This is a genomic window from Alteromonas sp. G4i35 (assembly GCF_054960375.1).
In genome coordinates, this window is sequence record NZ_JBHNZD010000007.1 from 57,672 (window position 1) to 115,342 (window position 57,671).

Annotated in this window: 49 protein-coding genes and 1 pseudogene (1 of these 50 only partly in view); 18 read left to right on the top strand and 32 right to left on the bottom strand. The window is 45.2% G+C overall.

The window, feature by feature from the left end; genetic code table 11:
- The first annotated feature begins 178 nt into the window (after window positions 1-178).
- Both fucP and ACFI6L_RS05650 read left to right on the top strand, forming a co-directional pair.
- Complete coding sequence (fucP, locus tag ACFI6L_RS05645) at window positions 179-1,516, top strand: L-fucose:H+ symporter permease (RefSeq protein WP_462573576.1); 1,338 nt, start codon at window positions 179-181, stop codon at window positions 1,514-1,516.
- 247 nt (window positions 1,517-1,763) lie between these two features.
- Window positions 1,764-3,017, top strand: a complete 1,254-nt coding sequence (locus ACFI6L_RS05650) for an ArsB/NhaD family transporter (RefSeq protein ID WP_039235284.1) — start codon at window positions 1,764-1,766, stop codon at window positions 3,015-3,017.
- A gap of 62 nt (window positions 3,018-3,079) precedes the next feature.
- Here ACFI6L_RS05650 and ACFI6L_RS05655 read toward each other — a convergent pair whose 3' ends face one another.
- Entirely contained in the window at window positions 3,080-4,282 is a 1,203-nt protein-coding gene (locus tag ACFI6L_RS05655) for an anhydro-N-acetylmuramic acid kinase (RefSeq protein WP_039226165.1), read from the bottom strand.
- Between the two features lie 10 nt (window positions 4,283-4,292).
- On the bottom strand, window positions 4,293-5,618 hold the full coding sequence (locus ACFI6L_RS05660; protein ID WP_462573577.1) for an OapA family protein: 1,326 nt from the start codon (window positions 5,616-5,618) through the stop codon (window positions 4,293-4,295).
- Between the two features lie 315 nt (window positions 5,619-5,933).
- On the opposite strand from ACFI6L_RS05660, the gene tyrS reads away from it, so the two are divergent.
- The 4 genes from tyrS to ACFI6L_RS05680 all read left to right on the top strand — a co-directional run bounded on the left by tyrS (window position 5,934) and on the right by ACFI6L_RS05680 (window position 9,457).
- Window positions 5,934-7,133, top strand: coding sequence for a tyrosine--tRNA ligase (tyrS, locus tag ACFI6L_RS05665; protein WP_101565695.1), 1,200 nt, complete (start codon window positions 5,934-5,936; stop codon window positions 7,131-7,133).
- Window positions 7,134-7,507: 374 nt separating this feature from the next.
- A complete protein-coding gene (locus ACFI6L_RS05670; protein WP_462557669.1) occupies window positions 7,508-8,215 on the top strand; it encodes a hypothetical protein in 708 nt (235 codons plus the stop codon).
- A gap of 70 nt (window positions 8,216-8,285) precedes the next feature.
- On the top strand, window positions 8,286-8,813 hold the full coding sequence (locus tag ACFI6L_RS05675) for an RNA polymerase sigma factor (RefSeq protein WP_039235599.1): 528 nt from the start codon (window positions 8,286-8,288) through the stop codon (window positions 8,811-8,813).
- Complete coding sequence (locus ACFI6L_RS05680) at window positions 8,810-9,457, top strand: hypothetical protein (protein ID WP_462557667.1); 648 nt, start codon at window positions 8,810-8,812, stop codon at window positions 9,455-9,457. The genes ACFI6L_RS05675 and ACFI6L_RS05680 overlap by 4 nt, the downstream gene beginning before the upstream one ends.
- Window positions 9,458-9,472: 15 nt before the next feature.
- Here ACFI6L_RS05680 and ACFI6L_RS05685 read toward each other — a convergent pair whose 3' ends face one another.
- The 13 genes from ACFI6L_RS05685 to gltB all read right to left on the bottom strand — a co-directional run bounded on the left by ACFI6L_RS05685 (window position 9,473) and on the right by gltB (window position 24,673).
- Window positions 9,473-9,826, bottom strand: a complete 354-nt coding sequence (locus tag ACFI6L_RS05685; protein WP_014950555.1) for a DUF1428 domain-containing protein — start codon at window positions 9,824-9,826, stop codon at window positions 9,473-9,475.
- A 97-nt stretch (window positions 9,827-9,923) separates the two neighbouring features.
- Window positions 9,924-11,282: an NAD(P)/FAD-dependent oxidoreductase gene (locus ACFI6L_RS05690; protein WP_462573578.1), complete on the bottom strand. Its 1,359-nt coding sequence runs from the start codon at window positions 11,280-11,282 to the stop codon at window positions 9,924-9,926.
- A 30-nt stretch (window positions 11,283-11,312) separates the two neighbouring features.
- Window positions 11,313-11,918, bottom strand: coding sequence for a GNAT family N-acetyltransferase (locus tag ACFI6L_RS05695; protein ID WP_014950553.1), 606 nt, complete (start codon window positions 11,916-11,918; stop codon window positions 11,313-11,315).
- Window positions 11,915-12,316 carry a DUF2721 domain-containing protein gene (locus ACFI6L_RS05700; RefSeq protein WP_014950552.1) on the bottom strand — a complete coding sequence of 134 codons (402 nt, stop codon included), beginning with the start codon at window positions 12,314-12,316 and terminating at the stop codon, window positions 11,915-11,917. The genes ACFI6L_RS05695 and ACFI6L_RS05700 overlap by 4 nt, the downstream gene beginning before the upstream one ends.
- Window positions 12,317-12,452: 136 nt before the next feature.
- The gene (locus ACFI6L_RS05705; RefSeq protein ID WP_014950551.1) at window positions 12,453-12,857 is read right to left on the bottom strand and encodes a rhodanese-like domain-containing protein; all 405 of its coding nucleotides are present in this window, start codon (window positions 12,855-12,857) and stop codon (window positions 12,453-12,455) included.
- A gap of 133 nt (window positions 12,858-12,990) precedes the next feature.
- The gene (locus ACFI6L_RS05710) at window positions 12,991-13,914 is read right to left on the bottom strand and encodes a cobalamin-binding protein (RefSeq protein WP_170826515.1); all 924 of its coding nucleotides are present in this window, start codon (window positions 13,912-13,914) and stop codon (window positions 12,991-12,993) included.
- A complete protein-coding gene (locus tag ACFI6L_RS05715) occupies window positions 13,914-14,858 on the bottom strand; it encodes a cobalamin biosynthesis protein CobD/CbiB (protein WP_342340819.1) in 945 nt (314 codons plus the stop codon). The genes ACFI6L_RS05710 and ACFI6L_RS05715 overlap by 1 nt, the downstream gene beginning before the upstream one ends.
- 1 nt (window position 14,859) lies before the next feature.
- A complete protein-coding gene (locus ACFI6L_RS05720) occupies window positions 14,860-15,561 on the bottom strand; it encodes a 5'-methylthioadenosine/adenosylhomocysteine nucleosidase (protein WP_462557661.1) in 702 nt (233 codons plus the stop codon).
- Window positions 15,562-15,725: 164 nt separating this feature from the next.
- Window positions 15,726-16,313 (bottom strand): DUF2726 domain-containing protein, encoded by a 588-nt coding sequence (locus ACFI6L_RS05725; protein ID WP_014950547.1) that lies wholly within the window; start codon window positions 16,311-16,313, stop codon window positions 15,726-15,728.
- A gap of 209 nt (window positions 16,314-16,522) precedes the next feature.
- A complete protein-coding gene (locus tag ACFI6L_RS05730; RefSeq protein WP_014980147.1) occupies window positions 16,523-16,972 on the bottom strand; it encodes a hypothetical protein in 450 nt (149 codons plus the stop codon).
- 159 nt (window positions 16,973-17,131) lie between these two features.
- Window positions 17,132-18,649: a M20/M25/M40 family metallo-hydrolase gene (locus ACFI6L_RS05735; protein ID WP_462557348.1), complete on the bottom strand. Its 1,518-nt coding sequence runs from the start codon at window positions 18,647-18,649 to the stop codon at window positions 17,132-17,134.
- Between the two features lie 128 nt (window positions 18,650-18,777).
- Window positions 18,778-20,193, bottom strand: a complete 1,416-nt coding sequence (locus tag ACFI6L_RS05740; protein ID WP_014950544.1) for an FAD-dependent oxidoreductase — start codon at window positions 20,191-20,193, stop codon at window positions 18,778-18,780.
- 13 nt (window positions 20,194-20,206) lie between these two features.
- On the bottom strand, window positions 20,207-24,673 hold the full coding sequence (gene gltB, locus ACFI6L_RS05745; protein WP_239258485.1) for a glutamate synthase large subunit: 4,467 nt from the start codon (window positions 24,671-24,673) through the stop codon (window positions 20,207-20,209).
- 662 nt (window positions 24,674-25,335) lie between these two features.
- On the opposite strand from gltB, the pseudogene ACFI6L_RS05750 reads away from it, so the two are divergent.
- The 6 genes and pseudogenes from ACFI6L_RS05750 to ACFI6L_RS05775 form a co-directional block, all read left to right on the top strand.
- Window positions 25,336-25,914 (top strand): annotated as a pseudogene (locus tag ACFI6L_RS05750) (N-acetylmuramoyl-L-alanine amidase); the annotation flags it as partial.
- A gap of 180 nt (window positions 25,915-26,094) precedes the next feature.
- Entirely contained in the window at window positions 26,095-26,271 is a 177-nt protein-coding gene (locus ACFI6L_RS05755; protein ID WP_230962285.1) for an SH3 domain-containing protein, read from the top strand.
- A gap of 99 nt (window positions 26,272-26,370) precedes the next feature.
- Window positions 26,371-28,725 carry an aerobic respiration two-component sensor histidine kinase ArcB gene (arcB, locus tag ACFI6L_RS05760; RefSeq protein ID WP_462557345.1) on the top strand — a complete coding sequence of 785 codons (2,355 nt, stop codon included), beginning with the start codon at window positions 26,371-26,373 and terminating at the stop codon, window positions 28,723-28,725.
- 175 nt (window positions 28,726-28,900) lie between these two features.
- A complete protein-coding gene (locus ACFI6L_RS05765) occupies window positions 28,901-29,455 on the top strand; it encodes a PH domain-containing protein (protein ID WP_049588103.1) in 555 nt (184 codons plus the stop codon).
- Window positions 29,455-31,161: a PH domain-containing protein gene (locus ACFI6L_RS05770; protein ID WP_462573579.1), complete on the top strand. Its 1,707-nt coding sequence runs from the start codon at window positions 29,455-29,457 to the stop codon at window positions 31,159-31,161. The genes ACFI6L_RS05765 and ACFI6L_RS05770 overlap by 1 nt, the downstream gene beginning before the upstream one ends.
- Before the next feature lie 101 nt (window positions 31,162-31,262).
- Complete coding sequence (locus ACFI6L_RS05775) at window positions 31,263-32,840, top strand: SLC5/6 family protein (protein WP_462573580.1); 1,578 nt, start codon at window positions 31,263-31,265, stop codon at window positions 32,838-32,840.
- A 10-nt stretch (window positions 32,841-32,850) separates the two neighbouring features.
- On the opposite strand, the gene ACFI6L_RS05780 is transcribed toward ACFI6L_RS05775, so the two are convergent.
- The 6 genes from ACFI6L_RS05780 to ACFI6L_RS05805 form a co-directional block, all read right to left on the bottom strand.
- Window positions 32,851-34,107 carry a response regulator gene (locus ACFI6L_RS05780; RefSeq protein ID WP_371342334.1) on the bottom strand — a complete coding sequence of 419 codons (1,257 nt, stop codon included), beginning with the start codon at window positions 34,105-34,107 and terminating at the stop codon, window positions 32,851-32,853.
- Between the two features lie 121 nt (window positions 34,108-34,228).
- Window positions 34,229-35,410, bottom strand: coding sequence for a 2-methylaconitate cis-trans isomerase PrpF (gene prpF / locus ACFI6L_RS05785; protein WP_462573581.1), 1,182 nt, complete (start codon window positions 35,408-35,410; stop codon window positions 34,229-34,231).
- A gap of 11 nt (window positions 35,411-35,421) precedes the next feature.
- Window positions 35,422-38,013 carry a Fe/S-dependent 2-methylisocitrate dehydratase AcnD gene (gene acnD / locus ACFI6L_RS05790; RefSeq protein WP_462573582.1) on the bottom strand — a complete coding sequence of 864 codons (2,592 nt, stop codon included), beginning with the start codon at window positions 38,011-38,013 and terminating at the stop codon, window positions 35,422-35,424.
- A gap of 18 nt (window positions 38,014-38,031) precedes the next feature.
- Window positions 38,032-39,156 (bottom strand): bifunctional 2-methylcitrate synthase/citrate synthase, encoded by a 1,125-nt coding sequence (gene prpC / locus ACFI6L_RS05795; protein WP_202942013.1) that lies wholly within the window; start codon window positions 39,154-39,156, stop codon window positions 38,032-38,034.
- Window positions 39,157-39,286: 130 nt separating this feature from the next.
- Window positions 39,287-40,162 (bottom strand): methylisocitrate lyase, encoded by an 876-nt coding sequence (prpB, locus tag ACFI6L_RS05800; RefSeq protein ID WP_014950533.1) that lies wholly within the window; start codon window positions 40,160-40,162, stop codon window positions 39,287-39,289.
- 65 nt (window positions 40,163-40,227) lie between these two features.
- Window positions 40,228-40,890 carry a GntR family transcriptional regulator gene (locus tag ACFI6L_RS05805; protein WP_014977261.1) on the bottom strand — a complete coding sequence of 221 codons (663 nt, stop codon included), beginning with the start codon at window positions 40,888-40,890 and terminating at the stop codon, window positions 40,228-40,230.
- Between the two features lie 797 nt (window positions 40,891-41,687).
- Between ACFI6L_RS05805 and ACFI6L_RS05810 the strand changes: the two genes are divergently transcribed.
- The 3 genes from ACFI6L_RS05810 to ACFI6L_RS05820 all read left to right on the top strand — a co-directional run bounded on the left by ACFI6L_RS05810 (window position 41,688) and on the right by ACFI6L_RS05820 (window position 44,735).
- Window positions 41,688-43,952: a TonB-dependent receptor gene (locus tag ACFI6L_RS05810; protein WP_462573583.1), complete on the top strand. Its 2,265-nt coding sequence runs from the start codon at window positions 41,688-41,690 to the stop codon at window positions 43,950-43,952.
- A gap of 126 nt (window positions 43,953-44,078) precedes the next feature.
- The gene (locus ACFI6L_RS05815) at window positions 44,079-44,351 is read left to right on the top strand and encodes a hypothetical protein (protein WP_462573584.1); all 273 of its coding nucleotides are present in this window, start codon (window positions 44,079-44,081) and stop codon (window positions 44,349-44,351) included.
- Window positions 44,352-44,402: 51 nt separating this feature from the next.
- On the top strand, window positions 44,403-44,735 hold the full coding sequence (locus ACFI6L_RS05820; RefSeq protein WP_462573585.1) for a hypothetical protein: 333 nt from the start codon (window positions 44,403-44,405) through the stop codon (window positions 44,733-44,735).
- Between the two features lie 7 nt (window positions 44,736-44,742).
- Here the strand turns inward: ACFI6L_RS05820 and ACFI6L_RS05825 are convergent, their stop codons facing one another.
- The 10 genes from ACFI6L_RS05825 to ACFI6L_RS05870 all read right to left on the bottom strand — a co-directional run bounded on the left by ACFI6L_RS05825 (window position 44,743) and on the right by ACFI6L_RS05870 (window position 54,305).
- Window positions 44,743-45,363 (bottom strand): response regulator transcription factor, encoded by a 621-nt coding sequence (locus ACFI6L_RS05825; protein WP_462573586.1) that lies wholly within the window; start codon window positions 45,361-45,363, stop codon window positions 44,743-44,745.
- On the bottom strand, window positions 45,360-46,550 hold the full coding sequence (locus tag ACFI6L_RS05830) for a sensor histidine kinase (protein ID WP_462573587.1): 1,191 nt from the start codon (window positions 46,548-46,550) through the stop codon (window positions 45,360-45,362). The genes ACFI6L_RS05825 and ACFI6L_RS05830 overlap by 4 nt, the downstream gene beginning before the upstream one ends.
- A 16-nt stretch (window positions 46,551-46,566) precedes the next feature.
- On the bottom strand, window positions 46,567-46,896 hold the full coding sequence (locus ACFI6L_RS05835; RefSeq protein ID WP_014950526.1) for a DMT family transporter: 330 nt from the start codon (window positions 46,894-46,896) through the stop codon (window positions 46,567-46,569).
- 28 nt (window positions 46,897-46,924) lie between these two features.
- Complete coding sequence (locus ACFI6L_RS05840; RefSeq protein ID WP_075176855.1) at window positions 46,925-47,521, bottom strand: DUF7010 family protein; 597 nt, start codon at window positions 47,519-47,521, stop codon at window positions 46,925-46,927.
- A 125-nt stretch (window positions 47,522-47,646) separates the two neighbouring features.
- The gene (locus ACFI6L_RS05845) at window positions 47,647-49,029 is read right to left on the bottom strand and encodes an MFS transporter (protein ID WP_331284381.1); all 1,383 of its coding nucleotides are present in this window, start codon (window positions 49,027-49,029) and stop codon (window positions 47,647-47,649) included.
- Between the two features lie 19 nt (window positions 49,030-49,048).
- Window positions 49,049-49,624: a BON domain-containing protein gene (locus ACFI6L_RS05850; protein WP_014950523.1), complete on the bottom strand. Its 576-nt coding sequence runs from the start codon at window positions 49,622-49,624 to the stop codon at window positions 49,049-49,051.
- Between the two features lie 289 nt (window positions 49,625-49,913).
- Window positions 49,914-50,510 (bottom strand): phosphoheptose isomerase, encoded by a 597-nt coding sequence (locus tag ACFI6L_RS05855; protein ID WP_014950522.1) that lies wholly within the window; start codon window positions 50,508-50,510, stop codon window positions 49,914-49,916.
- Between the two features lie 178 nt (window positions 50,511-50,688).
- Window positions 50,689-51,777, bottom strand: coding sequence for a glycosyltransferase family 4 protein (locus ACFI6L_RS05860; protein WP_014977256.1), 1,089 nt, complete (start codon window positions 51,775-51,777; stop codon window positions 50,689-50,691).
- A 181-nt stretch (window positions 51,778-51,958) separates the two neighbouring features.
- On the bottom strand, window positions 51,959-52,300 hold the full coding sequence (locus tag ACFI6L_RS05865; RefSeq protein WP_069944823.1) for a YraN family protein: 342 nt from the start codon (window positions 52,298-52,300) through the stop codon (window positions 51,959-51,961).
- 4 nt (window positions 52,301-52,304) lie between these two features.
- Window positions 52,305-54,305: a penicillin-binding protein activator gene (locus tag ACFI6L_RS05870; RefSeq protein ID WP_462573588.1), complete on the bottom strand. Its 2,001-nt coding sequence runs from the start codon at window positions 54,303-54,305 to the stop codon at window positions 52,305-52,307.
- 141 nt (window positions 54,306-54,446) lie between these two features.
- Here ACFI6L_RS05870 and rsmI point away from each other — a divergent pair, with 141 nt between their 5' ends.
- The 3 genes from rsmI (at window position 54,447) to ACFI6L_RS05885 (ending at window position 56,484) form a co-directional block, all read left to right on the top strand.
- Window positions 54,447-55,283: a 16S rRNA (cytidine(1402)-2'-O)-methyltransferase gene (rsmI, locus tag ACFI6L_RS05875; RefSeq protein ID WP_342290205.1), complete on the top strand. Its 837-nt coding sequence runs from the start codon at window positions 54,447-54,449 to the stop codon at window positions 55,281-55,283.
- Between the two features lie 98 nt (window positions 55,284-55,381).
- On the top strand, window positions 55,382-55,645 hold the full coding sequence (locus ACFI6L_RS05880) for a hypothetical protein (protein WP_342290206.1): 264 nt from the start codon (window positions 55,382-55,384) through the stop codon (window positions 55,643-55,645).
- Between the two features lie 83 nt (window positions 55,646-55,728).
- Window positions 55,729-56,484: a glycosyltransferase family 2 protein gene (locus ACFI6L_RS05885; RefSeq protein ID WP_458733774.1), complete on the top strand. Its 756-nt coding sequence runs from the start codon at window positions 55,729-55,731 to the stop codon at window positions 56,482-56,484.
- Between the two features lie 103 nt (window positions 56,485-56,587).
- On the opposite strand, the gene nspC is transcribed toward ACFI6L_RS05885, so the two are convergent.
- Window positions 56,588-57,671, bottom strand: partial view of a carboxynorspermidine decarboxylase gene (gene nspC, locus ACFI6L_RS05890; protein ID WP_462573589.1) — the 3' portion only. The gene runs 47 nt beyond the window's last position; only the last 1,084 of its 1,131 coding nucleotides appear in the window; the start codon falls outside the window, past its right edge — the gene reads right to left on this strand; its stop codon occupies window positions 56,588-56,590.

A 57,671-nucleotide genomic window follows, 5' to 3' on the forward strand; every position in this document is an offset into this window, starting at 1 on the left:
TCAAAGGCGCTTTTATCCGTTTAATAACAGTCACGCATTGTCTGTTAACGGCCGTCTACATATAAAGTCTAATTTTTAACGCAATTTGAAATAAGTAAATCAAATTGATTTATTGACAGAGGTAAAGAGCAATGCTTAAATTGGTTAACTAATTTTTTACAAGCGAAAGGCCGTTCTCATGAAAAACAACGCCCCTTTGGTTTCCAAAGACACATTGATTCCCTTTGTATTGTTAACGATTTGCTTTGCTGCATGGGGTGTGGCTGCGAACATGACAGACCCTTTGGTAAAGGTATTTAGTAAAATATTTACCATGTCGTCTTTGCAATCGGCATTGGTTCAATTTGCCTATTATGGCGCGTATTTTTGCTTAGCCATTCCTGCTGCTTTTATCAACAAGCGCTTTTCTTATAAAACAGGTGTATTGACCGGACTGGGCTGCGCGGCCGCGGGGGCATTTCTGTTTTATCCAGCCAGTCAAACCATGACTTACGGTTTTTTCCTTGCTGCACTTTTTGTATTGGCTGGTGGATTATCCATTCTGGAAACGTCGGCGAACCCTTACGTCATGGCGATGGGAAATCAAAAAAGTGCGACACGCCGTTTAAATCTAGCTCAAGCATTTAATCCCGTTGGTACTAATTTAGGTGTGTTTTTGGCTGCAACACTTATATTGCCAAACCTGAATCAGGCATCCGCACAAGAGCGTGCCGCCATGTCGGTAAGCGAGCTTAAAAACGTGATAGGGGCTGAGCTTGATGCGGTAATGCTTCCTTATGTAGGTATGGCATGTGTACTCGTTTTGGTTTGGGTTGCAATCTTCCTGATCAAAGCGCCAATTCAAGAATCGGTTGAGTCTAGTGTGGAAGACGTTAAGTTGGGCGCTTCGCTTAAGCGGTTAGTAGCCAACAAGCATTATCGGTTTGGCGTATTGGCTCAGTTTTTTAATGTCGGAGCACAAACGTGCGTGTGGACCTTCACCATCCAATATGCAATGAAAGCGACAGGTGGCAACGAAGTGAGTGGTGGTGAAATTTTACAATACAGCATGATTGTATTTCTAATTTCTCGCTTCGTGATGACGTGGGTTATGCAGTACCTCTATCCAGCTAGACTGCTAATGATCATGTCACTGATTGCCATGGCGCTATGTATCTTCATGACACAGTCTCCTAATTTAGCAGGCGTAATCGCATTGGTATCTATCTCTGCCTGTTTGTCACTCATGTTTCCAACGATTTACGGCATTGCGCTTGAAGGTCTGGGGGAAGACACCAAGCTAGGCGCAGCAGGTCTTGTGATGGCGATTCTCGGCGGTGCCATTATGCCGCTCTTCCAAGCCGCCATTATTGATAGCGCAGGTGTTGTTGTATCATATATTGTTCCAGCTATTTGCTTCTTGCTTGTAGGTGGCTATGGCTACTTCGACATGCGCGCCAAAAAGAGCAGCGCTAAGCCTCAGTCTAATATAGACGCAGATGTCCTTAAAAAGATGGAAATGGGAATAGCTAAGTAGTATTTCTTCAGAAACGTGTACGGGGCCAGTGATTCTATCACTGGCCTTTTTTGTATATTGAATACGTTATGTATTCCACTTTTTTGAGGAATGCACTCAATTAGTTAACAGCATTTTTTCACCGTATTTTCATCAGTTTAGTGCATGTTGAATATAACTGATTTTTCCCCTTGTATAGCGCAGAACACCTGCTAAAGCATGAACAGCAATCGTATAATTCACCCCTGACAATTTGGGAGTAAAACGTATGCTGGACTATGTGCTCATTGGCATAGCGGTAATGGCATTATTGGGTGTGGTATTTGAAGAAGTGCTACACGTGAATAAAGCCAAAACCACATTATTTTTCGGAACATTCGCATGGATCCTTCTTTTCATAGATGCGAATAGGGGCCCTCACCTAGCAGAGCTCAATGAACATCTCATAGAAAACATAAGTGAAATATCCACCCTCTGGTTATTCCTTGTAGCGGCAATGACTTTCGTTGCTTACCTTAACCGCAAAGGCATGATTGAAAACATGTTAAACATTATCATGCCGCAAAAAATAACCCTCAAAAAACTCATATTCTTTACCGCTATTTTTAGTTTTTGCTTCTCCTCGCTAGCTGACAACATCACAGCGACCTTGGTGTCTATTGCCATGGTTTTATCCTTGGGTTTGCCCTTTAACCAAACCATGCGATTTGCCGTGCTAGTGGTATTTGCGGTGAACTCTGGGGGCGTGTCGCTAATAACCGGGGATGTCACCACGCTGATGATTTTCTTGGATGATAAGGTCACTATAACTCAGTTGCTCTTACTTATTATTCCTTCACTCACAGCAGTACTATTTCTAGCGTTACTGTTGAGTATAGGTATGAAGGGGGAGGTTAAAATAAAAAAAACACGCCATGAACTTAGGCCGGTTGATTACGTAATTGCGGGAATATTCCTGTCCACTATTGTACTGACGTTAATTGCCAATGTGCTTTTTGCTATTCCACCTATGCTTTCGTTTTTAGCGGGTATGGCGGTTATGTTTTTAGTGGCAACCTTTATGGGAGAAGAAAAATATGATGATCCTATCTTGGACTATATTCGCCTAATAGAATTCGACACGCTTCTGTTTTTCCTTGGGGTGTTGCTGCTTGTCGGAATGCTCGATCACATTGACGCATTGGGCGCACTTTTACATGTATATAGCGTAATGCCTTCAACAGGAGCCAACTTTGTGATGGGGGTGTTGTCTTCCATGATAGATAATGTGCCATTAACTGCTGCGTTGTTAAAAGCGGACATTGCCATGTCGACAGCTGAGTGGATGGCGTTCACGTATGCAGTAGGCGTTGGGGGCTCGTTACTTATTATTGGCTCATCAGCAGGTATTGTTACCATGAGTAAGGTTAAGGGCCTGACGTTCGCCAAATACGGCAAGTTCGTGTTGCTTCTTCTTGCAGCGTATAGCGTGGGTTACGCGCTGGTATTGGTAATGGCGAATTTGTTTGTTACGGCAAGTTAATTGGTGACGTTGCTTTTATAAACAGAACCAATAAAGCGTTTGAGGGCGATAGCCTGTCGCCCTTACGCTTTTTTATATAACGCTCCGAGTACCGTTGCTTTCGAAGCCCCTGTGACTGCAGGCACATTGCCTGGAATATCATTCATATACGCATGTGCAAACCACGCAAATGCTGCGCCTTCAACGTGCTGTGGATGGATGCCCAGAGCATGGCTGTCTGTTACTACATAATCGCTTAAAGCATTGCTCAAGTTATGCATTAATGCTTTATTGAAAGCGCCACCGCCACACACTATAACTTCGCTTTTTGCGCCTTCTCTATTTGTTTTAGGAAAATGCTTCACAATTTCCTGAGCGATAGTGCTACCTGTTAGCGAAAGTAGGGTAGCTTGCACGTCTTTAGGGGCTAAATTATTGTTCTTTTCTTCGCTTTGCAGCTCTGCACTAGAAGGGAAGTAATCGGCGAGCGCATTGCTTAACCAATTAATATTGAAATACTCTCTGCCAGTACTTTTAGGCGCAGGCAAAGCGAAGTAATCATCCAGTAAGAGCCTGTCTAACAGACCTGAGTGACAATGCCCTGACGCAGCCCATGCTCCATCTTCATCAAAGCTCTTATTTAAATGAAGGCTTATCCACTGATCCATCAAGGTGTTACCGGGTCCGGTATCAAACCCTTTAGGTGGCGAAGCATCTTGTTTTGGCGCAAGCAGTGAAACGTTTGCTATACCGCCAATGTTAACGAGTGCCCGGTGTTTATCATCACTGGCAAATACTGCATTGTGAAAAGCGGGCACTAAGGGAGCACCCTGACCTCCAAGGGCTATATCTTTGCGCCTAAAGTCGGCAATAACATCAATGCCGGTAAGAACAGCGATGGTATTAGGATCGCCTATCTGACAGGTGAAGCCGCGTATGGATGATTCTGCAAAGTGTGCTGACAATACATCGGAATTCGGATGATGACGTATGGTTTGGCCGTGCGAGCCAATAGCCGTAATATCCGAAGGATGTAGGTTGTTTTTCTCAAGCAGCGCTAAGGTGACCTTTGCAAAGGTTTCAGCAACCAGTCTATCAGCGATGGCCAAACTATTAAGTTCATCAGGACCTTCACTACAAAGTGCATTGAGTGCAGTAAGTAATTCGGCAGAATAAGGAATTGAATGGGCGGCGAGGGTGGTGCAAGACGTTTGCGAGATGTCGCACAGGACGGCGTCGACGCCGTCCATGCTAGTACCTGACATCAGGCCAATATATTTTGCCATTTAGTCGTCGCTATTTCATTGCAAGCATAATGCGCTTGTTATTATCTAGCTGCTCTTGGCGTATTGCGGCAATTTCCATAAACCTTTCTTTCTCTTCCTTAGCAATAGGAAGCGCCTTCGGTAGCTCAACCGTACGAGGGTTTCGGTGAACACCATCCACTAAGAACTCATAGTGAAGATGGGCGCCAGTAACCATTCCTGAACTACCTAAATAGCCCACGGTTTGGCCTTGCTTAACCGTATCTCCTACCTTAACTGCACGCTTTTTAAAGTGAAGATATTTGGTCGTGTATTTCTCGCCATGCTGAATGAATACATGGTGACCGTTATATTTATCGTATCCGGCTTTAATTACCTTACCGTCACCCGCAGCCATAATTGGCGTACCAACCGCAGCAACATAATCTGTACCGCGGTGCGCTTTCCAACGCTTTTGCACGGGGTGGAAGCGAGCTTTTGTGAAGTTAGAGCTTACATATCTAAAATTCACCGGCGCACGTAAGAAGCTCTTACGCATACTGCGCCCTTCAGGCGTGTAGTATGTGCCATCTTCGTGAAGAATAGCGCTAAAATGCTCGCCTTGGTTGGTAAACTCCGCTGCAATGATGTCGCCGTAACCGACAAATTCACCGTCGATGTATTGCTCTTCGAATACTACGTTGAACGTATCGCCAGAACGGATCTCAATGGCGAAGTCGATATCCCAGCCGAAAATACCCGCCAAATTCATAATTTGGTTGCTGGTTAAGCCTGCATCACTGGCGGCGTTCCAAAAGCTTGAGTGAATTTCACCTTGGGCGAAGTTGTAGCGAATGTCTACATCTCGCTTTTCAAGCTCAGCGGTTAAGGCGCTGTTCTCATCCGACGATTCTGGACGTACAAACAGGGTTTCAGTCGAAGACAATTTGTACTTTAGCTCGCCGAAGCTGCCGTCTTTATTCGCTTTAAACGATAGTTCATCGCCGGGCAATAAAGTAACCAGCGTTTTTGTTAGCTCTCCTGCCTGCGTCACGTTATATACATCACGCGAAGTGAAGCCAGCACGCTTAAATAGCTTTGCTAATGTATCGCCACTGCGCACCTTGTACGTCTGCCATGAAGATTCTTCTTCACCAGAAAATACGTTGGTTGACGGCGCAATATGAAGCTCCACCGGATAGCGGACACCCGCATCCAGAATGTGTGCTTCTTGATGGCGACTGGCTTCTACTGGTTCACTTGGAAAAAGAATAAGCCCACCCAGAAATAAGCTAGCTACTGCTAACCCAGTTCTGTGCTGTTTCGGTAATTTTTTAAATAAATTGAGCGCTTTAGAAGCGTCTAATTTCTTTCTCATACTACTGCCCACCTGAGAAATGTTATGTGCACAACACTATTCACATACGTTGCTTAAAAATGCAACTTTTCTCATTATATTGTTAGCGCAAATTGTTACACCCAATAGCTCTTATCATGAAGACTATTTCTTGAGTTTACTGAATACAGTCCCCGTTAATTTAGCACTCTAATTCTACGTTAAAAACTGTTGGGTTTAACAACATGACTGTTTGTAATCCGTTTTTTGACGCGCAAACCTTTTAATGGTTCCGTTGTACGCGTAAAATGCCCGCCAATATTGAATATACAGTTTTTTTAAGAGTGTGACGTACAAATGAAAGATTGGCAAACAGCGCTAGCTGAGATTAAACGGGGCGTTGATGAAATACTCCCCGAAGAGGATTTAATTGAAAAACTAAAATCCGGCAAAACCCTTACTATCAAAGCGGGTTTTGATCCAACTGCGCCTGATCTGCATCTTGGTCACACTGTGTTGATCAACAAGTTGCGTACATTTCAGCAACTAGGCCACAAAGTTGTTTTTCTTATTGGCGATTTTACTGGCCTAATTGGCGATCCTACAGGTAAAAATGTAACACGCAAGCCTTTAAGTAAAGAACAGGTATTAGAGAACGCAAAAACGTATCAGGAACAGGTGTTCAAGATCCTTGACGAAGATAAAACGGAAATACGTTTTAACTCAGAGTGGATGGATGGCCTTGGTGCGGCGGGCATGATCAAACTTGCTGCAAGTCAGACCGTTGCTCGTATGCTAGAGCGCGATGACTTTAAAAAGCGTTATAACAACGGTCAGCCAATTGCTATTCACGAGTTTCTGTATCCGTTAGTGCAAGGTTGGGATTCTGTTGCGCTAGAGTCAGACGTTGAATTAGGTGGTACTGATCAGCGCTTTAACTTGCTAATGGGTCGTGAGCTTCAAAAAGAGCAAGGCCAAAAGCAGCAATCTATTGTAATGGTTCCGCTTCTAGAAGGTCTAGACGGCGTTCAGAAGATGTCTAAGTCTTTGAACAACTACATTGGTATTACAGATGCGCCAAACGATATGTTTGGTAAAGTGATGTCTATTTCTGATGATTTGATGTGGCGTTACTATGACCTTCTAAGCTTCCGACCGCTAGAAGAGATTGCTGAGCTTAAAACTCGCGTTGCTAACGGTGAAAACCCACGTGATATTAAAATCATGCTGGCGAAAGAAATTATTGCACGCTTCCATGACGACGCAGCGGCAGAAGGCGCGCATCAGGACTTTATTCAACGTTTCCAGAAAAACGCTATTCCTGACGACATGCCCGAGCTTGAAATTGTATTGAGCGATGAAGGTATTGCCATTGGTAATTTGTTGAAAGAAGCTAACCTTGTAGGTTCGACTTCAGATGCTATGCGCATGATTAAGCAAGGCGCAGTTAAAATTAACGGCGATAAAGTGGAAGACACCCGCTTAGTAATCACCGAAAAAGGTGAAAATGTGTATCAGGTGGGTAAACGCAAGTTTGCGCGTATTACGCTAGCCTAATGTTTTTCTGATAGTTTTTGAAAGCCCGCTTAGTTAAGCGGGCTTTTTTTTGCCTGAAATATAAGTACTAGTGGATAGTAGGGCGATTATTTTTTTAGAAGGCCCTAACTACTCATACAAAGTTAAGCATCAAGCCAAATTTGAAAGTGGGGGATATTGGCTTTAACGTTTATAAGTAATTGTCGTTAAACGTTTTTTTATTTTTCTTACTTTTTTTTGAAAAAGTTTGTCAGGATTTTGCAATCGCTATCGTCTATAGGGGAAAAATCAATCAATGAACCCAACCGTACGATAAGCAGTTAACGCGTAGCAGGCTGGGATGAAACAACAGTGAAACTCAATACTAACGCTTACGCAATGCAAAGGATAAAAACATGACAACGGTAACTTCAACTCGTGCAACATACCATCAGGCCAACAAGAGCCTTCCTGCGAAGGAAGCGTTCATATGGCTGAAAGAGGGGGGGCAGCTCTTTATAAAAGCACCTTTCAAATTATTGGGGCTTTCTTTTGTTACTTTATTTGCCGCGGGGCTCATTCAAGCGCTAGCAGGGCCAATTGGCTTAGGCATATCGAAATGGGTAGGTCCGCTTCTGGCTACCGTAATGTGGTTGGCCATTGCCAACTTAGCAGAGAACAACAAGCTGAGATTGTCGGGCGGTACCCTGCGCTCATGGACAAATGTCGCTTTGTGGAGTTTGACCGGGCCAGTGATCGCATGGATCCAATTTCAAATTGGCGCTATGTTAATGGGCGCAGATGCAGTGGCGGCGTTAGCAAATGGTGTTGTAGTAGATGTACCCGCTTGGAAGGTCGGGCTAATGATGGGCTCGGCAACACCACTAAATTTACTGCTTTTATTTGTACCTATGTTGCTTATTTTAAAACATCGCTCAATCCCAGCATCTTTTAAAAATAGTATTGCTGTAGTAGTGGGCGCTTATAAGCCGATGTTGATAATAGGTGCCATGATTTTCTTAACAGTTGCACTTGCGCCCTATACTTTCGCATTGTCGGGATTAGTGTTTGGCCCTATTGTTTCATGTATGTGCTTTATTGCTTACCAGCGCTTATTTCGCTAATCAGCTAGGAAGCGTAATTCAACTGCTCACTTAAAGCGTGGAATTAAAAAATAATAAAAATGGAAATGCAGTGAAAGAAACCATTCAAATAGAAAAACTGCTTAGTGAATACGCGCCGCTCATGGCGCGTATTGCGGCAACATTTGAGGCTAATAAATCACTTCAAGATGAGCTGATACAAGAAATGTCACTGGCGGTTTGGCGCGCTTTTGAAGGAGCTTCAAAAGACAGTGGTAGTGGCTTTCGCGGTGAGGCAAGTGTGAAAACGTTTGTTGCTAAAGTCGCACATAACAAGGCGGTTGATCACGTGATTAAAGAGCAGCGGCGTCAAGAGTTTACCCGTGACGGCGAGTTTGATTCTTCTCATACAACCAGCGCCAGCTCATCTCGGGATGTCACGTTACAAGAGAATGCGATTGATCTCATGACAGGCTTACGTCAGCTAGAAATAAAGTACAGACAGGTACTGGCATTGCTTTTAGAAGGTTTCAGTCAGCTGGAAATAGCTAATATGTTAGGTATCAAAGAGACTGCCGTCGCTAAGCGAGTAAGCCGCGCCCGCCAACAGCTAACGCAGATAATGGAGCAACAGCCTTGAGCGATAACAAAAAATCCTTGAGCGATAACAAAAAAGCCTTGAGCGAAGAAAAATTAAGTATGGCCGAGAACAGCACGCAAATGAACGAAATAGATAAGCAACTCGCTCAGTGGCAAAGTGCCTACAAGGATGCAACCCCTTCAGTAGATACAGATGCACTGATAAAAGAAACCAAGAGCGCAAGATTTAAACTTAAACTAAAAGGTGCCGTTGATTTGGTGCTCGGGCTAGCGGTTTCTGTGTGGTGTTTAACTTTGGTGTTGTTCGAGCCACTTAGCACATATCAATTTTTGCTTTTCATGGTACTTACACCTATTCCCGCCGCTTTCGGGGCATGGGGATATTGGGTAAGGCAAAAACAGTGGAAGATCCAGACGTTAGACGTTCAGTCAATGTTGGCGTTTAAACAAAACCAATTAAAACAACAATTACATTACTGGAAAATTAGCCTCTATGGATGCTTGGCTTTATGGTGTGGATTGCTGGCACTCGCCGTTTTTAATGTACTGATGTTTAACGCCTTCACGCTGTGGGGAACACAGCTTTTGATAAACAGTGTGGTCGTTTTTATCGTATACCGCCGGTACAAAAAGTTAGCCGCCGACTTGCCGTCGGCGCTAAAGAAAATAGAAGATATGAAATAGCTGAAACTAATAGTCTTATAATTCCAGCATTGGTACGAAGCCCCCATAAATAAGGCGCTTACCGTCGAAAGGCATGGGGTTTTCGTTTTCCTGCATTCTTGGATCTTCCATCACCTTTTTCCAAGCAGTATCACGTACTTCTTTTGAAGGCCAAAATGCAATGGAAAACACCACGGTTTCATTTTCTTTGGCTTTAACAGCCATCGGGAAAGACGTGACTTCCCCTTCAGGGACATCGTCACCCCAAGCTTCAAGTATTTTAGTCGCACCATACTCTTTAAAAATATCGCCAGCGAGTTTGGCGTGCTCAATGTATAACGCTTTATTTTCAGTGGGAACGGCTACAGCAAAGGCATCGATATATGACATGAGGTGACTCCGTCAAAGAATAGATACCTAAAATAGCCTAATTTATAGACAGCATGCAATGCTTAACTTTAAGGTGAATCGTAATTTATAACCATTACTAGCGTTCAGCTATTTTCGCCCATTGGTACAAGCCATGCAGTGCTAGCCTTCTTGCTTTTGCAAAGGGGTAGGTTTTCAAAGGAGAACGATAAAGGGGAAGCGATAAATCGACGTCATTGCTACCCATCATACGTTGAGCAAGTCGTTGCCCTGCAAACGCGGCAAAAGAAACGCCCGAACCGCAATACCCCATGGCGTAACCGATATTACCGCTAGAGCGGTTAGAATTGTTGCCGCTAACCTCATTGTCGATAAATATCCGCGGCATGCTGTCTAACGATACACTTACCCAACCACTCCAAAAATAATCCATGGCTATACCGCTAAGTGAAGGGAAACTTTTTACCATAGCGCGGTATAGTCGCTGTTTCTCTGACGCGTTATCTGCATCTTTACCTTTTACGGCACCACGACCGCCGAATAATAATCTGCCATCTGGCAAAACACGGTAGTAGTATTTCATCATCCGTGTATCCATAAAGCTCATTGGCGTGGTTAGGCCAGACTTTGCGCGCTGTTCGCTACTCAATGGCGCAGTGACAAAAATGCTCGATTGAACAGGAAATTGCTTATTGTCTACGCTGTCATGAAAGCGCTTTGGGGTATAAGCATTAGTAGCAATGAGTATGTGTTTGGCCGAAACTGACCCGCTTGGTGTTGCGACAACATATCCGGTCTTGTGCTTTTCAATACGAATGGCTGGCGAGTCGTAAAAAAGCGTTGCTCCAAGCTCCTTTGCTACTCTTGCATATTCGCTTACTAATTTTAAAGGGTGTAAGCATGCACCCTTTAGCTCAACGCCACCATACGCCCCTTCAATACCAAAGCGCGCAATAAGGTCTTTTTCACTAAGTGGAGAGCTCGGCACATTGAAGTGTGACTCAAGATGCTTAGCACTGGCACAGAGTAGTTCGGCTTGCTTTGGGTTATGCGCCAGTTTTAAATAGGGTCCTTCTACCAAATCGACCTGCATATCAAAGTCTGCAATACGTTGGTTAAGCAGGTGTACCGCGCCATCAAACTCGCCCTGCATAGCTTTGGCGATGTCACGACCCCACTTGTCCTCTATGGCGCTTAAGCTCAATCGGCCGCTACCCGAGAGGATAAAGCCTCCGTTGCGGCCCGCACAGCCAAATCCCGGTGAATTCGCATCAAGTAGCGTGACTTCTTGTTTCGCTTGAGCAAGTGTGATGGCAGCTGAAAGACCGGTATAACCACCACCAATGATGAGGTACTCAGTGTTTACCTTCTTGTTTAAAGGCGGCAGTGTTGGTGGTTTGTGTGTGGCATGCCAGTAGCTGTTTGCCGCGGGTAACATTGATGAAACTCCGCGTGAAATAAGAGGATCGTAGGTCATAGAATAAAAACGTTTTTACCTTTGGCGTACTTATGGGGCTTGAAATTGAAGTAGCATTTCCGCACCTTCACACTCGCAATAACCCTCGCATACAGGGCAATCGTAGCCTTCATGAATAGATGCGTAGCGCCACTTATTAGGGTGCTTCTTTATAAGCTGCCCCCCATTTTTAGTGAAGTACTTAAATGCGCTGTTGCCCGGACTTGCCAACCAAATATGTGCTAAACCCGCTTCTGCGCCTTGAGTTTGCGCACATTCAATCGATTTACTTAATAGTCTGCTGCCAATTCCACAGCCCTGCATTGCGGGGTCTACCGTATTACATTTGAAATAGCATACGGTATTTGGATCTACTGGCCAAAGGGAAGGGCTGCACCACTCATCTGCTTCCCATTGCGTATGCGCAAAGGTGAGCCTGAAACCAACAACTTTTTGTTTGTATAGGGCTACCCAGCTAGCATTAGTATTGCCAACAAAGCTCTTTGCATAGTAATCAGCAAGTAGCTCGTTGGTTAGGTAGTTATCTCCGTGCACGTGATTACCAAGAGCAATCACCCCTGCAAAAAACTCAGGCGCTAGAGACTCGTAGCTGATATCACTTTGAATTATGTGGCTCAAATGATTTGTGGGCTTCATACTTTTTCTTTACGCGGGGCGTTTTTCATCCCGTCAAGGTGCACATCCAAGGCTTCAACTGATATCAATATTTCTCTTACCGACATCCATAGTGAATACAGAAGTGATACTAAACTTGCAGCAAACACCCAGTTTCCTACCTGTTGATAGGTGAGGTATATCGCTAGCATGGATACTACACAAAGAAAAAAACTACCCACACCTGCTATTTGCATTCGCTTAATAAGTTGAATACGTAATCGAAGGTTTTTTATTTGTGCTTGAGTATTCTCATCTCTCTCTTCTTTTGAAAAGTTTCGGATAATAGTTGCAAGCGTTAAAAAGCGATTGGTATAGGCTAGAAGCAATAAAGAAATCGCCGGAAATAACATGGCCGGAGTAGCAATATCTATTTTCATGGGTGTTTCATACAATCGTCGAGTAAAAAGAGTGTATCACAGGGGCTCAGTTACACACAGTAATCAGCCAAGAGGTTGAACTTACAACATCTTTAGTGCCAAAGACTAATACGAAGGAGAAGGCGGAATATTGAGTCTACATTCGGTCAACTGTCATGCCAGCGGCACTCCAGCCTAACATATCGCCTTCTAAATGCATGACTTCAGAAAAATCGAGTTCTTCCAATACTTTCATTGCCAGTTTGGCTCTTCTGCCTGAACGACAATAAATGATAATAGGCTTGTTTTTGTGGCCTTCTAATTCGCTAAGGTAGTCATTGATATTTTCATGGGGCATATTTACTGCGCCAGGAATGTGACCATCGGCGAATTCTTGCGGAGAGCGAACATCAATAAGGAGCCAGTCGTTGTTAGCAACTCGCTCGATAAGATATGGTGATGCGGCAACAGAGGCTTGCGCGGTCGCTTTCGCTGTGCACTGAAGCGACACAAACAATGCAACACTGATAACAACTAGAAAACCCGCAACAACAATCCGCATGAATAAAAACTCTTACCTTTTTATAGAAGATTAGAACCTGCTCTTATTCTGTTACACAAAGGCGCTTAAGTTGAGCCAAGTCGGTGTGTATCAATTGAAAACAGCCCAGCAGGTCTAGACTTAAGTATAACGCTTATGCGCTTTCTTTAATACCTTTACAGAGTACTTTTAGTTCATTTATTAATCGCAATGAAAACCTACTGGTGACGTCTGGATCCACAACAATTAAGGGGGCTTTGAGGAAAGAGCGATGATCACGCCAGAATACCTCAAGTTCTGAATGCGTACTTTTAGATGCCGCAATGAGTGCATGAGGTTGGCGAGTGAGTACATCTTTTAATGCGACTTGAGGATAGTCTACAGGACTGTCTGCAAATAATGTTTGAGCACCACACACATTCAGCAGTTGGTTACCCCACGCGTTGGGACCGATGGTCATAAGTGGAGCAGTCCACGAATAATAAAATACTGGTATAAGCGAGGATTTGTCGTATTTACTTCGAAGTTCGGCTAGTTCGTTGAGAAAATCATTGGAGAGCTGGGTCGCCTGCTTTTGCGTATTTGTAAGTGCCCCAAGCCTTTTAATTTCGCTGGCTATATCAGTGATATTTTCGACCTTACTGCTAAATACGTTTAGACCCATCGAGGAAAGCTTATGGATATCTTGCGGCTTATTGCCTCCATCCCATGCAAGAATTAAATCAGGTTCTAACGCCACAATGGTAGCGATATCGGCACCTTGAAAATCCGCCACCCGCTTAATATTTTTCGCGGCGTCAGGATAGTCGCTATAGTCGCTTACACCTACAAGGTTAGGGCCTAAGCCCAAACTAAATGCCCATTCGGTAAGGTGGGGCGCAAGGCTGACTATCTTTAGCTCGACGGAATTTGATAAGGCGCTTGATTCCGAGCTTGGTGCAACATCGGCAGAAGCAAATTGATCTGAATGAGCTAGGTGCTTTGTCTCGGCATCTGATTCTGAGTTAGCAAATGTGAGAAGAGGTAAATAGCTTAAAATTACAAAAAAAATGGTTTTCATCATAACTGCTGTTTTCATTAGGCTACGGCCATTGCCAGCATAGCTAACGATGCGAAGGCGCTAACCGCAATCATGGCATGAGTAACCGTATTTTTGGCTGTCAACATGTGAGAGTACTTTACCTCGTTAGCGCCTCCCACGCGGGTGTATCGAATCTTCTTGTTGGCATAAATTGCTGGGCCGCCGAGTTTAATATCAAGCACACCGCCCATAAGCGCAAGCAGTAGCGAGGTTTTATCTTTCACTGGGGAGCGCTTTATGGCGCGAAACCCTTTAATAGGATGGCTGACCAGTAGTGTTGCTAGACCACCAATGACCGCGGGCGGCATATTAAGTAAGTAAACAAGATTACGTACGGGTTTGGCAAAGAAAGTCATTGCAGGGGTTCGGTAATGCCACTGCCAAGATGTGAGCAAAAGCAATCGATAAATGAGTGCGCCTATGGGGCCTGCCACTACAAAGTAGAAAATGACGCCGCAATAAAGATAAAGAAACTTCAGCCATAGCGATTCTATCGCGGCTTTGGCAATTCCTATATCGGAAAGTGAATCGCATTGACGTGCAGTAATGGTTTGCGCCATTTCACGTGCGAGGGATTTTTTATTTCTTCCCACACTCGCCAGCACTTTTTTGTACTGTTGACGCTGGTAACCGTAGTCGAGCAGTGCGACAAGAATAATCGCCTCAAAGAATACGGGGTATTGGGCCATGTACACCAAGATGGCAACACATACTACCAATGGCGCAAGAAGAACTAGGGCGGCTAATGAGCCTGAAATATAGTGCTGAGACCTACCGTATTCACGAGAGGGCACCACTTTGCGCCCCATTTGCTGAACGAGGTAGCGCATGAGCGTTAATGGATGAGTACTTTGGGGCCAGCGCCATAATGCGTCAATGGCGATAGCCAGCCAAAGTACGAATAGCGACTGGTATTGCGGGTCGCTAATTACCTCTGTCATCTTATTTCGCGAGGGCCTTAATCATTGCCATAACTAATTGTGCTGAGTGTTTAGCGGCAGTGTCTAGATACTCTTTAAAGCTCACTGACGACGTTTTTCCTGCAATATCCGACAATGAACGAATGACAAGGAAAGGCGTGTCGAGCATATGGCAAGTTTGACCTATAGCTGCACCTTCCATCTCAACCGCTTTCATGTCTGGGAATTTTTCACGCAGTTCTGCTACAGCTTCGTCGCTACCGATAAACGCATCGCCCGTACAGATTAAACCTGTTGTCGACCGAAGCGACGTAATGCCTGTGGCAGCACTACGAGCGGCTTCCATTAACCTTGTATCGCAACGGAAATCTTCAGGCATACCTGCGCATTGACCGAGCTTGTAGCCAAAATGGGTTAAATCGGCATCATGGTGAATAACGTGACTGGCGATCACTAAATCACCGATGTTTAGATTCTTGTCGAAACCTCCGGCAGAACCGGTATTGACAACAGCATCAGGGGCGTACTGTTCGATAAGTACAGTAGTAGCAATTGCTGCAGCCACTTTACCAATACCGCATTTTACTAGCACCACTTCTATGTCGTTAAGTGTACCTTCGTAAAACGTCAGGTGCTTCCACTGGGTTTCTTTTACATTCCAAAGTGACGCTTTAAGTAGCGCAACTTCTTCGTCCATTGCACCTAAAATACCAATTTTTTTCATAACTTTACCGACGGTGTTGAGGGAATTTAACGCGTGAATACGCTGCTGAAAGCGTTAATTGTATAAGGAAAACGGGCAAACTGACAGAAAAATGCCTCTGTTACCGCTATTTGAGAGTAAGAAAATAGCAAAGCAACAAAGGCCAGGGGAAGTGGGGTTATGTCTTAAGCTGCAGCTGGTCTGCTTGAACGCACTGGGCGAGTCGGGCGCTTTGGTGGCTCTGGATTATGCGTTGGCAGCTGTGCCATTTTTTGCTGTAAACGGCGATAAGGAATGAGTTTGTTTTCCAAACACTCGCGAATATCGTCAACGGTATAACCAGACTTCACTTTAATTCTTGCGTGAGGAAGGCCGGCAGCATCAAGTGCTCCGGTTACAAACCAGTCTTTTTGTGATTTATAACCATCTTTGCCTTGGCTATGAACTAAGTCGATAGCAAGAACAGGACTCATGTCGTGTTTATCTACTAATACAAAGTCGAGTTGTCTGCTAGAAGCTCTGCTGATGGCTTGGCTTGCCGTCTTTTTATTTGCAGACTGGCGAACCGCCACTAAATCGTTAAGACGCACACGGCACACTATGCGAAACTCTCTTCCCATAGCCTGTTCGATAAGGTTTAAAAAAGAGTGTTCAACGGGGGTGAACAATTGCGGCTTTCGCCTAAATGGAAATGCGACACCGCCGTCTGACAACTTTATGGCACCCAGTGCAACGACAATAAGTAACATCATTAGAATAATTGCCAATTCCATCGTAACCCTCGCAAATATCAATAGTTAAAGCCCACGGAATGCGTAATAAAGAAGCCCGCTAAAGTGTTTATATCGAAAAAAGCTTGGGCTCCGTTTGCAGTTTGAGCGTCATAAAAATGACACTCACTGTTACCGTGGAGTAGTTATTGATGATTTTGCAAAGCAGATGCCAACATGAGTAGATTTTTTAGTTGTCTTGCTAAAAGGGCTCATTTCGTTGTGGATGTAACAAGAATATCCACTTGAGAGCCAGTATTATCTGGGCTGATTATTACTCTGACCCCTTTATCTTCTGAGGATAACAACGTGCGGCCGCTAACTGGCGTGTGAGTTTTTAAAGCGGGGTGCGCCGTTTGGTAAACATTCAGTAATTCACTCGGGGAGCGAGGAGAGTGGTAAACCATTACTGCTGTCTTGCTTTCGTCAAATGCTTGGCATTGTCTTGCATCATCAGAAATCTTAACTTGCTGAAAATCAGAAGGGCAAGACATGATGCTTGGCTTACTAGGTGAAGAGTTGACGCTTTGTTTCTTAGTTTGGTTGTTAACTTGCGCATTTAATGAAGCGTCAACAGCAATGGTATCAGCTAAGCTGGCATTGCTCGCTGCTATCGCCAGTGTTAGACAAAATGTAAGTTTCTTAATGTTTAAATGCTGCATAGATAGATTCTTCACCCGATGTGCGATGTCTTTAATTGCTTAAACGATAGTAGAGTCGTAACTCTCGCGCTTCAACTAAACCTTGGTCTATTAACGTATATTAGTGAGGTTTTTCGTATAGGTTTTGGTTTAAAGCATCACTTCATCACTACAACTCTATTACTGGTCATAAGGCGTGGTCAGTAATTGATACAGCGCATTTGTTCCACTGTAAAAGTTCCCTATACGTAAGTTTTCATTAGGGGCGTGTTGATTGTTATCAGCATTGACTAATGGAATAAGAATTACCGGCTTCTCTATACTGTTTACTAGCGGTGCGGTTGGAACAGTACCCCCCATCATTGGAATAACTACAACCTTCTCATCGCTTACAGATTCTAGTGCCTTTTGCGCCCATAGACCAACTGGCTCATCGAGGGACGTTTGTAGTGCTGCAGTGCCGGGGCTAACTTCTATAAGAATGAGTTTTTCATGCTTTAGACGGGTTTCTTTTGATGGCAATTCGTCCACAATGTGATATCCCTTAGCTGTTATATAGTCTTTTAACAGCTTAACTTGTCTGGACGAGTGAGCCTCTTTTGTAGTTCTAATATCGATGGACGCTGTAGCGCTAGCCGGAATGATTGTCCTTACTGCTGTTGTGCTTGCAGCGCTCAATCCATTGATATTTAGAGACGGAAGACTAATGGATTCATAGTAGTTGCCACCTACAGACTCTGACTTTGCTACCCCAAGGCGTGCCAATAGTGCAGTTTCATCAATAGGAATGTCTCGAAGCACCTGTTTTGTTTCTTCTGACAGAGGAGCGTCTCCGTAATAATTAGGAATAGTCACCTTGCCATTTTCATTTTTCATCCCTGCTAAGAGTGTTGAGAGCATAAAAGCGGGGTTTTGAATGTAGTTGCCAAAGTGCCCACTATGGCTATCAGAATTTGGTCCGAAAACAGTGAGCTTAATCAGTGTCGCACCGCGATGACCGAAAACCACGGTAGAAGCGTTGGATGGATGCATGGGACCGTCTAACATTACTACGGCATCTGCAGAAAGCTGCGCTTTGTTTTTTTCTATCACTTTTGCGAGGGTAGGAGAGCCACCTTCCTCGTTTGAATCAAGGAGCACTTTGATATTAACTGATGGCGTCACCTTATTCGTCGAAAGTGAGTTTATGGCTGCTAGTAACATCATAATTGGGGCTTTGTCGTCAGATGCCGAGCGCGCAAAAATACGCCAATTAGGGTCATAGTCTTTATCGAGTAAAGAGAGTGGTTTTTCAACCCAGCTGTCATTTTCTTCGATTTTTAGAACGGGCTGCCAAGGGCTGTCTTGTTCCCACAACTCAGCGTTAACCGGTTGACCATCCATATGTGCATAAAAAAGCAGGGTAGGGGCATTTTTCCCAGCTAGCATGTAATCAGCATACAGCATCGGCATGCCGTTGTTTTCCAGCAGCTGAGTATTAAAACCATACTCGCTGTATTTCGTTGCCGTCCAACGCGCAACCTTTTCTATATCAGTTGCTGATTGCGTTGCAACGTTGGGTAGCGTGAGATATTCCAAGTAGTCTGCGAACACTGCTTTAGCCGAGCGAGTGGTAAGTGCGTTACTTTCCTCTGCCTGGGCGCAATATGAAACGGAAACTAAAAATAACCCGTAAAGTAGCCCTGTCCGCAATCTCATGATGTCATCTCTTTATTCAATTATTCTATCTAATGTAAATCGTATCTCTTTAGTTTTAAATAAAAAAAGCTCGATAGCAGAACTATCGAGCTTTTCGTGAATGGACAATAGGCCTTAGTTAGCGAAGGTTAAACGCCAATATAGTCCATAATCCCTTCTGCGGCTTTACGGCCTTCGTCGATAGCAGTAACAACCAAGTCACTACCACGTACCATATCGCCACCGGCAAAGACTTGCGGGTGAGAGGTCTGGTAAGCAAATTTGCCAGCAGATGGCGCGCGTACGCGACCTTTTTCATCAAGCATAATGCCGAAGTCAGCAAACCATGGCGCAGGGCTGGGCTGGAAGCCGAAGGCGATAATTACCGCGTCAGCTTCTAGTACGTGCTCTGAACCCTCTACTTCAACAGGGCGGCGGCGTCCATTGGCGTCAGGCGGCCCCATTTCAGTTTTAACCAGCTTAACGCCACACGCTTTACCATTTTCGTCTACTGCGATGTCTAGAGGCTGAAGATTAAATTTAAACTCAACCCCTTCTTCTTTTGCGTTAACAACTTCGCGGCGAGAGCCCGGCATGCTTTCTTCGTCACGGCGGTATGCACAGGTAACTTGGGCAGCGCCTTGGCGGATTGACGTGCGAACACAGTCCATCGTGGTATCACCACCACCTAGTACTACTACGCGCTTGCCTTTCATATCAATGTAATCAGCAGGATCTTTTTCAAGGCCCATTACGCGATTGGTGTTGGCGATAAGGAAAGGTAGCGCTTCGTGAACGCCTTCAACTTCTTCGTTATCGAAGCCACCTTGCATAGACTTGTACGTACCCATGCCTAAGAAAACAGCATCGTATTTATCAAGCAAATCCTGGAACTGTATGTCTTTACCAATTTCAGTGTTAAGTACGAACTCAACACCCATCTCGGTAAAAATTTGGCGGCGTAGCTTGATTACGTCTTTCTCTAATTTAAAAGACGGGATACCAAATGTAAGTAGGCCACCAATTTCTTCGTATTTGTCGTAAACAACAGGTTTAACGCCGTTACGAACCAGGATATCAGCACATGCAAGACCAGCTGGGCCTGCACCTACAATCGCCACTTTCTTGTCGGTCCATACCACGTCAGACATATCTGGGCGCCAGCCCATTTTGAATGCTGTATCGGTAATGTACTTCTCAATACTACCGATAGTCACTGCACCAAAGTCATCATTCAGCGTACATGCACCTTCGCACAGTCTGTCCTGAGGACATACGCGGCCACATACTTCAGGCAAGCTGTTGGTTTTATGAGAAAGTTCCGCAGCTTCTAAAATGCGGCCTTCGTTCGCCAAGCTTAACCACTGAGGAATGTAGTTGTGCACTGGGCATTTCCATTCACAGTATGGGTTACCGCAGTCCAAGCAGCGATCTGCTTGGCCTTCGGTTTGAGATTGGCTCAGCGGCTGATAAATCTCCGCGAACTCTTGTTTACGAACCATGATCGGCTTTTTAGGCGGATCGATACGTTCAACATCGACAAATTGATATACGTTCTTTGCCATAAACTAAATCCTCCTACTGAGCCTGAATGCGTAATTCAGCACTTGAACGACTGATGTGACCAAGCAAGTTTTTCACATCACTGGTTTTTGGCTTAATAAGCTTGAAGCGTTTCAGCGTTGCGGCGAAATCAGTAAGCAACGACAACGAGTGCTCGCTTCCTGTTTCTTCGTAATGCTGATTAATTAAGCCACGTAAGTGTTCAGCAAGAATTGCTTTATCTTCAATTGGCATTACATCGACCAGTTCGGCATTCACGCGGTTATCAAGGTCGTCGCCATCATCCATAAGATAAGCAAAACCACCTGTCATACCGGCACCGAAGTTAACACCAACCGGACCAAGTACAGCTACGATACCGCCTGTCATATATTCACAGCCGTTATCGCCAATGCCTTCAACTACGGCAATAGCACCAGAGTTACGTACGCCAAAGCGCTCGCCAGCACGGCCAGCAGCAAACAGCTTACCGCCTGTTGCACCGTAAAGGCAGGTGTTACCCATAATGGCACTGTCGTGGGCGTCATACGAGATATCGCGCGGCGGGTGGATAACAAGCTTACCGCCAGTCATACCTTTGCCCACGTAATCGTTAGCATCGCCTTCAAGATGCATGTGCAGGCCGCCAGCGTTCCACACACCGAAGCTCTGACCTGCTGTGCCAGTAAGTTCAACTTTAATCGGTGTATCTTCAAAGTCGTGGTTACCGTGATGTTTAGCAATTTCACCTGATAGCAATGCGCCGACAGAACGATCCGTATTGCGGATAGGGTATTTAAGAGTAATAGATTTACCGTCAACAACCGCTTGCTGGCCGTCTTTAAGCATCTGCGCGTTCAACTCACCTTTATCGATAGGTGCGTTAGTCGTTTGCGAGCAGAATAAGCGCGTATGATCGCCTGCTTTAGGCTGCGCTAGTAACGGAGACAAATCTAAACGGTTTTGCTTAGCGGTAATGCCATCTAAAACTTTAAGTAGCTCTGTGCGACCAACAAGGTCGTCGAACTTAGCAATACCCATAGACGCCATGATTTCACGTACTTCTTGAGCAATAAACTTGAAGTAGTTCATTACCATATCAGGTAAGCCAATGAAGTGGTCGTCACGCAGTTTTTGATCTTGCGTTGCAACACCGGTCGCACAGTTGTTCAAGTGGCAAATACGCAAATATTTACAGCCTAACGCGACCATTGGACCTGTACCAAAACCAAAGCTCTCAGCACCTAAAATACCGGCTTTTACTACGTCTAAGCCTGTTTTCAAACCACCGTCGGTTTGAACGCGTACTTTATGACGTAAGCCGTTTTCAATCAGCGCTTGCTGAGTTTCAGATAAACCAAGCTCGAACGGACTACCTGCATACTTAACTGATGTTAGCGGGCTTGCACCTGTACCGCCGTCGTAACCTGAAACGGTGATAAGGTCGGCATAGGCTTTCGCTACACCCGTTGCAATGGTGCCAACACCCGGCTCAGATACTAACTTAACGGATATAAGTGCCGTTGGATTAACCTGTTTCAAATCGAAAATTAGCTGTGCTAAATCTTCAATTGAATAAATATCGTGGTGTGGAGGTGGTGAAATAAGGGTTACACCCGGCACAGAGAAACGTAGCTGTGCGATGTACTTATTTACCTTATCGCCAGGAAGCTGACCACCTTCACCCGGTTTTGCACCCTGCGCCACTTTAATTTGAATAACGTTTGCGTTAACCAAATAGTGAGGCGTTACACCAAAGCGACCTGAAGCCACCTGCTTAATTTTAGAGTTCTTTTCAGTTCCAAAGCGAGAAGGGTGTTCGCCACCTTCCCCAGAGTTAGACTGACCGCCGAGGCGGTTCATGGCAATCGCTAGCGCTTCATGCGCTTCAGGGCTTAGTGCACCAATTGACATTGCCGCAGTATCAAAGCGTGGGAATAAGTTTTCCGGTGCTTCTACTTCACTAATATCAATAGGGTCGCAATCAGGGTTTATAGCTAGCAAGTCGCGAATGTGCGCAGGCGCACGCTCGTTAACAAGCTTCGCATATTGCTGGTAGTCGTCGTAATTACCTGACACCACAGCCTTTTGAAGCGTACTGACTACGTCTGGGTTATAGGCGTGATATTCGCCACCGTGCACGTATTTAAGCAAGCCGCCGTGATCGACAGATTTACGCTTAAGCCAAGCAATACGGTTTAGGTTGATAAGATCTTGCTGGAAATCATCGAAGCCCGCACCTTGAATACGCGAGGTTACACCTTTGAAGCATAGCTTCATCACTTCGTTGTTAATACCCACTGCTTCAAACAGTTTAGAGCTACGGTAGCTAGCAACAGTGCTAATACCCATTTTCGACATGATCTTATACAAGCCCTTGTTGATACCCTTACGGTAGTTCAACGTGGCCTGCATAGGAGAAATATCCAACTCGCCTTTTTCACAAAGCTGCTCAATGGTTTCATATGCAAGGAATGGGTAAACCGCAGTGGCACCTAAGCCAATCAACACCGCAAAATGGTGTGGATCGCGGGCACTTGCTGTCTCAACAACAACGTTAGCATCGCAGCGCAATGACTTTTCAACTAAGCGACGCTGTACCGCACCCACCGCCATTGCTGCTGGGATAACTAAGCGATTTTGCTTAATGTTTCTGTCAGACAGAATAACGAATGCAGCACGCTTGTTTTTAACCAGCATCTCGACTTCGTTACACACGCGCTCGATGGCTTTCTTCAAACCTTCTTGCGGCGCATACTGAAGCTCCACGACTTCTGAGTAGTAGTTGTCTGGGTTAAATTCGCGCAGTTGCTTAAGGTCGGTATACATTAGCACTGGCGAGTCAAACAATACGCGGTCAGCGTAACCTGAGGTTTCGCTAAATACGTTTTGCTCGCGGCCAATACAGGTTGCCAACGACATAACGTGGTTTTCACGTAGCGGGTCGATAGGCGGGTTAGTAACCTGTGCGAATTGCTGACGGAAATAGTCGTAAACCGTACGCTGACGCGATGACATAACCGCCATTGGCGTGTCATCACCCATTGAACCAACGGCTTCTTGACCGTCTTTCGCGAGTACTTTTACAACTTGTTGAATTTCTTCATAGCTGTAGGCGTGTAGCTTGTGGTACACCGCCATGGCATCGTCGTCAAACACGCGCTTGCCAATTAACGACGCATCAAGCTTTTCAATTGGTGTAAGTCGACGAATATGCTTATCTAGCCACTCTTTATAAGGGTGACGCGCTTTTAAGTCTTCATCAATTTCAGTAGAGCGCCAGATTTTGCCTGTGTATGTGTCTACAGCAAGCATTTCACCTGGGCCTACACGGCCTTTTTCAATGACGTCGGCTTGCTCGTAATCCCAAATACCTACTTCTGAGGCTAGGGTAATGAAACCGTTCTTAGTAATAACGTAACGCGCAGGACGTAGACCGTTTCTATCAAGGTTACAGGCTACGTGGCGACCGTTAGTTAAAACGATACCCGCTGGGCCGTCCCATGGTTCCATGTGCATAGAGTTGAACTCGTAAAATGCACGAAGATCATCGTCCATGGTCTTGTTGTTTTGATAGGCGGGTGGAACAAGTAACCGCATAGCACGGAATAAATCCATACCGCCGGCTAAGAATAGCTCCAGCATGTTATCCAGCGAGGATGAGTCTGATCCTTCAGTATTAACGAAAGGGGCTGCATCTTTAAGATCTGGAATAAGTGGCGTTGCGAATTTAGCAGCACGTGCCATGGCCCAGTCGCGGTTTCCTTTAATGGTGTTAATCTCACCGTTGTGCGCAAGGAAGCGGAAAGGCTGAGCAAGCGGCCAGCGTGGTAGTGTATTTGTTGAAAAGCGTTGGTGGAAAACGCAAATTGCGCTTTGCATACGCTCATCGGCAAGATCGTGATAAAAGGCAGGTAAGTCTTTTGGCATTACCAAGCCTTTGTAGATCGTTACCAAGCCCGACAAACAAGCTACGTAAAAATCGGGATCTTTCTCAAGACGTTTTTCAGCGCGGCGGCGGATCATATACAAACGACGCTCAAGGTCGCGTTTTCTCCAACCTGCTGGCGCGTTCACAAATACCTGTTCAATTTGTGGAACACCCGTTAGCGCTAATTCACCCAGTACTGAGTGGTCGACAGGCACTTCGCGCCAACCCACTACTGAAAGTGTTTCTTTTTCTAGTTCTTCATTAAGTACTTCACGCGCGGCTTGCGCAAGTACCGGGTCCTGACTTAAGAAAATCATGCCCACGCCGTATTTTTTGCTGAGTTTCCAGCCATTTTCTTCGGCGATTGCATGGAAGAACGCATCCGGTTTCTGTAGTAATAAACCACAGCCGTCACCGGTTTTCCCGTCGGCGGCGATACCGCCACGATGCTGCATACGGTCAAGACCGTGTATTGCAGTAGTTACCAATTCATGACTGGCTTCCCCATGAGTGTGAGCGATTAAGCCAAACCCACAGTTGTCCCGGGAATCATTGGGATTATATAAACTCATCTCTTAACTCCTTCAACCTTTTGACTGGGCAAGGTATGCGTTGCGTGTAGATGCGCCTAGGTTTGCGTATCACAACATTATTAGACGTCTTTTATGCCTGCGAGCGGTATTGCTCGCGGCGTGCGCCTTTCTTGTCGTTATTTTATTATTAGAGGATTCCAGTCGTTTCCGCATTTTTATGCATTATTGCGATGCGGGCCGTACAAAATACCCACATTAAAAACTAAAATCAAACGCTAAAAGTATAAGCTTTATAGTGAATTAGTATAAATATAATTAAATATATATTAATCAGTTGCTTATGTGTCGCCATTTATGTTTGTAACAAAAATGTTATCAGCATTGCAAAGTGAATAACTGACCCCTCATAAATGATATTACTTCTCATTTGTGTTTTATCAATGAATAAATATGCTTTGAAATTGATGTTTTATGTTGTCAATAGCGGTTTGCGGTGTATTTTTATTAATTTGTAAAGCTATGGTTCCACTAATATAAGTAGTTTGCTATATTGATTGAAAATTGACCACAGGTAAGGCTCGTGGTGCGCTGAAGGATGTTGATAGAGAGCCCTGTGTGTGAATTGAGTGTACGCTTATGTGGAAGGCGAAGAATAAAAATTCACTGTGGTGGCGTGCTGTTAAGACAATAAGGATTATTGTATGAATACACTACATGCTTCACCACTGCCTTTATTTAGTATAGATGATCATATTCTAACTGGCGACAATATCACCTTCAGGCTTTCTCCTAACACATCTGGGCGTTTTCAATCTGGATCTCCCGATACTATTGTTATTCATTTTACCGCCGGTAGTAGCCTTTCATCTTCGGTGAATGTCTTGACCAATGCCGATAGCGGTGTGTCAGCTCACTTTGCCGTTGGACGCAATGGTGACATTGTTCAAATGCTTCCGACTAATAAAATAGCGTGGCACGCAGGAGAAAGTTATTACGAGGGGCGTAGTGGCTTGAATTAGTACTCTATCGGCATTGAATTAGACAATGCCGGCCAGCTTAAGGCTAGAGGAGACGGCACCTTTGAAAGTTGGTTTGGCGAAATTTTTGGCGAGAATGAAGTATTAGCTGCCCAGCACATTAACCAACAGTTTATGGGCTATTGGCACAAGTACACCGACGTACAAATTGTTAGGACGCTATCGCTGTGTAAAGCGTTGTGTAGCCACTACAACATCTCTACTATCGTCGGGCACGAAGAAATAGCGCCGTCACGAAAGGTCGATCCTGGCCCCGCTTTTCCCCTTCAAAGACTCAAAGCCGCTGTTTTGCAAAGTGATAGTGAAAGGTGGGCAACTGAGTCAAGTGATTCGAATTCACAGCGAGAGGCGCATGATCAAATTCAGCGGGATCTCGCTAGCCCTGTAAAGCGGGTGGCCAATGTAAGTGCCAATTCGCTGAATGTGAGAAAAGGGCCAGATGTTTCGTACCCAACTGTCGAGAACGGTTTGAATAAGGGCGAAGTGCTAAAAATACTGGAAAAGCGAGGGGAGTGGGCGAAAGTGTCTTACACGAAGGTGGGATGGGTGAATACCAAATACATTAATGAAATTACTGAAAAGTCGCCTTTCAAATCCTAATTCTGAGCAGGGCCACAGAGTTATGCTTTGACAAACCGCATTCCCGAAAAGAGGAAAGCCTGATAGGATAACCGCAAAATAAGCTTAAATTAGACGTACATGCATTCAGATTCACCAAACGATTCTTGGGCAATTCGCTTTGCCCAATTTGTTCAGCGTTTTGGCACTCTAAAGCTCAGCATATTGTTTGTTGTTCTTTCGCTTGTGTTTACGCTAGGGGGCTCATACGTAATTCGCGTGAGCATGGGAAGCCAGGTTGAGCCCGATGACTTCATCAGTGCTGTAGTACTGACCATGTTATCTGCGCCTTGGGTACTTTATTTCTTTAGTGAGTTAATCAAGCAATTAGAAAACTCACGTACCAACTTAAAGGAAGTGGTAAGCCAGTTGGAAAGTTTGCGTGAAGAAGATGTCTTTCTTAACCGCGAACTTCAAAGCAACATCAGACAGCTTAATCACGAGATAGAGCAGCGCAAGCAAGCACAAGAAGAGCGTGAGGCGCTGTTTAAAGACTTAGAAAAAGAAATTCAGGATAAATCAGAACAAGAAGCACAAGCACGCCGCTTATCAACCTTGTTACGTTCAATCATCGATGCCTCACCAGACTTAATATATTACCGAAATGAAGAAGGCAGGTTTGCTGGTTGTAACCGTATAGCGGAGCTTATGACGGGCAAAACCGAGCAAGAGCTGCTTGGCTTAACGCCAAAAGACGTATATGAGGAAGAGCTTGCCCGCCAAATTGTAGCGAGTGATCACGAAGTTCTAGAAACCAACGCCAGTATCACAGAAGAGCTGTGGCTTCGCTTTGCTGATGGACGTCGTCGTTACTTCGAAATGAAGCGTGTACCTTTCTTCGATAAAGACGGTAATCGCCTCGGCTTGTTGTCGTTCGGTCGAGACATGACTGAGCGTAAGCAAGCTGAAAATGCTGCTGCAAAAGCAAGTACCGACAAAACTCGCTTTATCGCAACCATAAGTCATGAGCTACGCACACCGCTAAACGGTATTGTGGGCTTAAGCCGTATGCTGCGTGATACCGAGTTGAGTGAAGAACAATTTAACTGGGTAAGTACGATATACGCCAGCGCTATAACATTAGGTAATATTTTTAACGATATTATCGACCTTGATAAGTTAGACAGAGATAAGCTTGAGCTGAGTCTAAAAACCATATCGTTGAAAGACTTTACCGAAGAACTTAGCAGCATTATTCGTCTACTTGCAGCCGACAAACAGCTAGAGCTTAAAACGACAATTAACGAGCCGCTTCCCCGTCTTGTTGAAATAGATGGTACGCGCCTTCGTCAGATATTATGGAACATCCTGTTTAACGCAGTGAAGTTCACACAAAAAGGTCACGTAAGTCTAACGGTTTCATCGACGAAACCTGATGGTGATAAGGCGTATGTAACATTTGTGATTGAAGACACGGGCGTAGGTATTCCTGAAAGCGAAATTGATAAGATTTTTGCCATGTACTATCAGGTTGATCACCCTGACCACCAATCGGCCACAGGTACCGGTATTGGATTGGCAATTTGTAAGCAAATGGTCGACTTGATGAAAGGTGAAATTCACGTTTCAAGTAAAGTGGGTAAAGGCACCCGTTTTGAAATTGTGTTGCCTGTTCAAATTTCTAATAGCCCGATGAAAGTCGCGCAGCTTCAAGTGACAGGGCTCAATATCTTGTTAGTAGAAGATATTGAATTGAACGTAATGGTCGCTAAAGCCTTGCTCGAGAAGCTTGGCCAGAAAGTCGATGTAGCAATGACCGGTCAAGAAGCCATAGACAAAGTCAGGGAAAACCAATACGACCTTATCTTGCTTGATATTCAATTGCCTGACATGACAGGATTCGATGTGGCAAGTACGATTATTGAAGAAGATCTGGTTATGCAAACGCCTATCGTGGCGCTAACAGCAAACGTCATTAAAAAGCGTGATGAATACTTAGAAAACGGTATGGATGACGTTATTGCGAAGCCGATTAAAAAATCTCGCGTTATCGAGGTGTTTAACGAGCTGTTCCATGCACCACCTGCACCGCTTGAAATTGATGGCGAAGTAGAGCGCCCTGAACCTAACAAAACATTAAGTAACATTTTAGATATGGACTTGTTACAGATGTTAGTTGATACCATAGGGGATGAAATGGTGCGCGCTAGCGTGAAAGTATTCCAAGAAAAAATGCCTGAATACATGGAAATACTGCAGCTAAGCTTAAGTGCGGACGAAAAGTCAGAAGTGTGCTCACAGGCTCACAAAATTAAAGGCGCCGCTGGCTCTGTTGGTTTGGCTCGTGTACAGCGTATTGCTAATCAAATTCAACAGGGCGACCACCCTACATGGTGGGAGAACGTGCATGATTGGGTGGAAGAGTTACAAATGGCGGTTCAGCACGACATGAAGGCACTACACGATTGGCTGAATGAACAGCAGGTTGATGACTAGTTAGCATAACGCGCTCTTTAATAGGAAACGCAAAAAAGAGGGCTTGCCCTCTTTTTTGTTATAAAAACTGCGCTAGAGAAAGCGTTCAGAGCAGCGTTGCTAAGTAGCTAAGCCTCTCCTTAAAAAAAGGCGGCAGGCTGATCTTATTTATACAGTGGTAAAAGGAATTAATGCGATGACAATTAGCGCACAACAAGAAACCGTGTTTTCAAATAATCAGCTCAGTGTTGAGGAAATTCCCTCACTTCAAACGCTCGCATTACTTCCTATATCCAAAAAGTACCGGACACTAAATATCCTCTCCATTGGATTGATAGCCTTAGTGCTAATCGGTATTGCTTCTGCGTTACGACTCCAAAGCTTTTGGTCATTGCCAGAAGGACTGCTGCAAGCTTACCCGTATGTTGTTGCAGGTATCGTCGCTGTAGGCTCTCTATGGGCGCTGTACCACTTTTTTGCTGATGTACGCATATTTTATGCGATTCGAGAGCAAGACATCAGTAAGCAGTCAGGACTAATTTTTAGAAAACTCTCGTGCCAACCTATTTTGCGTGTTCAGCATGTAGAGGTTAATCGCGGTCCATTGGACAGGTGGGCGGGCCTTGCCTCACTTCAGGTGTTTTCGGCTGGTGGTGAAATGCACACGTTTGAAATACCTGGGTTAAGCATTGAAAGGGCAGAGCAGTTGCGTGAGTTCATTCTTGCTCATAAAGACATAGGTGCACGCTAATGACGGTATCAGAAACGCCTTCGCACCAAGCGTCTACCCTTAATCAGTCAAAAGAGCTGAAAGAAGATACTGCGCTTAAGTCCCATGGGCAAGATGCTAATATGGAAGAACCGAAGCTTAAAGTAGAAACCGGTGATGAGTGGCAGCGCCTCTCTCTTATTTCTATTTTGTATTTTACTATTCGCAATTTTACCAACTCGGCTCAAGTGCTTATTTATACCATTCCCGCCTTAGCCATATCGTTCAATATTTGGGATAACCTTCTGTCGCCTGAAGTACTAATCGGTGCTGGAATCCTTTTTCTATCTACCAGTGTTAGCGGCGTAATAAGCTTTTTAATGTACAAGTTTCGCGTGCACAACCAGCACGTTGAGATTCATCATGGCGTGTTCCAACGCCGCTATACCAACTTGCCTTTGTGGCGTATTCAAAACGTTAAGATAGAACGCCCTTTTTATTACCGACCTTTTGGGTACGCGTTAGTGGTGCTTGATACCGCAGGAAGTGGGAAAGAAGAAGCTAAAATTGTAGCGGTTCCTGAAGATTATGCTGAAGCGCTCAAAAAGCAGGTGTTATATGAAAAAGCGCTGCACGATGAGGGTGACCTGGATTGTTTGCCAAATGAAGATTTATCCGACGAGCAGAGTTCGTCTTTTCCCACGCCACGAACGCGCACTAAAGCGATAGATTCTTCCCATTCAAATGAAGAAGTATTAAATCGACGGTCCGTGAAAGACATCATTATTCACGGTATCACCAACAATCGCGTGTGGATCATACTGGGTGCTGCGGCACCTTTCTATGACGATGTGTTCGGTCTGGTTTCAGAGTGGTTAGCCGATAAAGGCTTGCAGCTTAATCAGCTGGTTGGTGAACAAACGGTTGCGTGGTGGCAATTTGGATTGTATGCCTTTGTCATTCTCATGATGCTTATGGCGTTAGTGGCACTGCTGAGTGTTGGTGGCGCGCTTTTCACTTTTTACGGCTACACACTTTCACGAACAGGTGATCGCTATATCCGTCGCAGCGGCTTGCTTAATAAACTGGAAGTCAGCATGCGAGCTTCACGCATCCAAATGATTACGGCGAAGCAAGACTGGCTGGATAAAATACTAAAGCGGGTGAATTTGTATTTTGAGCAGAACTCAACGGCTGGGCAGCAAATGCAAGAACTGATGTCGCCAAATAAGCTTATTGTGCCATCGGTAACCGAAGATGAAGCCTTCGCGCTTAGTCAAGAAGTGATGCCTGGATGTGACCTGCGAGGTCAAGATTATCAAACCATTAGTAAGCGATTTATTACTTTTTGGTTGCTTGCGGGCTGGACGTTGCCTTTTATTACCTTTTTCACTATTGGCGCTGTGTCATCCCATCTAGATATTATGCTAGGTTCACTCGTTGTCTTTAGTGCGGTATCGCTGTTACTCACGCTTAGGTGGTGGCGATGGGGTATAGCCTATGACAGTAAGTACGTTTATATAAGGCGAGGTAGAATAGGCATCGACTATCAATGCTTTGAGCCCTATAAAGCGCAGCAAGTTATCGTTAAGCAAAGCGTGTTTATGAAGCTAAGAAAACAGGCCACCGTTAAGTTTGTACTGGCTTCGGGGGCGGTGACTGTGCCGTTTCTACCAGAAGACTACGTTAATAAACTAGCAGATAGTGTGCTATTCGAGGTGGAGTCAACCAGAAGGTCTTGGATGTAACGTACACTGTTTCTTTGAGCGCTGCTTTTTTATACGTTTTTTATGCAAATAGACCGAGTTTATGTAATGGTAGGTATTTAGTTGCTTAACCTTGCGTCTATATGGATATTCTTGATTACAGTGTCATCGCGATTTACCTCATCACGTTACTCGTCATCGGCTTTAGCTTGCGTGGACAGCAGTCAAAGAAAGATTATTTTCTCGCTGGAAGAAGCTTAAGTTGGAAACCGCTGTTACTTTCAGTGATGGCGACGCAACTCTCGGCGGTCAGTTTCATTTCCGCTCCTGCATTTGTCGGCTTCCGTGAGGGGGGAGGGCTGATTTGGCTCTCTTATGAACTGGCAGTTCCGTTAGCCATGCTTTTACTCATTAGCACCGTGTTGCCTACATTATACCGAAGCGGTGTGGTGAGTATTTATGACTATCTTGAGCGACGTTTCTCTACCTCTACCCGTATTAGTATCAGTGTTGTATTTCAATTTAGCAGGGCCTTCGCTACCGGCATAATGGTTTACGCGCTATCCATTATATTGCAAGGAACCATGCAGGTTTCATCCACGCAGGCAATATTACTCATTGGTGTGATTACCGTTTTGTACTCCTTACAAGGAGGCATGAAAGCAGTTGTATATGGTGACGCGGTACAAATGGTTGTCATCGTTTTGGGCACAGCTATCTGCATTGCTTTTGGTCTTAACGCATTAGGCGGTTGGGAGCACTTTTTACAGTTACTTCCAAGCGAGCGGGTCTCTACCCTTAATTTTTCATCTCTGGGTTTTGATGGTGACGGCTTCGGCTTTTTTCCTATGGTGCTAGGTGGCGTGATCCTCTACGCCTCATACTACGGTTGTGATCAATCAGAAGCACAGAGGGCATTGTCAGCGAAATCGGAAAGCGATCTTAAAAAGATGATGTTAGCCAATGGCATTTTTAGGTTCCCTATAACACTTCTATATTGTTTAGCAGGCTTGGTGGTCGGCACACTAGCGTTTAACGACGCCAACTTGCTATCGCAAATTCCTAAAGATAATCCGGACTGGCTTATGCCGGTCTTTATTCTTAATTATTTACCTCATGGGCTTATCGGCTTGCTTGTGGTCGCTATTCTTGCTGCAGCCATGTCATCACTGAGCTCAGCAATAAACTCTCTTGCCGCTGTTTCGCTTGAAGATTATTTCAAACTTACTCGGAAACGCGCAAAACCTGAAGGCTACCTGAGTCATGCTAAGTTTGCGGGCTTGCTTTGGGGAGTGATTATTTTGCTGCTTTCGCTCAACGCTGGCGATATAGCGCCTACCGTAATAGAAGCGGTGAACAAAGTGGGCTCTGTTTTTTTTGGTCCTGTCTTGGCTGTGTTTCTACTTGGCATGCTAACGAAGAAGATAAATGCCACACAGGTCAATACCGGCCTGATGTGTGGCGTGCTGACTAATTTGTCGTTCGCATTTTTTGTCGAGGACGTGTTTTGGTTTTGGTGGAATGTAACGGGGTTCGCGAGCACAGTGATACCCGCTATTATCTTGTCTGTTTTGTCAGCTAATGATGAAAACGATACAGCGACGATCACCACCTCTGGTCAACGACGCTTACTGATTGATAAGCCGATTGCCACCCTATTGCTTGGCTATTTTTGCTTATTGGTCGTTGTTTGCTACTTAATGCCGCGTTGGCTGCAGTAGACTCAGTGATTTACGCCTCTACTGTTTTTGCGACTGAGTCTCTCAGAATAATCTGATCTTTGCCCGCGTGCTTAGCTTCGTATAAGCGCGCATCAGCCACTTCTAACTGCGACTCCAAGCACTTGTGTTCCTCGGTACATACGCCGATACTGCACGTGATATTGAACTTGAGATTGGTAAAAATAGTAGAGCGCACTGCATCCATAAACGCTGAAAGCGCAGATAGATACACTTTAGGTGGCCTTACCGATACCACTGTAAATTCTTCACCCCCATAGCGCACAATAAGATCGTCGGGGAAGTAATCTTTTAACAATGCTGCAAATTCCTGCAATAACATGTCACCCGTTTTATGGCCGTAGGTATCGTTTACACTTTTGAAGTTGTCAGCATCGATCATAGACACAATGACATCCTTTCTCGACGCTTTATTGGCAAATAACTCCTCTGCTTTTTCGTAGAGAAAACGGCGATTGTATACCTTGGTTAGCGGGTCTAAGTTTGCTGAATTTCTAATGGTTTGAATCATTTCTTGTGATTCAAGGTTTTGCATAATTCTGCAGTAGAATTCTTCGTGATAAAACGGTTTGGACAGGAAGTCATTGGCGCCGCTTTTAATGAATTTAGAGGTCAACACGCTGTCGCCGTTTGCCGATAAACCGATAAATACCAAGTCTTGCATGCGTTTTTCGTGGCGTATTGCTTTAACTAGTTCATAGCCGTCCATATTGGGCATACGGTGATCGGCAATAACCATTTTAATATCGCGGTGATTATCAAGCTCTTCTAACGCTTCTAAGCCATCGTTCGCTTCATGTACCTGAAATTGGAATTTGCGAAGTAATGAACAAATGTGATTTCGGCTCGTTCTAGAATCTTCCACCACCAACACTTTGGTAGTGAGATTCTTTCTTAAACGGTCTACAAGTTTAGACACTTGAAGGTATGAATAGCGAGACTCTTTTGTGATGTAATCCAGTACGCCCTGATCGAGTAACTGAGCACGGGTAAATTCGTCGAAATTTCCAGTAAGTACGATGGTTGGAACGTTGTAGGAAAGTGCAAGCTCAACGCTCTCGCCGTTGGGCGCGTCGGGAAGGTTTAAGTCGACGATGGCTGCCAAGTATTCGGTGTCACTCTCGAGGGCACTTTTCGCTTCCGCAAGATCTTCGCACAGATCACACGTAAAGTGAGGATTATCCTCAATAAGTTTGTTTACAATCTTTCGGACAGTGAGACTGTCTTCTACTACAAGAACTTTATACATGTGATCTACTCTCGGCACTTAGGCTTCGATAATAACCAATTATAGACAAAAAAGCCCTCAAAGAGAGGGCGTTTTATACTTATGTCTAAATAATTTTATTCTTATGTAACATTGCGTTGTACTAACTTTGTTCAGCGGGAACACGCACGGAGCCTTCCATCAAAATACGTGCGCTTCTGCTCATTACAGCTTGCTTAATTTGCCACTTGTCGTCTTCAAACGTAGCTCTTGCTCCTACTCTAAGCGTTCCAGATGGATGCCCAAAAGTAACCGAGTCTCTTTCGTCGCCGCCAGCTGCGATATTTACAAGAGTGCCGGGTATCGCCGCAGCCGCTGCGATCGCGACTGCTGCCGTGCCCATCATAGCATGATGAAGTTTCCCCATAGACAGTGCGCGAACCAATACATCAATGTCTGAACCCAAAATATCTTTGCCACTGGAAGCTTGGTAACCTCTTGGAGGTGCAACGAACGCGACTTTTGGTGTGTGCTGCCTGTTTGCAGCTTCACCCACATCATTGATGAGCCCCATCTGAACCGCGCCGTGTGCACGAATTGCTTCGAACTTGGACAGCGCCTCGGAGTCGCTGTTTATATCATCCTGCAGTTCAGTGCCTGTGTAGCCAATATCTTCTGCGTTGATGAAAATAGTAGGAATACCCGCGTTTATCATGGTCGCCTGAAGTGAGCCTACGCCTGGAACTTCAAGTGTGTCGACTAATCGTCCTGTCGGGAAGATTGCCCCTTCACCGTCAGCTGGGTCAACAAAGGCCACTTCTACTTCTGCGGCAGGGAAGGTGACACCGTCTAGTTCAAAGTCGCCCGTTTCTTGTACTTCCCCGTTAGTCATTGGCACCCTAGCGATAATGGCTTTGTTGATATTGGCTTGCCAAATGTTGACGGTGGCAATGCCGTTTTCTGGTAATTTACTTCTATCCACTAGCCCATTGGTTATCGCAAATGCGCCTACGGCTGCCGTTAGGTTTCCGCAGTTTCCACTCCAGTCTACGAATGGCTTGTCTATGGCTACTTGACCAAATAGGTAGTCGACATCGTAACCTTCACGTTCACTTTTGCTTAAGATAACAGTTTTGCTGGTACTTGATGTAGCACCGCCCATACCGTCGGTTTGTTTACCGTACGGATCGGGGCTGCCAATTACGCGCAGAAGCAGGGCATCGCGCGCCGGACCTGGCTTTAGCGCGGCTTCTGGCAAATCGGTTAAATTGAAAAACACACCCTTACTGGTACCGCCACGCATGTAGGTAGCCGGTACTCGAAGTTGTGGCGCATACTTTGTCATGTTTTTTCCCCTCAGCTAGCTTCAGCTTCTAAGAAGTCCTTGGCGAAGCGCTGTAATACCCCGCCTGCGCTGTAAATAGAGACTTCTTCTGCGGTATCTAGGCGACAGGTTACTGGTACTTCTAGCTGCTCACCGTTTTGGCGGTTTACTACTAGCGTAAGCGTTGCCCCTGGTGACGGTTCGCCGCTTACGTCGTACGTTTCTGTGCCATCTAGCTCAAGGGTTTTACGTGTTGTGCCTGGTTTAAACTCAAGGGGTAATACGCCCATACCAATTAGATTAGTGCGGTGAATACGTTCGAAACCTTCAGCTACAATCACTTCAACACCCGCAAGGCGCACGCCTTTGGCTGCCCAGTCACGTGACGAGCCCTGACCGTAGTCGGCGCCTGCAACAATGATCAGTGGCTGTCTTCGGTTCATGTAGGTTTCAATGGCTTCCCACATGCGCATAACTTGTCCTTCTGGCTCAACGCGCGCCAGTGAACCTTGCTTCACTTCACCGTTTTCCAGCACCATCTCGTTGAACACTTTCGGGTTCGCAAGGGTAGCGCGCTGTGCGGTTAAGTGGTCACCACGGTGTGTGGCATACGAGTTAAAGTCTTCTTCCGGTAAGCCCATTTTGTGGAGGTATTCACCTGCCGCGCTGCTGGCTAAAATAGCGTTTGAAGGCGACAAGTGATCGGTGGTGATGTTATCTCCCAAAATAGCCAGTGGACGCATACCTTTCATGGTGCGCTCAGCATCCATCGCGCCTTCCCAATAGGGCGGGCGACGAATGTAGGTGCTCATTTCACGCCAGTCATAAAGCGGGTTAATGTCTTTGCCGTAGTCCACGCTTAAATCGAACATTGGCTCGTACACTTTTCTGAAGTGCTCTGGCTTCACCGATTTCGCTACAATAGCGTCAATCTCTTCATCGCTTGGCCAAATATCTTTAAGCGTTACTGGGTTGCCTTCTTTGTCGGTGCCCAATATGTCTTTTTCAATATCAAAGCGCACGGTACCGGCGATGGCGTAAGCTACAACCAGTGGTGGCGATGCTAAGAATGCTTGCTTTGCGTAAGGGTGAATACGGCCGTCGAAGTTACGGTTACCCGACAATACTGCTGTTGAGTAAAGATCGCGGTCGATGATCTCTTGCTGAATTTTGGGGTCTAGCGCGCCGCTCATACCGTTACAGGTAGTACACGCAAAGGCAACCACGCCAAAGCCTAAATCTTCCAGCTCGCTCATCAGGTTAGCTTCTTCAAGATACAGCTTAACGGCCTTAGAGCCTGGTGCTAGTGAGCTCTTAACCCACGGCTTACGGGTTAAACCGCGCGCGTTGGCATTTCGAGCAAGTAAACCTGCAGCAATTACATTGCGTGGGTTAGATGTATTGGTACAACTTGTGATAGCCGCGATAATAACCGCGCCATCAGGCATTTTGCCTTCCTCCTCGGTCCACTTCGCTGCTATACCGCGACTTTCTAAATCGCTGGTAGGTAAACGTGCGTGTGGGTTAGAAGGGCCAGCCATGTTGCGGCCAACAGCAGAAAGGTCGAACGTAAGCACCCGCTCATACTCGGCAGTTTCTAAATCATCAGCCCATAAACCTGTGTGCTTAGCATATTGCTCAACTAGCGCAATTTGCTTTTCCTCACGCCCTGTTAGGCGTAAGTAATCGATGGTTTGCTGGTCAATGTAAAACATGGCTGCAGTGGCGCCGTATTCCGGTGTCATGTTCGAAATAGTAGCACGGTCGCCCAGCGTCAGGTGCGATGCACCTTCACCATAGAATTCAAGATAAGCAGAGACTACGCGCTCTTTACGCAAGAATTCAGTAAGCGCTAATACAATGTCGGTAGCCGTAATACCTGGCTGTGGTTTGCCGGTAAGTTCAACACCTACAATGTCGGGCAAACGCATGTAAGACGCGCGGCCCAACATTACGCTTTCCGCTTCAAGACCGCCCACACCTACGGCAATAACGCCAAGAGCATCAACATGCGGCGTATGGCTGTCTGTACCCACTAGCGTATCAGGGAAGGCAACGCCGTCGCGAGCTTGAATAACCGGCGACATACGCTCCAAGTTGATTTGGTGCATAATGCCGTTACCCGGGGGGATAACATCCACGTTCTTAAATGCCGTTTTTGTCCAGTTGATAAAGTGGAAACGGTCGTCGTTACGTCTGTCTTCAATTGCACGGTTTTTTTCAAACGCGTCTTTCTCAAAACCAGCATGCTCTACAGCTAATGAGTGATCCACAATCAACTGTGTTGGAACTACGGGGTTAACCTTCGCCGGATCGCCGCCTTTTTCGGCAATAGCATCGCGAAGCCCCGCTAAGTCTACCAGTGCCGTTTGACCTAAAATGTCATGACACACTACGCGAGCAGGAAACCACGGAAAGTCCAAGTCGCGCTTGCGATAAATCAGCTGTTTAAGTGAGTCGGTAAGCATTTCAGGGGCGCATTTACGCACCAAGTTCTCAGCCAGTACACGTGAGGTGTAAGGCAGCTTGGCGTAGGCGCCAGGCTCAATAGCATCTACCGCTTCACGGGTATCGAAAAAATCGATACCCGCGTTAGGAAGCGGTTTACGGTAATCAATATTCATAAAACCCCAACCTTAATCTTAAGCGCGTTCGCTAATAGCTGGCACTGGGCGTAGTTCTTCGCCGGTATATTCTGCTGACGGACGAATAATACGGTTGTCAGCGCGCTGTTCCATAACGTGTGCCGCCCAACCAGTTAGACGAGACATTACGAAGATTGGCGTAAATAGCGGTGTAGGAATACCCATGAAGTTATACGCAGAGGCGTGGAAGAAATCGGCGTTACAGAAAAGCTTCTTCTCGCGCCACATCACTTCTTCACAGCGAACAGACACAGGGTAAAGTACGTCGTCGCCCACATCGGCAGCCAGTTTTTCAGACCATTGCTTAATGATCTCATTACGCGGGTCTGACTCAGAGTAAATCGCGTGACCAAAGCCCATGATCTTCTCTTTACGCTCAAGCATGCCCATCATTTTTTCTTCTGCGTCATCAGCAGAGGTAAAGCCCTCGATCATTTCCATGGCGGCTTCGTTAGCACCACCGTGAAGCGGGCCGCGAAGTGAGCCGATAGCACCCGTTACACAAGAATGCATATCAGATAAGGTTGAAGCGCAAACACGTGCAGTGAAGGTAGACGCGTTAAATTCATGCTCAGCATAAAGAATTAACGATACATGCATGACCTGTTCGTGAAGTTCACGCGGCTTTTCGCCGTGAAGCATGTGAAGGAAGTGACCTCCAATTGAGTCGTCATCGGTTTCAACGTCTACGCGCACGCCGTCGTGCGAGAAGCGGTACCAGTAACAAATGATACTTGGGAAGCAAGCTAACATACGATCCGTAACATCTTGTTGCTGGTCGAAGCTGGTTTCCGTTTCAAGGTTACCTAGCATTGAACAACCCGTGCGAAGTACGTCCATTGGGTGAGCATTTTTTGGTATGCGCTCTAGCACTTCTTTAAGCGCGGTAGGAAGGCCGCGCATGCTGCGAAGTTTTGTTTTATAAGCGTCTAGCTCAGACTGGTTAGGTAGCTTGCCCTTTAGAATAAGGTACGCTACTTCTTCAAATTGACAGTTTTGCGCTAAGTCTTTTACGTCGTAGCCACGATACGTTAAACCAGAACCTGATTTACCTACGGTTGATAATGCTGTTTTGCCTGCAACTTGGCCGCGTAAACCCGCGCCACTTAACTGTTTAGCCATCTTGTTGTCTCCGGTCTTGTAAAATTTGTAAGGTACTTTTTTAAAAATTTAGAAATAAAAACTATATTGAACTCATCAGGCGAGTGGGGTGCCTCGCACCTCACTCGCTTCCTGCTGTTTCGTATTCGTGTTAGTTCTTACCTTCTGCGAATAGAGCATCTAGTTTTTGCTCGTACTCGTGGTAGCCAAGATAATCGTACAGTTCCATGCGTGTTTGCATGCTGTCGACAACGGCTTTTTGGTCGCCGTTTTCAAGTATAGATTTGTAAACCATTTCTGCTGCTTTATTCATCGCACGGAATGCACTTAGTGGGTAAAGCACCATGTCGGCACCCCATTCACCAAGCTCTTCTTTATTCCATAGTTCGGTTTTGCCGAACTCAGTGATATTGGCAAGGATCGGAACGTCTAGCGCTTCAGCAAATGCACGGTAATGTTCTTCGGTTTGCACTGCTTCGGCAAAAATACCGTCAGCACCTGCTGCAACATAGGCTTTTGCACGTTCAATGGCTTTGTCTAAACCTTCTTGTGCGAACGCGTCGGTGCGCGCCATAATGAAAAAGTCTGGGTCAGTTCTGGCGTCAACTGCAGCTTTTATACGGTCTACCATTTCTTCTGTGCTAACAATTTCTTTGTTAGGACGGTGACCACAGCGCTTTTGCGCAACCTGGTCTTCCATATGAACTGCCGCCGCGCCTGCTTTTTCCATGTCGCGAATAGTTTTGGCAATGTTAAATGCGCCGCCCCAACCGGTGTCGATGTCTACCATTAGCGGAAGATCGCACGCGCTGGTAATGCGCTGAACGTCTGCAATCACATCATTAAGTGACGTCATGCCTAAGTCCGGTAGGCCGTAAGACGCATTCGCTACGCCTCCACCTGAAAGATAAATCGCTTGGTGCCCAATAGCCTTTGCCATCATGGCAGTATAGGCGTTAATGGTGCCGACAATTTGTAGCGGTTTGTTGTTCTCTAATGCGGTTCTGAATTTCTTTCCTGCACTCATGATAATCACTCGCTTATTTGAAAGTAGGGTAGAGGTGAATTAGGTATGAAGAAGACTGAGTGGTGTTAACCATGATTAAGCTTCTTCTCAATATTATTTTTTGAATAAAGAATATGGCGACGCATTAGCATTTCAGCCAGTTCCTCGTCGCGATTGGCAATAGCGTTAACGATGTGTCTGTGTTCATCAAAGGCGGTACTTACGCGAGGGCCAGCCATACCGAGCTGTACGCGATACATACGAACAAGATGGTAAAGCCCGTCTACAAGTACGCTGATGAGATGATCGTTTTTACTGCCGGTTACAATTCTGTAGTGAAAGTCTACATCGCCGGCTTCTTGATAATAGCTTTGACCGTCTTTTACTTTATCGAAGTGGCTATCAAGCAACGCCTGCATGTCGGCAATTTCTTCATCGCTCATGTAGCGTGCAGCCAAGCGGGCGGCCATACCCTCTAATGCTTCGCGCACTTGGTATAGCTGAATAAGGCCTTCGGGGGACAGTGCAACCACACGGGCACCCACGTTAGCTTTACGTTCCACCAAGTGACAGGTAGCGAGACGATTGATGGCTTCACGAATAACGGCGCGACTGACTTCATACTTTGTCGACAATTCCATTTCACTCAGCTTACTGCCTGCTGGAATGATACCCTCAACAATATCCTTTCTTAATTGAAAGAAAGTGCGGTCGGCATTGGTGATGGCTTGTTCGCTTTTTACTAACACTGTATAGAATCTTAAAATGACTAATGTCGACAATATATGCCCATTTTGGCGTTTTTTCAACCTTAAAAGGTTTGGATTGTCGACAACGAGAGTAAGATATTAGTCTGATAGTCTTGTTTAGCGGCCTGTGTTGACAGTTGTGCAATGGTTTAATGCGATACGCAAACAGAGCCATGTGTCAGCTTACGTCTATTAGGCGAACCTTGCGCAACCATATTGATTGCTACTGCCCGGACGGAAGAGGGAATTTGGTAACGAAAGTTACATACAGAGGTTCTGAGCTAAAGAATGATTCAAGCCAATGGTGATTTGTTTAAAGTTTGTCCATCTGGTCTAGGTCTTCTTTACTTTATTCGCTTAGGTGTTGTGAAGAGATAGAGTAAATTATCTTTATGGTATCTAATTGTTTTTATAGAATTTATACATACTTTTTGTTTGATGCTTAACCTAACCAATTAGTCTAATTTTGAAGTCTTATTTTAGTAAAAGTGTAATATTTTACTTTGCAAGATCGTAATCTAACGGTAACATATCGTTCCAGTCTTCAAGCCTAAATTCTTCGTACTGAATTTTAGAGGGCTGGAAAAGTAAGTTCTACTTTTAAAGCAGAGTTTCATTGAAAGTAAGTTTGTAATGTTTTATTACGACTTACTTTTTTATTGCCTGTAATCCAGTATAAGCACAAGGTTATGTGCGCCTCTTAAATTAGTGAGTTTAGTCTTTCAAAGTTCCAAAGAAGAACTTGAAGCGGCCTAAAAATATTATTACACCTAACACTCACGCAAAGGGGTTATACCATGAAAACCAATACTGACGTGTCTAAGGCACTCGCCAGTAAGCTTTCACCTGTCGCACTAGCAGTAGCGATGACCGTTCCAGCAATTTCAAATATTGCCGTTGCCCAAGAAGCAGAAGCAACTGAAGAGCAACAATTTGAAGCCATTACCGTTACCGCAACAAAACGCCCTCAAGTTATCTATGAAGTTCCCATTGCTATTAGCGCCTTCGATGGCGACAAGTTAGCTGACCAAGGTATTACTGACCTGACTGACGTTGGTAAATTCGTTCCAAACCTAAATGTTACTGGTTTCTCTGCCGGCCACACGTCGTCTGTAAACCCATTTATTCGCGGTATTGGTCTTCAAGATCACCTAATCACAACCGATCCGGGTGTGAGTGTATATGTAGACGGTGTTTATCTGGGCCGTCAGGTTGGTCAAAACTGGAGCCTAAATAATATTGAGCGTATCGAGGTACTTCGTGGCCCTCAAGGTACGCTATATGGTCGTAACTCGATTGGTGGTGCAATTAACATCATCACAAAAGAGCCAGACCAAGGTGATGTAACCAAAATCAACACTGAATTTGGTACACGTGGTCGCGTTAAAGCTGATCTTTTTGTTAACCACGGTCTTTCAGAAACCGTAGCGTTTAACATGAACCTGTCATTTAACAAGCGCGATGGTCTTGGTGAGTTCATCAACGTACCTAACGCCGAGTACGATGTTGGTGAGACTGAAGATGTTTCTGGCCGCGTTTCTCTTAAGTGGGAGCCATCAAATGACTTCCGCATGGTATTAACTGCAGATGCTAACAATGGTGACGGCGGTCTGCGTCCTTACACTGTGCTAATTGATGAAGTGGGTTCAGATCGCTACTTCGGTGGTCAGAATGGTGTTGGCGTACCGTTACGTAACACAGATGTGACGCCTGAAGGCGCTGATATCTACGACAATGCAACAGGTACTGAAGCAGTAACTGGCGTGTCGAACGAAGCGCGTGGTCTTTCACTCACTACTGAGTGGGACATTAACGAAGACTACACTGCAAAGGTTGTTGCAAGCCAGCGTACATCTAAGTACAAAGCAGGTCTTGATGATGACGGTACAATTTACTCGTTAGATCAGTTCCCTGAGCGTGGTGAAGCCGATCAAACATCAATCGAACTTCAGCTTAACGGCTATATCAACGAATACACTGACTTTGTTGCTGGTGTTTACTACTTCAACGAAGAAGGTAGCAACCGTCAAGGTGACGACTCTAGTTTTGACGGTGGGGCTAACCTGCTAGAACTCGATCAAGAAACCACTTCAAAAGCGGTTTACGTTAACGTTCGCCGTGACTTAACTGATGAGCTTAGCCTTTCTGGTGGCCTTCGTTACACGAAAGATGAAAAAGAAGCATCAGCGAACGTATTTTCAGCACTTGGTACTATCTATGATTCAAATGATTGGGACGAAGTGACGTGGGAACTCGCCACTAACTACACATTTGAAAATGGCATGACAGGCTATGCGACAATTCAGTCTGGCTACCAGTCGGGTCAATTCCCAGCACGTCCTTACTGCCTAATTGGTGAGTTCTTCGGTGCAGGTGGCTTTGATGATATCGAAGGCGCTCAAGCGGCGGTTCGCGCAAATAACTGTTTTACGGCGTCTGACAATATTACTGCTACTAACTATGAAGTAGGTATTAAAGGTCGTGTGAATGATTACTTCGACATTAGCGTTGCAGTATTTAACACTGAGTTTGAAGATCTTCCTTACCAAGTAAGTCGCGTGAGCGAAGGTGGTTTCGACACCGCAAACCTTGTGGTAGAGCAAACATCTCGTGGTGTTGAAGCTGATGCTACGTTTACCTATGGCAACTTCAGCATGATGACCAGCGTTGGTTATATGGATGTTGATGTTGAAGAGCAAGATGGATTCAATCCTGTAGCGCCACTTACTCCAGACCTAACCCTTGCAATTGGTCCGCAGTATACCTTTGAGCTTGATGGTGGTGATTCAATTCGCGTACGTGCAGATTACTCATATCGTGCAGAAATGTATGGTGAGCCTACTTCAGCACCTGAGCGTATGACTAAACTTGATAGCCGTGAGCTTGTTAACTTCGACATCGCTTATACGCCAGCGAATGATGCGTATACTGTTGCACTTTACGGTCGCAATATTTTTGATGAGCGTTACGACAATGCACGCTTGAATACAGGTGACTACATCCTGAAAATTCTAAGCAACGACGCAAGCGAGTTTGGTGTTAGATTCTCAACTGAATTCTAATAGCTACAACGAGTTACAATTATAAAGCCAGTCTAAAGACTGGCTTTTTTTTGCTTATTTTTTCTTGTTTTATCTTCATTATTAGCATAGTTTTAAAACTGTTCTAAAAATGCCCAGCAACTATTTATGAAAGTGAAAGCACTTTACGGTATTGGTTTTCTTGTTGTTAATATGCTTTTGTCAGGGTGTACCTACACGGTGTATTTACCCGACGATGAAGATATAAACGCGAAGAAAAACGGCAAGGTTGCAGTTGCTAAATCTGAATTTGGTAACCAATGTCGTTATAGCGGAAACGGTGAGTATGGCGCGTGCCCAACGTCAAATAGTGAAATGGTTGGAACATCGTGTTCTTGTCCAACACCTTCAGGGCAGATTATGGGAACGGTGTCGAAATAGAAGACGTGCTTTTGTAGTAAGTAGGGCCTTTCAATCATACGGAGATGGAGCGTGGGATTGTTTACCAGTTTTAAAAAATCGCGGTTAGAAAAAAAGTTTAAGAAAAACGAATGGGTAATCATTCAACCTATTCCGTTCGCTCAATTTGAACAACTTATCGTAGACCATGTAGACGGAGGTTGGGAAATAGAAGATGACTATGAACGGCTCGCTGAAACGAATGCTAAGTGGCAGTGTGAATTACGCAAAGGTACGAGTATTTTAACCTGCGTATGGACCGCCAAACAGCAAGGTATCGTATACGGTCCCGAACGCGTGCTTACCGGTTTGTCTGAAAAGCTAAAAATACCGACGTCTACAGCAATTGCTACGACGTGGTTTTAAGCCTTTATTAGAGCCAACCTTTTTGTTTAGCTATGCGAGCAGCATCTACGCGGTTGGTCGCATCGAGCTTTGAAATAGCCTCTGAGAGGTAGTTTCTTACCGTACCTTCAGATAAAAACAGTGATTGAGCAATGCCTTGGGTTTTAAGCCCTTCTGAAGCAAGTTTTAGTGCGGACATTTCTTTTTGCGACAGTGGATTGTTGTCGTCAAGAGCCATGATGGCGAGCTCAGTCGAAATTACCTTTTCTCCCGCAGAGACTTTGTGAATGGCATCTATCAGGTAGTCGCTGTCAGACTCTTTCAATATAAAACCCTTAACCCCTAAACTTAATGCACGCTTGATGTAGCCTGGTTTAGAAAAGGTAGTCATCAATACCACCTTGGTATTGAGATTTTGCTTTGCAATGTGGGCGGCTAGATCTAGCCCTGAAACCAGCGGCATTTCAATATCGCTCAAAATAATGTGTGGTGCAGGGTTATCATTTAAATAATCAATGGCTTCCTTTCCATTACTGCACTTTTTAACAATGGTTAAGTCGTCTTCTAATGACAGAAGCATGGCAATGGCATCGCGAACCAGCGACTGATCTTCAACAATCAAAATGGTAGTTGGCGCTTTTGAGTTCATAGGGAAGCCTTATGTGACAAAGCTTGCTCGGCAGTAAGCTGAACCCTGACAATAGGGTGGGGAAGGAAAGAAATGTCCACATCCGCATGAATAGACGCCGCGCGTTCTCTAATTCCCATTAATCCGTTTCCTTCTTTAATTGATGCGGTGTTCTCAACTACGCCATGATCTTTATAGGTCATTTTCACGGTTTGCTCATTAACTTCAAGATCAAGGGATACCGCGTTACCGTTTGAATAGCGCAAGGTATTGGTTGTCAGCTCTTTGATAATAAGCGCAAGCTGGCTTTCTTGTTTAGCGCTTAAACGTGCTTCAGCGCCGCCTTCAATATTGGTTGTAACATTAAAGCCGTTTTCTTCTAACAGTGATTTGTCTTTTGCTATTTCATCGCTAAGAGAAAGCTGCTTGATATCTGACACTGCTTGACGAATATCACTCAGTAGCGCTTGAGAAAGTTGTGCCAGCGCTTTTACCTCGCGATGCGCGTCTTCAATCTTATCTTTGCTTATAAGTTTATCGGCCAGTTGTGCCTTTAACGAAATAGAGCTGAGTGCGTGACCCGCAACATCATGTAAGTCTCTGCCTATTCGCTCACGTTCAGCGATCGCAGACAATACTCGTAGTGCTTCGGCCTGCTGGCTCTCTTTCAGACTATGGAGCGTTTCTTTGCGCTCCATAACACCAAACCCGAATAGCACTAAGCTGTTGAGCATCGAAGCACTTAAAAGAAAATGTGCGTTATTAAATACGGTAATGTGCAGTGACACGAGTACCAGCATCATCACGCCTATGCTCATTATGCCTGTCTTGAGCGAATTGTAATAACCTACGATAAAAGCAATAAAGCCGATAATGGTTGCGCCACCAGGGTTTTGAAAGCTGCAAGCTACAGAAAGTAGAAACATGAGTAGCAAATAAGTGGGCAGTGTTTTAACAGGCTGGTTTATGGCTTTAATGTAAAGAATGACAAAGCTAAGGTATCCCAGGGTTTGAAGTACCCATGTTTCGATGGGAAGAGGACGGGAAATAATAAGCGGAACAAAAAAGAACAGTGAAAAAAACAAGCTTCCGTGAGACCAGCGCTTTTTCCGTCCACTTGCCAAAAGGGGCATGTCAGGCGCGGCGCTCTCGTTTTTGACGGCAGGCACCGCGCTGTTACTATCTTGTATGCTTTTATTGCTGAGCATTGTGAGTACTTCGTCCCTACTGAAATACAACGGCAGACTTGCTAGTAATTAGCAGCGTACCAGAGATAATCAACATAATACCCAGCACGGCATAAATGTCGAAAGTTTGTTTCCAAAATACCACCGAAGCAGCGGTGATAAGTGCGATTCCCATGCCCGACCAAATGGCGTAGGCGACCCCAATTCCCATATTCTTTAAGACCATGGCAAACAGCATTCCAGATATCGCGTAGAAAAAGATAGCGCCGTACCCAAAAGCCCACTTCTCCCATCCGTTCGACATTTTAAGCAGCATGGTAGCGGTAACTTCGGTGATAACTGCAACTGCCAAAAGTAAATAAGTCATAGTGCATTCCTTCTTAATTAAAGTGAAATTAGTTAGATTTGATTGATTGAAAACGACGTTCAAGGGTAATTAATGACACAATGTAGACAGCGACAATCACAGCCGATATTGCCTCTACCCGTGCATCGGGAAACAAGTACCAGGCGGCGACAATGCCGAAGGTTCTGGTTAGCGTGTGAAAGTAGCCTATCCAGTGTTCGATAGCCCATGATAAAGGCATCCACATCAGGCCTGCGAGAATGCCAATACTCAATGGAACGGTGGTGTGGTCGATGGCTGCAACGGGAAGCGCAATGGCAAATACCATTAGGCTCATGATCATGCCAACGAAGAAAAGACGATCAAAACTATTCTTTGCCGCCTTCTTGGCAAAAAATCGCTCACCGGTGAGGTAGGAAAGACCTGCACCGAGGTAGAAGATGGCACCTGTGCCGATATACAGCAACCAGGTTATGGTTAATTCAGATACAAAGGGAGCGCTGATACCAAGTAGAGCCCAAACAACAGTGCCTGCCAGCGGCATGGCAATGAATCGGTTCTTTTTAAAATCTTCCCGCTGCTGTTCCAATGGGATGGAAGCATTTTGAACGGGAGTTATTGATGAAGCGTGAGATACTTGTTCCATAAGCTTTACCTGATGTAGTAATGTCTATAGGTAAAGTATGCCGAGGTACCTCAGATTGCGTTAGTCACAAACGTCACCAATCGCGTATGACAATTGTCATCAGTTCACTTAATGAAGCCTATTAACTAAGTCTGTCGTGCTTTTTTCGCTTTTCGTTTGTTTAAAACTGAATCACCATCTTCCTTAGACAGCATTAAGCTATCGTAAATGCTGACAAGTGCTACTGCAGCCATAAACATCATAGATAGCGTAAACGTTTGTAGGTTTGGCATATTGGCGCTTTGTCCAAGAATGAATGCTGCAGCAGCGATAGCAAGCGCAGAAAGGGTAATGCCAAGACCGCGGTTCATTTGCATTAAAATGGCGCCTAGCGTGTTTGCGTCTCGCATTTTATTGGGGGGGACGTCGGCAAAAGCAATGGTGTTTATTAACGTTAAGTGCATTGAGCGAGTAATACCGTTAACAAATAAAATAACGGCAATAGTAAATGACGATGTGGAGTGATTTATCATCGCGAGCGCCACAAAACCAAGGGCGATGAGCACGCCGTTTACTACAAGCACGCGTTTGAAGCCGAAGGTATTCATGATCCACGTTGTCGCTGGCTTTATCGCTAAGTTTCCAGCAAACAGCCACAGCAACAGTGAGCCGGCTTCTACAGGTGAGTAACCTAATCCAAGCTGGAGCATGAGTGGCACAAGAAACGGTGCACTGCCAAGTGCGACACGCATAACAGAGCCGCCAAACACAGTAAGCCGGAAGGTTTTGTGTTGCATCGCATCGAAAGAAAATAGTGGGTTCTTGGCCGTTTTTACGTGTTTGACTGCCAATACCATGAGTACTAAGCCAATAGCGATGATGCCAAGTGGTCGAATAAGCTTGTCGCTGGTACTCGCTAAAAACTCGATCCCCGCCATAAACAGCGCAAAGCCGATACCGGTGAGCAAAAAGCCTTTAATATCGAATTTACCTACATTGCCTTTAATGTTTTTAAGGAGATACAGTGACGCGATGATAGCGATTATGCCCAGTGGAATATTCATATAAAAAATCCACTGCCAACTGAAATGAGTGGCGATGTAACCGCCTAGCACAGGGCCTAGTAGCGGTGCGCTTAACGCAGGCCAGGTTATAATGGCCACGGTTTTTACCAGCTTTTCCTTTGGCAAGTCCCGCAGAACCACTAATCTTCCCACGGGAACCATCATTGCCCCGCCTAAACCTTGAAGAATGCGAGATAAGGTAAATTCGAATAAGCTAGTACTCAGGCCACAAAGGACCGAGGCAAAAGTGAATACGGCAATCGCTGCTACAAATATAGTGCGTGCGCCAAATTTATCGGCTGCGTAACCACTTAATGGAATAAAGAGTGTTACGGCTACCAAGTATGCCGATACACCAATAGATAAGTGGGCTGCCGGCACATTGAAGTCGGCAGCAATGACAGGTAACGCCGTGGTGATAACCGTGGCGTCTAAAATTTCCATAAAGAGTGCCCCTGCAACCAAAAGGGCAGTGGCGAACTCTCTATTGAACAATTTCAAAGGCTCTAACTACGCGCGCGACACCCGTAATATTACGAGCAATATCTACAGCGGCTGTGGCTTCTAAATTGGTTAACCGACCCATCAGGAATACTTCTGAATCTTGAACCACTACCTTAACTTGTAGAGCAGGCACTCGTTCGTCTGCCACAATTTTAGTACGCACTTTTGACGCTAACCACAGGTCGTTGGCTTGTGTGCCTGCACCTATCGCCTCGCCAATTCTAATTTGGTTGTGAATTTTTTTGATATAGCTTACTTCTTGGGCGCGGCGCACAGCTTCGTCAACTAAGCCTTGGTTTGGCGCTTGCCCGGTTAGCAACGCTACACCGTTATAAACATCCACTTGAAGGTTAGCCTGCTCTTTAAGCGCATCGCTTTTCGACCATTGATACGACACCGCAGCATCGGCATTTTGGTCATCAAGCTGCGTGCCCACAGTACGTCTGTCATTAGCCACTTTCGCAGCCATAGCGCCTGCAGCTCCAACGGCCACTACACACCCTTGCAATGTAAGAATTAGGGCTAATAAAGAACCCAGTAGTCCCAAATTTTTCACTTGTGTCCTCGTTATCTGTTTTATACCAATCCGCATAGATCATTGCCCACTCAGAAGGCGCTGGCAAGCTTCATAGCAAAGCGTGGGAATGCAGGAATGGCTGTTCCCTTTCAAATTCCCAGAATGAAGCTAGGAAGCTTGCCAGACCTTCCCGAAGGGCGAGTTTAAAATGTTCGTACTCTTTGTTGTGTCACCTTGATGTAGAACCACTATACCTACGGTAACACGCCGCGATTACGAACATTTTAACTCTCGCTGAGTGGGTAATTATCTATGCGGACTGGTATTACTACTCGTCGCCGTGATCGGCAGGGAATAAGCTGTCGTCAATGCATTCACATAAATTGTGAATTACCAGTAAATGAACTTCTTGAATACGCGAAGTGCGGTTTGACGGCACGCGAATTTCAACATCATGTTCACTTAAGAAGCCCGCCATTTCACCGCCGTCTTTGCCAGTAAGCGCGACAATGGTCATATCGCGAGATAATGCCGCTTCCATCGCTGCTATGACGTTACGAGAGTTACCGCTGGTTGAAATAGCCAACAGTATATCTCCGGGTTGGCCGAGCGCCCGTACTTGCTTCGCAAATATTTCTTCGAAGTTATAGTCATTCGCAATAGACGTCAGGGTTGAGGTGTCTGTGCTTAATGCGATTGCCGGTAAGCTGGGACGGTCGCGCTCGTAGCGATTGAGCATGTTGGAAGCAAAATGTTGCGCATCACCTGCAGACCCGCCATTACCACAGCTCAGTACTTTATTACCTCTAATTAAGGCTTCAACGATCATGTACGCCGCTTTCTCAATATGCTCTGGCAATATTTCCGATGCCGCTATTTTGGTTTGTATGCTCTCGGTAAAATTCGCTTTTATCTGTTCAATCATGTGTCATCTCTTTTTTTTCACCACACGGCAGACCATTTAGTGAAATTTTTTGCGCTGCATTACAGCGCCTTGATTTTTGTAATGGCCAGTATCTGAAAGTCAGACGTTTAAACTGTGGCCTCAGCGCGAGAGAAAAACGGCCTAACGTTTATCGCTCGCGATAATCAACTCGCATTTACTATTGAAGCGTGCGAAAAAACTCAACCAGGTTTCTAGCTTCATCTTCAACCTTAAAATTTTTCACAACGTGTTCGCGTCCGGCTTTGCCCATTTCTGCGAGTTTGTCCATATCTGAAAGCAGCAAATCCATCTTTTCTGTGACAGCTTGCTGGTCTTTGGTAGGAACAATATACCCATCAACGCCTGGCCTAATGATGTCTTCCCATGCGCCCGCCTGAGTAGCTAATACCGCAGCCCCAGCACTCATGGCTTCAGGTACAGTTAATCCAAATCCTTCGTTATAGCTAAGAGCACTTACTAATGACAGTGCACTGAAGATTCTAGGAATTTGCTCAAACGGCAATTCACCGGTGAAAACAATTCGGTCAGTTAACCCGGCTTTAGAAATTTTTTCTTTAAGCTCGTTTACAAATTCTTGGTTACTCGAGGATATGGCACCTACAACTACTGCGTTCACGTCAGGGTATTTGGGCAATACTTTGATGCACGCTTCAACAAATAGATGAACGCCTTTTTGCTCTCTAACTCTGCCCAGAATACCAATGCCGTACTTGCCGCCGTAGCCTAATGCTTGCCAAGCTTCTTGCTTGTTTTCTGCTGGCGTGTAGTTGTCTATTTGCACACCGTGGAGATTTATCTTGGCGGGGGGCTTATTTAAATATTTTGCAGAGCGATTACTCATTGCAATAACCGCATCCATTTTGTTGCTTAACCACACCGTAGAAGCCGAACGCTTTCGCTGAGCGGCAGAGCTAAATACAAGCTTTATTTTGGCGCGAAACACGTATTTGAGGATCACACCCTGAATCATCTCGTCAACGCGACGTGCATGAAAAATTCGCCACTTACCATTACTAAGCGGGCGTCGACACATTTTTGCGACCTCCCAAAAAGTAATAGTCATTGATGGGTCTGGAACAAAATGCTTGCCCATTATCCGCAAATTAATCATATGCTTCTGTAGCGATGTTACTTGCAGCATCGTAGACGTTACGCCAGAAAAATTAGAGCTGGAGTTGCCGACTATTAGCTCTATTTCTTGGTTATCAACGCTGCTGGACGAAACCTTGTTGTTGGGATGACTCATTATTTGTGGGAACCTAAGAAACTTTCATCAAACCGATGAAGGGTTGCAAATCATAAGATAAAATAAACGGAATACGTCTGACATAAAGACATTTTCATCAATATCGGCCACGCCCATCGTTGGCGTACGCTTCTAGTCCTCTTTGGGGGACATCAGTTTAAAAGCTGGATATTGTCAGTCTTTAGCCCACGTTCTTCAACCACTGAAGGTTGTCTCCGTCTATGGCTACAACGTCTATTCGCAGAGAAGTAGACGCTGGATTTAAGCCATTATCTAACAAATAGAAATCAAACGCAGCCTGAATTCGCTGGAGCTTTTTGGCAGTCACAAACTCTAAAGCACTGCCAAACTGATTTCGTCTTCGGTATTTAACTTCAACGCACACTATGGTGCTGCCGTCTTGCATTACAATGTCGAGCTCGCCACGCCGAGTGTGGTAATTTCGACATCGAAGAATAAGGCCTTGTTCCATCAGATATTTACAGGCCTTGTCTTCTGCTGCACTCCCTTGCAGTGTTGACATAATTTTACTCCGAAAGCATTTGAACTTTTTCGTTACGAATAATTGCCTGAGGCTGTTTGCGTATTACTTCACCTTGTTGATTAAGGGAAAGTGTACCCGTTAACCCTTCGTGTGAAAGATATTTCAGCGTGTTAAGCATGCCTAGCTGAGGCAACAACTGATAGGCATCAAAACCGAAGGCAAATAAACGTTTTTGCATAGTATTTTGATTTTGCCAAGCCTGTTCAACCTCCTGCTGAAGAGGTTGCCAACTATGTGAAGGCATTAACCAAGGCATGTCGATAAAGTGCACATTCTGCAGGTCACGCCATTGGTTTTTCCCGCTGTCGTAATCCATTGAACGAGAGGTGGCATACACGGGGACTTGTTTGCCATCGTATGGGTTTAAGCTCGCTTCGATAATGGGGTTAAGCAGTTCTGTGTCTTGAGGTGAGGCAAATGCAACAATGGCATCAATATCACGCCTACTGCGAGGCATGTTGTACACTTCATCATTTGTCATGTACTCAATTTGATTGATACGCTCGTTGCTTTGCGCCACATCTAGCGCCTGTGTAATTCCCTCTCGAAGTGAATTACTGTCGTTAAACGATACCGACGTTATGTTGGCTCGCTGCTTGTTTTCCTGATTGTTGAGCATTCGCCAGTGCTTTTTAAAGGTGTCGTCCATTCGCTGGTACAGACTGCTTTGTGCGGCAATAACGATAGGCGCACGATATCCTTTATTAAAGATAAATTCAGCAAGCTGCTTTGCTTCATCTTCTGGTGCTAGCCCGTAATAATTCAGCGAGGTAGGCAAGCCTAATGAGTGGAGTTCATTTTGTGTGTCATCACCTGCGAGACCTGTACCAGAGGCAAGAGCATCATCGGCTATCGCCGGATTAGATGATCCTGTTGCCAACCCTTTAGCAGACGCATTGTCTGGCAATTCGTCAGGCCTGTTTAATGCAAGTACGTTCACACCAAGCGGCAAACTGGGAATTAAACGCTCAACAGTGTCTTTTAAAAGAGGGCCAATGATGAACTTGGTATCGCCAATTTCGCTGAGTAAATGCTGTGTATCTACTTCGTTGGTGTCGATAAAACGAAGACGAGGTAGAAGGTGTTCATCTTGGCGCTTTTCAACATCGGTGTAATAAGCCGCCATGATGCCATTTTTAACGACTTGTCCTGTGCGAGCTAATCTGCCAGAAAGTGGTAGTAAAACCGCAATATCGTTGGCGCCAGCATCGGTAAGCTGGGTTGCTTCAATCACGTTTTCAGGCAAAGCGTTTTCTAATACATGACCGCGATAAACCTGCTTGAATTGCTGCAGGCTTTTGACTAATTTTTCCGGTGACGACGCGTTTTCTTCGGTTAGTTCGCGAAGAGTAATGAAAGGAGAAAGGTCGGGATAAGCACTGCCTACTGAATCTAGTGACGATGCAGGAATGGAGGTAATCCACTGCCAAACTTGTTGCACTTTTTCATCGTCAGTAAGATTGGTCTTTAATACGCTATTCGCTGCCGCAGCCAGGTTGCCTTGCTGCGTGAAGAGCTGGGTTTGAAGCTCCGCTTTTTGGAATGCGGTTTCGCCTGTACCGGTTACGCCATCCAACATAGCCAGCAATTCTTCTGCCGAGGCATCAGGCATTCCCGCATAGGCTTTGGTTACCAGAAGGGAGTAATAAGATTGATTTACACCTGAAATACCGTCTTCTTTTACCTCATATAGCACTTGCTGAGCCAAAACGGGCTGTTGATTTTGAAGGTACAGGTCAGCCGCTTGCAGCAACAGCGTATCGCGCTGTTCTTTGTTGCGGGTGCGCTCCCATACTTTTTTTGCTTCAAGGAGTTTGTGCTCAGGTGTGACGTTATCTTCAACCTGTGTGGTTTCAATTGGGGTAGGTTCCACTACCACAGGCTTTGACTGGGTTTTAGGTGTACTTCCACAGCCCGTTAGCACCAATACAGAAGCGACGGCTGATAGCGTAAAGATTTTTCCAGCTTGTCCAATATGACGCACAGTTTCATTCCTTTTACATCGTTATAGGCCAAGTTTATCTTAACCAGTGTGAAAATCTACGCTTGCCAGCATAATCTGGACTAATGGCGTGATACACTTATCGCATATTCTTCAAAATTAACGTAAGACTTAATCACTGTTATGACAGACACCGCCACCTTATATATTGTTCCAACACCTATCGGTAATTTAGACGACATAAGTGCCAGAGCAATACGCGTATTAAGTGAAGTAAGCTGGATCGCTGCCGAGGACACCCGTCACAGCGCTCGACTCTTACAGCACTTTAGCATTGGAACGAAAACTCTTTCTCTGCACGAGCATAACGAAGATAAGCGCACAGCAATGCTTTGTGAGCGTTTAAAGGGCGGCGAGTCGGTAGCATTAATAAGTGATGCTGGAACACCGTTAATCAGCGACCCGGGCTTTGTTTTGGTACGCAAGTGCCGTGAGCAAGGTATTCCGGTTAGCGCTCTGCCGGGCCCATGTGCTGCAATTACAGCATTAAGTGCTTCGGGACTGCCAACAGACAAGTTTATATTTGAAGGATTTCTACCGGTTAAAGTGCAGGCACGTGAAAGCGTGTTGTCAGCGCTAATAGATAGAACGTTCACCACTGTTTACTATGAAGCGCCACGTCGAATTTTAGACACCGTTACTGATATACAGCGCGTTCTAGGCGATCGCCAGATTGTGGTAGCGAAAGAGTTATCCAAAACCTTCGAAACCTACGTGAGTGGCAGCGCGCAAGATGTAATTGATTATCTCAATGCGGATGTTGCGCACCAGAAAGGCGAATTCGTGGTCATGATTGGCCCTGCGAAGGTAAGTGACCAGGAGATACCCGGTGAGGCAATGTCGTTGCTAAGTGTATTGTGTGAGCACATGCCGCTTAAAAAGGCCGCTGCGGTGGTCGCCACTCACTATGACTTGAAAAAGAATGCGCTTTATCAAGCTGGGCTAGACGCAAAAGCGTAGACATGTTGTTGATCTTAAGGGCCTTGGAATAAATACAAAGGAGTGTAATTCACGTCAACTGCTCAGTTCAAAAAGGACTGAGGTTTATGGAGGCTCATATGACAAGAACACTCAAAATCACCATGTCAGAAGGAAAATGGTTAGTTGATATATTCTCTCAAGCTAACGACTCAGGTGTGTACGATTTAATCCACCCTAATACCTTTGCGGAAGTTTCTCTAAATGAAGGCGAAATGTACGGCTTTCGTTATAGCCTGCATGGAAAAGCAGGAACGTCATTTAAAATTGAGTTAGATGACGAAGTGCTGGCTGAAGGTGAGCTAGACAAATCTGAGGCGGCGTCGGGAAGTGGAGTTGTATAGTCTCTAGAACAGTGTTTAGCGATTATTCTGCACGCTTTTATTGTATACTCGCCTGTTTTAGAAGCTCTCTTTAGGATTGAAGTATGCGCCAAACCCTTTCTGTTATTGTTATTACCAAAAACGAAGAAGACCGCATAGCCCGTTGTTTGAAGTCTATCGAAAAAATAGCAGATGAGATTGTTGTTCTTGATAGTGGTAGCACAGATAAAACGGTTGAAATTGTTCACCAATTTACAGACAAAGTGTTTGTTACAGATTGGCAGGGCTTTGGTGTTCAAAAGCAACGTGCTCTGGATAAAGCAACGTGCGATTGGGTTTTATCGCTCGACGCAGATGAAGAAGTGGACGAGCAGCTAGCGTCCACTATCTCAAAACTACTCAAGTCCGAGCCCACTCATAACGCTTACAAATTACGTTGGCGCAATATTTTCCTTGGAAAAGTTACCAGATTTGGAAGGACTGGCAGGGCACCTACAAGGCTTTTTAAAAGAGAAGCGTCACATTTCACCAAAGATATTGTCCATGAAAAAGTGGTACATCAAGGTGAGGCAATTTGTTTGAAAGGTGGCTATCTAAAACATTACTCAGTGCGTGATTTTGAACACTTGCTACATAAAAATCGCGATTACACATGCCTAATGGCGACTAAAAAATTTAAGGCAGGTAAAAAGAGCCATGGGCTTGCGTTGGCATTATTAAGGTCAATGCTAACCTTTATCCAAATCTATATTTTCCGCTTAGGGCTCTTGGATGGAAGTAGAGGATTCCTGTTCGCTGTTTTGTTCGCACAATATCAGTTTAATAAGTACGCAGGCCTTTGGGCGCTAGAACAGACATAATCGAACTCATAATTTGCATTTACGAACCTAAACAAAAAGCCCGTGACGTCAATGTCACGGGCTTTTTTTATAGAGAATAGCTAACTGATTTTTCGTCTCAAGTTTAAGACAAGCGACCTTTAAAGTCTTCGTAGCTAAATTCGCGAACTAGTTCGAAATCGCCGTTAGAACGCAGAATGCCGATAGCAGGATGTTCTACACCGTTGAAGAAGGTGGTTTTTACCATGGTGTAATGCATCATATCTTCAAACTGTAATCGATCGCCGGGCTTAAGCGGCGCATCGAATGAGTAGGTATCAATGACATCGCCAGCAAGGCACGAATTGCCACCTAGCTTCACATTATATGCTTTTTCATTAGGCATACCCGCGCCCAAAATTGTAGGGCGATAAGGCATTTCCAGCACATCTGGCATATGTGCAGTAGCTGAAATGTCTAGAATAGCGATATCTCCGTCATTTTCTACCATATCAACCACTTCGCAAATTAATGGCCCTGTCTGCCATGCTACCGCAGACCCTGGCTCAAGAATTACGTCTAGGTGTGGGTAACGGGCTTTAAAGTCTTTTAATGTGTTGATGAGGTGCTCAACATCATACCCTTCACGGGTCATCAGGTGTCCGCCACCTAGGTTTAACCACTTTAATTGACCAAGCCATTTGCCAAAACGCTTTTCAATGGCTTCAAGCGTGCGTGCAGTAGCAAAAGAATCACACTCACAAAGGTTGTGGCAGTGAAATCCTTCAATACCCGATAAGTCTGCGCCTTCTAGCTCACTAGCACGTATGCCTAAGCGAGAACCTGGTGCAGCTGGGTCGTACAGTGGCGTATCTGCTTCTTGATGCTCAGGGTTTATACGAAGGCCTAACGACACGCCTGCTAGCACGTCTTTATGCGCGTTCCACTGGGTCAAACTATTAAAAGACAGGTGATTAACAAGACCCGCCAATTCCTTTGCGTCATTAACCTTGTACGCAGGAGAATATGCGTGAACTTCTTTACCCATCTCTGCAGCAAGTTTCGCTTCCCAAACCGAACTGGCCGTTGCTCCGTGTAAGTACTGTTTGATGATGTCGAAGCAAGACCACATAGAAAAGCCTTTAAGCGCCAAGATAATACGCGCGCCAGATTCGTCTTGAACCTGTTTCATCAGCTCAAGGTTTTTAATTAATTTTGCTTCTTCCAGC

What these genes read in the sequence shown, in the direction of transcription:
- tyrS (WP_101565695.1), top strand. Translation starts at nt 5,934, where the DNA reads ATGAAAGATTGGCAAACAGCGCTAGCTGAGATTAAACGGGGCGTTGAT.
- rsmI (WP_342290205.1), top strand. Translation starts at nt 54,447, where the DNA reads ATGACAGACACCGCCACCTTATATATTGTTCCAACACCTATCGGTAAT.
- ACFI6L_RS05705 (WP_014950551.1), bottom strand. Translation starts at nt 12,857, where the DNA reads ATGCGGATTGTTGTTGCGGGTTTTCTAGTTGTTATCAGTGTTGCATTG.
- fucP (WP_462573576.1), top strand. Translation starts at nt 179, where the DNA reads ATGAAAAACAACGCCCCTTTGGTTTCCAAAGACACATTGATTCCCTTT.
- ACFI6L_RS05830 (WP_462573587.1), bottom strand. Translation starts at nt 46,550, where the DNA reads ATGCTCAGCAATAAAAGCATACAAGATAGTAACAGCGCGGTGCCTGCC.
- ACFI6L_RS05700 (WP_014950552.1), bottom strand. Translation starts at nt 12,316, where the DNA reads ATGAAAATAGATATTGCTACTCCGGCCATGTTATTTCCGGCGATTTCT.
- ACFI6L_RS05855 (WP_014950522.1), bottom strand. Translation starts at nt 50,510, where the DNA reads ATGATTGAACAGATAAAAGCGAATTTTACCGAGAGCATACAAACCAAA.
- ACFI6L_RS05835 (WP_014950526.1), bottom strand. Translation starts at nt 46,896, where the DNA reads ATGACTTATTTACTTTTGGCAGTTGCAGTTATCACCGAAGTTACCGCT.
- arcB (WP_462557345.1), top strand. Translation starts at nt 26,371, where the DNA reads ATGCATTCAGATTCACCAAACGATTCTTGGGCAATTCGCTTTGCCCAA.
- ACFI6L_RS05780 (WP_371342334.1), bottom strand. Translation starts at nt 34,107, where the DNA reads ATGTATAAAGTTCTTGTAGTAGAAGACAGTCTCACTGTCCGAAAGATT.
- ACFI6L_RS05880 (WP_342290206.1), top strand. Translation starts at nt 55,382, where the DNA reads ATGACAAGAACACTCAAAATCACCATGTCAGAAGGAAAATGGTTAGTT.
- ACFI6L_RS05775 (WP_462573580.1), top strand. Translation starts at nt 31,263, where the DNA reads ATGGATATTCTTGATTACAGTGTCATCGCGATTTACCTCATCACGTTA.
- ACFI6L_RS05735 (WP_462557348.1), bottom strand. Translation starts at nt 18,649, where the DNA reads ATGAGATTGCGGACAGGGCTACTTTACGGGTTATTTTTAGTTTCCGTT.
- ACFI6L_RS05655 (WP_039226165.1), bottom strand. Translation starts at nt 4,282, where the DNA reads ATGGCAAAATATATTGGCCTGATGTCAGGTACTAGCATGGACGGCGTC.
- ACFI6L_RS05670 (WP_462557669.1), top strand. Translation starts at nt 7,508, where the DNA reads ATGACAACGGTAACTTCAACTCGTGCAACATACCATCAGGCCAACAAG.
- ACFI6L_RS05860 (WP_014977256.1), bottom strand. Translation starts at nt 51,777, where the DNA reads ATGAGTCATCCCAACAACAAGGTTTCGTCCAGCAGCGTTGATAACCAA.
- ACFI6L_RS05770 (WP_462573579.1), top strand. Translation starts at nt 29,455, where the DNA reads ATGACGGTATCAGAAACGCCTTCGCACCAAGCGTCTACCCTTAATCAG.
- ACFI6L_RS05720 (WP_462557661.1), bottom strand. Translation starts at nt 15,561, where the DNA reads ATGAAAAAAATTGGTATTTTAGGTGCAATGGACGAAGAAGTTGCGCTA.
- ACFI6L_RS05715 (WP_342340819.1), bottom strand. Translation starts at nt 14,858, where the DNA reads ATGACAGAGGTAATTAGCGACCCGCAATACCAGTCGCTATTCGTACTT.
- ACFI6L_RS05695 (WP_014950553.1), bottom strand. Translation starts at nt 11,918, where the DNA reads ATGAAGCCCACAAATCATTTGAGCCACATAATTCAAAGTGATATCAGC.
- ACFI6L_RS05685 (WP_014950555.1), bottom strand. Translation starts at nt 9,826, where the DNA reads ATGTCATATATCGATGCCTTTGCTGTAGCCGTTCCCACTGAAAATAAA.
- prpB (WP_014950533.1), bottom strand. Translation starts at nt 40,162, where the DNA reads ATGAGTGCAGGAAAGAAATTCAGAACCGCATTAGAGAACAACAAACCG.
- ACFI6L_RS05650 (WP_039235284.1), top strand. Translation starts at nt 1,764, where the DNA reads ATGCTGGACTATGTGCTCATTGGCATAGCGGTAATGGCATTATTGGGT.
- gltB (WP_239258485.1), bottom strand. Translation starts at nt 24,673, where the DNA reads ATGAGTTTATATAATCCCAATGATTCCCGGGACAACTGTGGGTTTGGC.
- ACFI6L_RS05660 (WP_462573577.1), bottom strand. Translation starts at nt 5,618, where the DNA reads ATGAGAAAGAAATTAGACGCTTCTAAAGCGCTCAATTTATTTAAAAAA.
- ACFI6L_RS05725 (WP_014950547.1), bottom strand. Translation starts at nt 16,313, where the DNA reads ATGGAATTGGCAATTATTCTAATGATGTTACTTATTGTCGTTGCACTG.
- ACFI6L_RS05815 (WP_462573584.1), top strand. Translation starts at nt 44,079, where the DNA reads ATGAAAGTGAAAGCACTTTACGGTATTGGTTTTCTTGTTGTTAATATG.
- ACFI6L_RS05825 (WP_462573586.1), bottom strand. Translation starts at nt 45,363, where the DNA reads ATGAACTCAAAAGCGCCAACTACCATTTTGATTGTTGAAGATCAGTCG.
- acnD (WP_462573582.1), bottom strand. Translation starts at nt 38,013, where the DNA reads ATGAATATTGATTACCGTAAACCGCTTCCTAACGCGGGTATCGATTTT.
- ACFI6L_RS05710 (WP_170826515.1), bottom strand. Translation starts at nt 13,914, where the DNA reads ATGAAAACAGCAGTTATGATGAAAACCATTTTTTTTGTAATTTTAAGC.
- prpC (WP_202942013.1), bottom strand. Translation starts at nt 39,156, where the DNA reads ATGGCTAAACAGTTAAGTGGCGCGGGTTTACGCGGCCAAGTTGCAGGC.
- ACFI6L_RS05840 (WP_075176855.1), bottom strand. Translation starts at nt 47,521, where the DNA reads ATGGAACAAGTATCTCACGCTTCATCAATAACTCCCGTTCAAAATGCT.
- ACFI6L_RS05810 (WP_462573583.1), top strand. Translation starts at nt 41,688, where the DNA reads ATGAAAACCAATACTGACGTGTCTAAGGCACTCGCCAGTAAGCTTTCA.
- ACFI6L_RS05740 (WP_014950544.1), bottom strand. Translation starts at nt 20,193, where the DNA reads ATGGCAAAGAACGTATATCAATTTGTCGATGTTGAACGTATCGATCCG.
- ACFI6L_RS05765 (WP_049588103.1), top strand. Translation starts at nt 28,901, where the DNA reads ATGACAATTAGCGCACAACAAGAAACCGTGTTTTCAAATAATCAGCTC.
- ACFI6L_RS05865 (WP_069944823.1), bottom strand. Translation starts at nt 52,300, where the DNA reads ATGTCAACACTGCAAGGGAGTGCAGCAGAAGACAAGGCCTGTAAATAT.
- ACFI6L_RS05690 (WP_462573578.1), bottom strand. Translation starts at nt 11,282, where the DNA reads ATGACCTACGATCCTCTTATTTCACGCGGAGTTTCATCAATGTTACCC.
- ACFI6L_RS05885 (WP_458733774.1), top strand. Translation starts at nt 55,729, where the DNA reads ATGCGCCAAACCCTTTCTGTTATTGTTATTACCAAAAACGAAGAAGAC.
- ACFI6L_RS05730 (WP_014980147.1), bottom strand. Translation starts at nt 16,972, where the DNA reads ATGCAGCATTTAAACATTAAGAAACTTACATTTTGTCTAACACTGGCG.
- prpF (WP_462573581.1), bottom strand. Translation starts at nt 35,410, where the DNA reads ATGACAAAGTATGCGCCACAACTTCGAGTACCGGCTACCTACATGCGT.